We start from the raw sequence: 57,529 nt of genomic DNA, 5'->3' as shown, positions 1-57,529 counted from the left end.
TCGCCGCCGCGCGGTTGCCCCAATAGGCGCAGGCCCAGGGAGCGTTCTTGCCCAAGACGAAGGAGCGCGCGCCGGGACGTCCGGCGAAGGCCGGGCGCGGTCCGCGGCGACGCTGGACCAACCTGCGCCCGCTCCTGGTCCTGGTGCTCCTCGTGCTGCTCGCGGTGACCGGATGGGGGATCGTCTACCACTCGCCGCTCCTGGACACCCGAACGGTGGCCGTCGGCGGGTCGGGCACGCTGCCCCGGGATCAGGTCGCCCGGGTCGCGGCGGTGCCCGTCGGTGAGCCGTTGGCCGGGATCGACCTCGACGCGATCCGGGCCCGAGTGGCCGCGATCCCGCGCGTGGCCTCGGTCCGGGTCGAGCGGGATTGGCCGCACACCGTGCGGATCTCGGTGCGCGAACGGGTGACCGCGCTGGTCGTGCCGGACGCGGGCCGCTACGCGGAGATCGACAAGGACGGCGTACGGTTCGGTACGGTGGACGCCGCACCGGCGGGCGTGCCGGTCGTCAAGGCCGACGCCGACACGGTGAGTCGGGAAACGCTACGGGGGGTGGTTCAGGTGGTAGCGGCATTGCCACCGCCGGTCGCCCAACGTGTACGGGACATCACCGCACGAACGCGCGACGACATCGTGCTCGTGCTCGACAAGGGCGAGACCGTGTTGTGGGGTGGGGCGGAGGCGTCCGACCGCAAGGCACTCGTGCTCGCGGCGCTGTTGCCGCGACCGGCGAAGTTCTACGACGTCAGCGCGCCCGACGCGCCGGTGACCCGAACCCAGCCGTTCCCCTCGGTCGCGCCGCCGGCGCCCGCCCAGTCGTTACCACCGGTCGCACCCGCCGCGGCGGTTTCGACCCCGACCACGCCGTGACAGGGAGCGGAAGCACCCCGCCACTGCGATAAAACAATAGGGACAGGTTCGGCGTGTTCGTTGAACCGTGTCCGATGGGGACCTAGTGTCGGCCTAGCCCCAGGTTGACAAAGCAGTAATCCGCACCGTTCGCATCGGCGGCGTTCGATGCGAATCGGTGTAACTCTATACCTGAGGGTGAGGGTTTTGGTGGCTCGCGGAAATCGCGTCCCGACCTCCCCAAGTCGGCAAATGTCGGCATGCCGGAACCACGGCACGCCGACCGGAACTCGAGGCGAGAGGCCTTCGACGTGGCAGCACCCCAGAACTACCTCGCAGTCATCAAGGTGGTCGGTATCGGCGGTGGCGGTGTCAACGCCATCAACCGGATGATCGAGGTCGGTCTCAAGGGCGTCGAGTTCATCGCGATCAACACCGACGCCCAAGCCCTCCTCATGAGCGATGCCGACGTCAAGCTCGACGTCGGCCGGGAATTGACCCGCGGCCTCGGCGCCGGCGCGAACCCCGACGTCGGCCGCAAGGCCGCCGAAGACCACCGCGAGGAGATCGAGGAGGTCCTCAAGGGGGCCGACATGGTCTTCGTCACGGCGGGCGAGGGCGGCGGCACCGGTACCGGTGGCGCCCCCGTGGTGGCCAACATCGCCCGCTCGCTCGGCGCGCTCACCATCGGCGTGGTCACGCGCCCGTTCACCTTCGAGGGACGGCGCCGCGCGAACCAGGCCGAGGACGGCATCGCGCAGCTGCGCGACGAGGTCGACACCCTGATCGTCATCCCCAACGACCGACTGCTCTCCATCTCCGACCGGCAGGTCAGCGTCCTGGACGCGTTCCGCTCGGCCGACCAGGTGCTGCTGTCCGGTGTGCAGGGCATCACCGATCTGATCACCACCCCCGGCCTGATCAACCTGGACTTCGCCGACGTCAAGTCGGTGATGTCCGAGGCCGGTTCGGCGCTGATGGGCATCGGTTCGGCGCGCGGCGACGACCGGGCGGTGGCGGCGGCCGAGATGGCCATCTCCAGCCCGCTGCTGGAGGCGTCCATCGACGGCGCCCGCGGCGTGCTGCTCTCCATCTCCGGCGGCTCCGACCTCGGCCTGTTCGAGATCAACGAGGCCGCGCAGCTGGTCAGCGAGGCCGCGCACCCCGAGGCGAACATCATCTTCGGCGCGGTCATCGACGACGCGCTCGGCGACGAGGTGCGGGTCACCGTGATCGCGGCCGGCTTCGACGGCGGCCAGCCGCCGTCCAAGAGCGAGTTGGGCAAGCCCGCGACCACGACCGCGGCCTCGCGGCCGGAGCCGGTGGGGCGGCCGACCCAGAACCAGGGTCCCGGTGTGCTGCACGAGCCCACTCCGCAGCCGACCACGTACCCGGCGCCGACCACTCCGAGCCCGCGCGCGCCGTTGGTGCCGGAGCCGATCAAGGACGACCTGGATCTCGACATCCCGCCGTTCATGAAGTCGTAGCATTCGCGGCAATATCCGCGAACGGCACGACAACGCAGAAAATCGACACAAGGGGTGGGTCCGACGTGTTCACGCGAAGGGCCGCTTCCGGCGGCGCCCGTTTCGCCTTCACCGACCGGTGGGGCGGCACGGGCGCCGCGCCGTATGACGAGTTGAACCTCGGCGACCACGTGGGCGACGACCCGCGCGTGGTCGCCGCGAACCGCGCACGCACCGCCCGGGCGCTGGGCCTGTCACCCGAACGGGTGGTGTGGATGAACCAGGTGCACGGCAACACGGTCACCGTCGTCGACGCCGCGTCCGCCGAGCCGTTGCCCGCCACCGATGCCCTGGTCACCGCGACCGCGGGGCTGGCGCTCGCGGTTCTGGTCGCCGACTGCACTCCGGTCCTGCTCGCCGATCCGCAGGCCGGCGTGGTGGCCGCCGCGCACGCGGGCCGCCCGGGCCTGGCCGCGGGGGTCGTGCCGGCCGCCGTGCGGGCGATGTGCGAGCTCGGCGCCGATCCGGCCCGGATCGTGGCCCGGACCGGGCCGGCCGTCTGTGGCGCCTGCTACGAGGTTCCCGAGGCGATGTGCGAGGAAGTGTCCGCAGTTGTCCCGGCGGCCCGCGCACGCACCCGCGAGGGCACTCCAGGGCTCGATATCCCGGCCGGCGTGTGGGCGCAACTCGCCGCGCAGGGGGTTGCGTCGGGTGAGAAATCGCACATCTGCACGCGCGAGTCGAGCGACCATTTCTCCTATCGCCGGGACCGGAGCACGGGTCGGATCGCCGGCTACGTGTGGCTCGCCGAGGGCTGACCCCGCTCGGGCGTGTCCGGTCCCCGTCGGCGACGATGGACGGATGGAAACGCACGCTCAGCCGACCGCAGATGGTGCCCGTCGAGGTGCCGAACTCGCCGCCAACCTGGCCGCCGTCGAGGGCCGGATCGCCGCCGCGTGCGCGAGCGCCGGCCGCCCGCGCGCGGACGTCACCCTCGTGGTGGTGACCAAGACGCACCCGGCGAGCGACGTGCGACTGCTCGCCGGACTCGGTGTCCGCGACGTCGGCGAGAACCGCGACCAGGAGGCCGCGCCCAAGGCGAGGGCCACCGAGGACCTCGACCTCACCTGGCACTACGTCGGCCAACTGCAGACCAACAAGGCCAAATCGGTGGCGGGTTACGCCGATGTGGTGCATTCGCTCGACCGGGTCAGGCTCGCCCGTTCGTTGTCCGCCGCGGCCGAGCGGCAACAACGCACGATCACCGCGCTGTTGCAGGTCAGCCTGGACGAAGACCCGGCTCGCGGCGGGGTGTCCGCGGCCGACCTGGCCGAACTCGCCGACGTGGTGGCCGGTGCGCCGAACCTGATCCTCGGCGGTGTGATGGCGGTGGCCCCGCTCGGCGTCGAACCCGCTCGGGCGTTCGCCGGGTTGCGAGAAATCGCAACCCGCCTACGCGAAGCCCATCCGACTGCAAACATGGTTTCCGCGGGGATGAGCAACGACCTCGAAGCGGCCATCGAGGCCGGGGCGACACATGTACGCATCGGTACTGCGGTGCTCGGAGTCCGGCCTTCCCTCCGGTAGCGTCGCCGTGAAGTGGATCGCACGACCCACGGTGACCTCAGCCGATCCACCGTGAGACCGGAGGAAGCGGAACATGGCCGGCGCAATGCGCAAGATGGCGGTCTACCTCGGCCTCGTGGAGGACGATGTCTACGAGTATGACGATTACGATGAGGACGACATCGGCCAGGACGGCCGCGACCGGGTCGAGCGCACCGATCGTCGCGAGGAGCGGCGGGACGAGCGTCGTGAGGAGCCACGTGAAGTACGCGAGCCGCGTGGGGAATCGCGGGAACGTCGCGAGGATCTCGTTCGTGGAGCTACTGCCCTTCGCGAAGCGGGGGCCCTTCGCGACGAAGGCCGCCTTGAAGAACACCGCGCAACAGTGTCCGCCATGCCCGAACGCCGTCCCGAGAGCAGCACACCGGTGACCGTACACAAAGTCGTCAGCGAACGTGAGCCCTACCGCATCACGACGCTGCACCCGCGTACCTACAACGAAGCCCGCACGATCGGCGAGCACTTTCGCGAGAGCACGCCCGTGATCATGAACCTGACGGAAATGGAGGACACCGACGCCAAGCGCCTGGTGGACTTCGCCGCGGGTCTCGTGTTCGGCCTGCACGGCAGCATCGAGCGGGTCACCCAAAAAGTCTTCCTCCTGTCGCCTGCTAACGTCGATGTGACAGCCGAGGACAAGGCCCGCATCGCAGAGGGCGGGTTCTTCAATCAGAGCTGAGGTGTGCGAAAACTGAGGCTAGGTGCGGTCCTGACCAGAGGGACGGCACACGAGGGGGCAGGTAAATGAGCATCGCGCTGGAGATCATCCGCATCGTGCTCTACTGCTTTTTGATCGTGTTGTTCTTCCGCTTGGTGATGGACTACGTGTTCCAGTTCGCGCGGTCGTACGAGCCGCGCGGGGCCATGGTGGTATTGCTGGAGGCCACGTACTCCATCACCGATCCACCGTTGAAGTTGCTGCGCAGGTTCATTCCTCCGCTGCGCCTCGGGGGTGTAGCACTCGACCTGTCCTTCTTCGTACTGATGATCATCGTCTACATCCTGATCTCCGTCGTGGGCAGGCTGTAAGCGGTACCGTCTGTCCGATGCCGACGATCACGCTGAGGTGAAGAGATGCCGTTGACCCCCGAAGACGTGCGTAACAAGCAGTTCACGACCGTCCGTCTCCGTGAGGGCTATGACGAGGACGAGGTCGATGCGTTCCTCGATGAGGTCGAGGGCGAACTGACCCGACTTCTCCGGGAAAACGAGGACCTGCGAGCGAAACTCGCGGCGGCGACCCGTGCCGCCGCGCAGAGTCAGCAGCAGGCTCAGCAGCGCAAGGAGCGCGAACGCCCCGACGCACCCGTCCCGGCAGCCATATCCGGGCCGACCCCGGTTCCTCCGCCGCCCCAGATGGGTGGGCCGCAGGGGATGCAGGGCGGCCAGCACCAGATGCAGGGCGGCCCGCAGCAGCTCGGTCCCGGTGGACCGCAGCAGCACCCCATGGGGGGACCGCAGCAGCTTGGTCCGGGCATGAGCGGTCAGCACCAGCTCCAGGGCCCGCCGCAGCACCAGCTGCAGGGTGGCCCCGGCATGAGCGGTCAGCACCAGCTGCCCGGTCAGCAGCAGCACCAGCTGCAGGGCGGTCAGCACCAGATGCAGGGCGGCCCCGGGATGGGCAACCCCGGCATGAGCGGTCAGCACCAGCTCCAGGGCCCGCCGCAGCACCAACAACAGCTTCAGCAGCACCAGTTGCAGGGCGGCCCGCCGCAGCTCGGTCCGGGCGGACCGCAGCAGCAGATGGGCAACCCCGGTGGCGACAGCGCCGCTCGGGTGCTCGCGCTGGCGCAGCAGACGGCGGACCAGGCGATCGCCGAGGCCCGCTCCGAGGCGAACAAGATAGTGGGCGAGGCGCGCACCCGCGCCGAGGGCATGGAGCGCGACGCGCGCTCCAAGGCGGACGCCCTCGAGCGGGACGCGCAGGAGAAGCACCGCGTTGCGATGGGCTCGCTCGAAAGTGCCCGCGCCACGCTCGAGCGCAAGGTCGACGACCTGCGTGCGTTCGAGCGGGAGTACCGCACGCGCCTGAAGTCGTACCTGGAGAGCCAGCTGCGCCAGCTGGAGTCGCAGGCCGACGACTCGCTCGCACCGCCGCGTACGCCGGCCACGGCCTCGTTGCCGCCGGCCATGTCGTCCGCGCCGGTACCGATGTCGCAGTCGATGTCGCAGCCGTCGTCGATGTCGCCCGCGATGACGCCGTCGATCGGGCAGCAGATGAGCCCGGCGATGACGCAGCAGATGTCGCCGGTGCGTCCGCAGGCGCCGCAGCCGCAGCAGATGCAGCAGCCCTCGCCGATGCGCGGGTTCCTGATCGACGAGGACCCCGACAACTGACCGGCCACTGAGCGTCGGTCGGCACATCCGAGAAGCGCCCGCCCCCTTCGGGGGGACGGGCGCTTCTCGGGTTTCCGGGCAATTCGGGGTGATTCTTGGCGAATCGGGCAAGTCGGGGGACTCGGGCGGGACGGCCGAGACCGTCCCGCCCGCCGACTCACACCTTGCGCAGCCAGAACCGCAGGCCGAGCGCCGGGTCGCCGTGCTCGAACAACTCCTCGTCCTCCGGCGCGCCCTGGGTGAACTGCGTGGCCAACACCTCGTCGGCGACCTGCACGCCGTGCGCGAGCAGCGCCGACGTGGTCTCCTCCGACTCGTCCGCGGCCCACCACACCAGGATCCGGTCGGACACCTCCAGGCCGCTGTTCTTGCGCGCCTCCTGGATCAGCCGGACCACGTCGCGGGCCAGGCCCGCGAGCCGCAGTTCGGGTGTGATGGTCAGGTCGAGCGCGACGGTGGCGCCGTCCTGGCCGGCCACCGTCCAGCCCTCGCGCGGGGTCTCGGTGACGATGACCTCCTCGGCCGCCACCTCGACCTCCTCGCCCTCGACCACGACCACCGCGGTGCCCGACTCGCGCAGCGCGGCGGACAGCGCCGACGCGTCGGCGGCGGCGATCGCCGCGGCCACGATCGGGGTGCGCTTGGCGAACCGCTTGCCCAGCGCCCGGAAGTTGCCCTTCGCGCTGTACTCGACCAGGTCGCCGCCCGCCTCGGACAGCGCCGCGACGGAGACCACGTTGAGCTCCTCGGCGATCTGCTCGCGCAGTTCCCCGGACAGCTCGTCCCAGCCCGCCGCGCCGATCAGCGCACGGCCCAGCGGCTGCCGGGTCTTGACCCCGGAGTCGGCGCGGGTGGCCCGGCCCAACTCCACCAGGCGCCGCACCAGCGTCATCTGCCGGCCCAACTCCGGGTGCACCAGCGCCGGATCCGCCGTCGGCCACGCGGCCATGTGCACCGACTCGGGCGCGTCGGCGGTGACCGGGCGGACCACGTCCTGCCAGACCCGCTCGGTGATGAACGGCACCAGCGGCGCCATCAACCGGGTGACCGTCTCCAGCGCCTCGTGCAGCGTGGCCAGGGCGGCCGGCTCCGCGTTCCAGAACCGCCGCCGGGACCGGCGCACGTACCAGTTCGACAGGTCGTCCACGAACGCGGTGAGCGCCTTGCCCGCGCGTTGCGTGTCGTAGGCCTCCAGGGCCGCGTCCACGTCGCCCACGAGGGTGTTCAGCTCGGACAACAACCACCGGTCGAGCAGCGGGCGCTCGGCCGGGGCCGGGTCGCTCGCGCTCGGCGTCCAGCCGCCGGTGCGCGCATACAGGGCCTGGAAGCTGACCGTGTTCCAGTAGGTCAGCAGGGTCTTGCGGACCACCTCCTGGATGGTGCCGTGCCCGACCCGGCGGGCCGACCAGGGCGAGCCGCCCGCGGCCATGAACCAGCGCACCGCGTCCGCGCCGTGCCGGTCCATCAGCGGGATGGGCTCCAGGGTGTTGCCCAGATGCTTGGACATCTTCCGGCCGTCCTCGGCCAGGATGTGCCCCAGGCACACCACGTTCTCGTAGGACGACTTGTCGAAGACCAGCGTGCCGACCGCCATCAGCGTGTAGAACCAGCCGCGGGTCTGGTCGATCGCCTCGGAGATGAACTGCGCCGGATAGGACTGCTCGAACAGCTCGCGGTTGCGGTACGGGTAGCCGAACTGGGCGAACGGCATCGAACCCGAGTCGTACCAGGCGTCGATCACCTCGGGCACCCGGGTGGCCCGTCCGCCGCACGCCGTGCCGTCGCCGGCCTTGGCCGGGCAGTCGAAGACCACCTCGTCGATGAACGGCCGGTGCGGGTCCAGCCCGGACAGGTCGCGTCCGGTCAGTTCGGACAATTCGCCCAGCGAGCCGACGCAGGTGAGGTGATTCTCGTCGCAGCGCCAGATCGGCAGCGGCGTGCCCCAGTAGCGGTTCCGGGACAGCGCCCAGTCGATGTTGTTGTTCAGCCAGTCGCCGTAGCGGCCCCACTTGACCGTCTCCGGGTGCCAGTTGGTCCGCTCGTTCTCGCGCAGCAGCGCGTCCTTGACCGCGGTGGTGCGGATGTACCAGGACGGCTGCGCGTAGTAGAGCAGCGCGGTGTGGCAGCGCCAGCAGTGCGGATAGCTGTGCTCGTACTCCAGATGCCGGAACAGCAGCCCGCGCTCGCGCAGGTCCGCGACCAGCGCCTCGTCGGCCTTCTTGAAGAACTGCCCGCCCACCAGCGGCAGCTCCGGCTCGAAGGTGCCGTCCGGGCGGACCGGATTGACCACCGGCAGGCCGTACGCCCGACAGGTCTTGAGGTCGTCCTCACCGAAGGCGGGCGCCTGGTGCACGACACCCGAGCCGTCCTCGGTGGTGACGTAGTCCGCGAGCACGACGAAGTTCGCGTCCTCCAGCGGCAGCAGGTCGAACGGGCGCCGGTAGGCCCAGCGTTCCATCTCCCGGCCGGTGAACCGCTCGCCGGTGGCCACCCAGCCCTCGCCGAGTGCCTTGCCCACCAGCGGCTCGGCGACCACCAGGCGCTCCTCGCCGTCGGTGGCCACCACGTAGGTCACGTCCGGGTGCACCGCGGCGGCGGTGTTGGAGACCAGCGTCCACGGCGTGGTGGTCCACACCAGCAACGCGGCCTGCCCGGCCAGCGGCCCGGAGGTGAGTGGGAAGCGCACGTAGACCGAGGGGTCGACGACCGTCTCGTAGCCCTGGGCGAGTTCGTGGTCGGACAGCCCGGTGCCGCAGCGCGGACACCACGGCGCGACCCGGTAATCCTGGGTCAGCAGCCCCTTGTCGAAGATCTGCTTGAGCGACCACCACACCGACTCGACGTACTCGGGATCCATCGTCCGGTACGCCTTGGACAGGTCGACCCAGTAGCCCATCCGGGTGGTCAGGTCCTCGAAGGCGCCCACGTGGGTCATCACCGACTCGCGGCACTTCGCGTTGAACTCGGCGATCCCGTACCGCTCGATGTCCGACTTGCCGGCGAAGCCGAGCTGCTTCTCGACGGCCAGTTCGACCGGCAGGCCGTGGCAGTCCCACCCGGCCTTGCGCGGCACGTTGTACCCGCGCATGGTGCGGTAGCGCGGGAACACGTCCTTGAACACGCGGGCTTCGATGTGGTGCGCGCCCGGCATGCCGTTGGCGGTCGGTGGGCCCTCGTAGAAGACCCAGCGCGGGCCGTCGGCATTGCGTTCGAGGGAGCGCTCGAAGATGTCGTTGTCCCGCCAGAACGCGAGGACCTCGTGCTCCATGGCGGGCAGGTCGACCTGCGCCGGTACCGGGCGGTACATGTGGCTTCCTTCCGCGGGCTGTGATGCGTGCCTACCGAAGGGACGAGACCGCCGTGTGCCGGCCCCGCGGTACCACCCTTCTTGGCCGCGCCGCCCGGTACGGCAACCGTGCCGGGGCGGGCACAACCCACTCGTATGTGCGAGGGCCGGTTCTACGGGTCGATCCGGGATCGCATCGACCTTTCCTCCGGCAGCTCCGGGGTGATCTTCACGGCGCGCACACCTCCGGGCTCACACCGTCCCCGGATCGCTGATGGCTGCGTGCGTCGCTACTCGTCCCCATCGACACCGTCTCGCTCTGCGGATTGTACGACCCGAACGGGTCCGTGCGCCGCCGAGTCGATCCGCCACCAAGTGCATAACGATCCGCTCGGGAACCGGTAACGAACGGGACACGTAGAAGAGGGATAAGCGTGGTTGCGTCTGGGCACAACCGATTTACGTCGCCGCCCCGGCGCAATCAGTGACGGGACGGCGCGTCCGGTTGTCCGGGGCGACCCATCCCTAAGCGAAACAAGGGGGCCGTGACCATGACGGATACAGAGAAGGCCAGTGGCGGGCGGACGCGACGTGCGACCGCGACGACGACGCCGCGAGCCTCGGTACGGGGAGGAACGGGACGCACCGTGAAGGCACCTGCACACGTGACTGCCGCGACCGCCACGACGCTGGCCACACCGCCCGACGGCTTCCATGCGCCGGCGGTCTACATCGTCCGGCCCGGTGAGGATCCGTGGGACGACGCGGAATTGCGCGAGGTGCGGGAGGGGCTGATCGAGACCGCGCACGAATTGCGGGCCGAGATCGCCGTCTCCGAGAACGGCATCGCCGATCTGCTGCGCGATTCGGGGGAGGGCGCGGGCGACGATCAGGCGGACACGGGGACCAAGAACTTCGAGCGCGAGCACGAGATGTCCCTGACCAACAACGCGCGTGGCATGCTGCTCCAGTCGGAGAAGGCGCTGCGTCGTCTCGCCGACGGCACGTACGGGGCCTGCGAGTCGTGTGGTTCGGCCATCGGCAAGGCGCGCCTGCAGGCGTTCCCGCGTGCGACCCTGTGTGTGACCTGCAAACAGCGCGAGGAACGCCGGTAACCGTCGAGGCGGCCGGCGGCGCGTCGAAGGACTGGAGCGAGCCATCGGCACCGGAGCGGAACGACGGGACGAGGCGGAGTCGCAGGCCCCCGCTGGGGAGCCGGACACCGAGGCGACCGAGAGCGGGGCGGGCGGCGAGGAGCCGACCGCGCCCGCCGGTTCGCGCACCCGTCGATACATCGCCGTCCTGCTCGGCGTTGCGGCCTTCGCCTACGCCCTGGACCTGATCAGCAAGCTGATCGTGGTGGCCAGACTCGAGTACCACGCGCCGATCGACATCCTCGGCGACTGGCTCCAGTTCCGGGCCACCCGCAACGCGGGCGCCGCGTTCGGCATGGGTCAGGGACTGACCATCGTGCTGACCGTGATCGCCGGCGCCGTGGTCGTGGTGATCCTGCGGCTCGCGCGCAAGCTGAACAGCCTGCCCTGGGCGATCGCGCTCGGCCTGCTGCTCGGCGGCGCGTTCGGCAACCTCACCGACCGGATCTTCCGGGCGCCCAGCGTGTTCGAGGGCCACGTAGTGGACTTCATCGCGCCCAAGCACTTCGCGATCTTCAACCTGGCCGACTCGGCCATCGTGATCGGTGGGTGTCTGATCGTGCTGCTGTCCTTCCTGGGCCTGCAGCCGGACGGCACCCGCGAGGGCGACGACGGGGACGAGACGACCGAGGACGAGACGGTGGCCGAGGCGGACCCGGCCGGCGAGACCTCGGCCGACGACGCCAAGGTGGACAACCGGGCCTCCTCGCCCGCGCCGGCCGGTGCCACCAAGGCCGTGGTCGAGCCGGTCCGGACCGAGCCCGCGCCGGCCGCGGAGCGGGCCGCCGAAGACCACGCCGTCGAGTCCGGCCCGGATGCCGGGCATACTCGTATCTCGTGACTGTCAATCCCGGCTCGCCCGAAATCCGTACTCTTCCCGTTCCCGATGGCCTCGAAGGCGAGCGGGTCGATGCCGCGCTCTCGCGGATGTTCGGCTTCTCGCGCACCAAGGCGGCCGAGCTGGCCGCCGCCGGGAAGGTGCAGCTCGACGGTCGCGCGGCCGGGAAGTCCGACCGCGTGAACGGCGGGGCCTGGATCGAGGTCGAGATGCCGGGGGCGCCCAGGCCCGTGCAACTCGTCGCCGAACCCGTGCCCGGCATGCGGATCGTGCACGACGACGACCACATCGTGGTGATCGACAAGCCGGTCGGCGTCGCCGCGCACCCCAGCCCGGGCTGGACCGGCACCACCGTGGTCGGCGGCCTCGCGGCGGCCGGCTACCGCATCTCCACCTCCGGCGCGGCCGAGCGCCAGGGCGTCGTGCACCGCCTGGACGTGGGCACCTCCGGGCTGATGGTGGTGGCCAAGTCCGAGCGCGCCTACACGCTGCTCAAGCAGCAGTTCCGGGACCGCACCGTGGACAAGCGCTACCACGCGCTGGTCCAGGGCCACCCGGACCCGCACACCGGCACCATCGACGCACCGATCGACCGGCACCCCACCCACGACTACAAGTGGGCCGTGGTGATGGGCGGCAAGCCCAGCGTCACGCACTACGACACGATCGAGGCGTTCCGCGCCGCGAGCCTGCTGTCGATCAAGCTGGAGACCGGGCGCACCCACCAGATCCGAGTGCACATGGCGGCCCTGCGGCACCCGTGCGTGGGCGACCTGACCTACGGCGCGGACCCGACGCTGTCCAAGCGGCTGGGCCTGGAGCGGCAGTGGCTGCACGCGGTGAGCCTGGCCTTCGAGCACCCCGGCGACGGCACGTGGGTGCAGTACGAGAGCGGCTACCCGGCCGACCTGACGGCCACCCTGGAGCGGGTCACCGACAGGTGACACCGATGTCCGCCGATCGGTGATTCGGCGGCGATTCGGGGAACGCTCCAAGATCGAATCGCGGTCGATCGGTCTGGGGGCGGAGTGGGTCAGCTCACGCTGCTGTTCCTGTTGATGTTCGGCACGGTCCTGGTCGTGCCGCTGGCGAGCCGGTTGCGGCTGCCGTTTCCGGTGCTGCTGACGCTGTACGGCGTACTGCTCGGGTGGCTGCCGTTCGTGCCGACCCTGCGGATCGACCCCGACCTGCTGCTGCCGTTGCTGCTGCCCCCGCTGCTGTACGCGGCGGCGCAACGTTCGAGCTGGCGCGAGTTCGCCGCCAACGCCCGGCCGATCCTGCTGCTCGCGGTCGCGCTCGTGCTGGTCACCACGGCCGCGGTGGCGGCGGTGGCGAACGCGATGGTGCCCGGACTGCCGCTCGCGGTCGCGGTCGCGCTGGGCGCGCTGGTCGCGCCGCCGGACCCGGTCGCGGCCACGGCGGTGGCCGGGACGCTGCGGCTGCCCCGGCGACTGGTGTCGATCCTGGAGGGCGAGGGACTCTTCAACGACGTCACCTCGCTCGTGCTCTACCAGGTCGCGGTCGCGGCCGCGGTCAGCGGGACGTTCTCGCCGGCCCGGGCGGTGGGCATGTTCGCGCTGTCCGCCGTGGTCGGGGTCGGGATCGGCTTCGCGGTCGGCCTGGCCGGTCGGCTGCTGCTCGGCCGGTTGGACGAGCCCACCCTGCAGACCCTGCTCACCCTGCTGGTGCCCTTCCTGGCCTACGTGGTCGCCGACGAACTGCACGGCTCCGGCGTGCTCGCGGTGCTGACCACCGCCTTCTACCTGGGCTCGGTCGCCGAGGACGCGGACAACGTGGTCGGCCGGCTCACCGGGCGCTCGTTCTGGGAGGTCGTGGACCTGGTGGTCACCGGCGTCGCGTTCGGGGTGATCGGCCTGGAGATGTGGGAGATCTTCCACGACCTGCACGGCGACCGGGTCCGGCTGTTCTGGGAGGCCGGCGCCGTGGTCCTGGTACTGATCGTGGTCCGCGGCCTGTGGTTGTTCCCGGTCGCGGCGCTGGCCCGCCGATTGCACAACCGGCTGCCGACCGCCGGCGAGACGCAGACCCCGGACCCGCGCGAGACCGTCGTGGTGTGGTGGGCCGGGATGCGCGGCGTGGTGACCATCGCCCTCGCCCTGGCGCTGCCGCTGACCACCGACGCCGACGAGGCGTTTCCCGAGCGGCAGCGGCTGATCGCGATCGCGTTCTGCGTGATCGTGGTGACCCTGCTGCTCCAGGGGGTCAGCCTCCCCTGGCTGGTGCGCCGGCTCGGGGTCTCCGAGGCGGACGACGTGGAGAGCCGCGAGGAGCGCCGGATCGCGGCCACCGCGACCAAGGCGGCGCTGCGCCGGCTGCGCGAGCTGGAAGAGGAGCGCGACCTCCCGGACGAGATGGTGCAGCGGCTGCGGGCCCGACAGAAGGCGCTGCTCGCCGAGCTGAAGCCGGAGGGCACGCCCGAGGAGTTGGCCGACACGGTCGTCGAGCGCTCCCGGCGGATCAAGCTGCTGCACGAGATCGAGGCGGAGATGACCGCCGCCGCGCGCCGCGAGGTGATCGCGGCCCGGGGGCGGCGCGGCGTGGACCCGGCCGCCGCCGACCGGGTCCTGCGCCGTCTGGACCTGCGCAGCATGCGCTGAACCGGGCCGCGGCGGACGGTACCGTTGACCCTTTGTCCGATCCTTCGGCCGTCCGAACCCCTGTTGCACCCCGTCCTCGGAAGGACTCCCACGTGGCCCGCATCGTGCTCTTCCACTCGGCCTACGGGCTGCGCCCCGCCGTTCACGCCGCGGCAAAGCGGCTGCGCGCGGACGGGCACGAGGTGACCGTGCCCGACCTGTACGACGGGCGCGGCACCGAGTCGATCGAGGAGGGCATGGAGATCAAGGACGAGATCGGCGCGGACGAGCTGATCCGGCGCGCCGTGAAGGTCGCCGCCGGGCTCGGCCCGGGCCTGGTCTACGCGGGCTTCTCGCTCGGCGCCTCGATCGCCCAGAACGCCGCGTTCGCGGACCCCGCCGCGGCCGGGCTGCTGATGTTCCACGGCACCTCCGACCTGCGCGAGGACGCCGCGATCGAGGTGCCGGTGCAGTTGCACGTGGCCGAGCCGGACCCGTTCGAGACCGAGGACTGGCTCGGCACGTGGTACCTGGGGATGCGCCGGGCCGGGGCGGACGTGGAGATCCACCGCTACCACGGCGCCGGTCACCTGTTCACCGACCCGGACCTGCCGGACTACGACCGCGAGGCCGCCTCGCGGGCCTGGGCGATCGCCTCGGACTTCCTCAGCGAGATCGACTCGGCCGCGGCCGCCGCGGAGGCCAACGACTGAGGCTTCTTGGCCAGGTCCACGTACCTGCGCGGACCGGTCTGCGCGGGCACCTGTGGAGCCGGGCGCGCCTTGGCGAAGCGCCCGTTGCCGCTGTACGGACCCACCGCCTCGTTGCCCAGCGGCGCGGGCGCGGTGGCGATCCGGGGCAGGGCGTACGGGTGTTCGCAGCGCAGGTAGTCGAGCAGCTTCTCGCGCACCTCGCAGCGCAGCGTCCACAGGTCGTCGGAGTCGCGCGCGGTCACCACCGCCCGGACCAGGATCGTGGTCGGGGTGGTGTCGGTGACGTACAGGCTCCAGCCCTGGCCGTCCCACAGGCCGGTGTCCTTGAGGATGCGGTGCAGTTCGTCGCGCAGCTCGCCGACCGGCGCCGAGTGGTCCAGGTGCAGGAAGACGGTCCCGGTCATCCGGGTGTCGGTGCGCGACCAGTTCTCGAACGGCCTGGAGGTGAAGTAGGAGACCGGCATCACGATCCGGCGCTGGTCCCACGTGTTGACCACCAGGTAGGTCAGGGTGATCTCCTCGATCGTGCCCATCTCCTCGTTGACCACGACCGAGTCGCCGATCCGGACCATGTCGCTGAACGCGATCTGCAGGCCCGCGAACAGGTTGGCCAGCGCGCTCTGCGCGGCCAGACCGGCCACCACGCCGAGCAGACCGGCGGAGGCCAACAGGCTGGTGCCGATGGTCTTCATGCCCGGGAAGGTCATGATCATCGCGGCGAAGGTGATGATTCCGACGATGGCCACCGCGGTCCGGCGGATCAGCGCGATCTGGGTCTGGATCCGGCGCACCCGGCCGGTGTCCGTCGCGTTCGCCGCGTAACGCTCGAAGGAGGTGTTCACCAGCAGGGTGACCGCGTGCACTATCAGCCACGCGCAGGCGGCGATCACCGCGAGCACCAGGATGTGCCGGATCATCCCGCGGCTGCGTTCGGGCAGGCCGGCGGCCGGTTCGGCGAGCAACAGAACCGATGCGCCGAGAGTGGCCACGATCGAGGCGCGTCCGCGCCGCATCATCGACCAGAGGGGTCCTGTCAGCGGCTTGCGGGTCTGTACTTCGCGGGCCAGGCGAGCCATTCCCCAGGTCACCAGACCCGTGAAGACGATCACCGAGACGAGCACGATCAACGGGCGAAGTATGTGCCACACGTCCACGTCGAGAGCCTCCTAGGGGGCTTGTGGTCAAACCCGTACCGTACCCGAGCAGGACGAGCCCACCCACGCGTCCGGTCCGCGCCGGCCGCGCACCGCAGCCCGCACGGGGCGCTAACGTGCGGGTCAGGCAGCGGACGGTACGGAGGACGCGCGATGTCCAAGTGGACCAGGATCGGCAAGGCCGGATTCGGCGCGCTGCGCCGCGGACAGCGGTTCCGCAGCGCGTCCCGGGCGGCGGCGGAACGTTCCGCCAACCAGGGCGCGACCGCCTTCGACCCGGACCTGGACACCCGGTTGACCCCACGCCAGGCCGCCCTGCTGATCCGCTATCTGGTGGGCAAGGTGGTGCTGGGCCGGTTGGAGTTCGTCTTCCTGCTCAAGTACCTGCTGCTCGTGACGGGCGTGCCGCTGCTCCTGCTGTTCCCACCGGCGGGCGTCGTGCTGCTCGTGCTCTTCGGCCTCGCCGCACTGGTGCAGTGGGTGATCGCGCGCGCGATCGGCCGGCTCGCCGCGTTCCACCGACTGGGCGCGGCGGAGAACGAGTTGACCGACGCGGCGACCGTGTGGTGGCCCAACCTCAAGCGGGAGAGTGCCCGGGTGGGCCTGCCGACCCGGCCGCTCGCCCTGCTCAAGGTGGCCGCCGCCCGGGCCACCCGGCGGTTGGACCCGGAGCGCGAGGCCGCGTTCGCGGCGATCGACTGGCGTGCGGTGATCCCGCGCGAGCAATGGCAGCGGGCCCGGGTCCTGCTCGCCGAGGAGGCGGGCGGCCGGCCGGGCGACGCGACCGCGTAGAGTCGTCCCGTCGTGTGTCACCCCACTCGGCCACTTGGCGCGAGGCGCGGGTCGAACGCCATCTCCACCACCTTCAGGACGACGCGCGGGGTCGGATGTACAAGCTGCCCGGAACGGACGAGCGGAGCGTGACCATCCCCGGCGAGCCCACGGCGGCCGATCCGTGCTTCACGGTGCGCGGACTGACCAGGACGTATCGCACCGGGCGTCGGCGGGATCGGCACGTGGTGACCGCGAACGACGCGATCGACCTGGACGTGCGCCGAGGCGAGATCTTCGGCCTGCTCGGCCCCAACGGCGCGGGCAAGTCCACCCTGGTTCGCCAACTCACCGGCCTGCTCCGGCCGGACACCGGCACGATCGACCTGCTCGGCCACGACCTGGTGCGCCGGCCCGAGATCGCCGCCCGCCTGGTCGCCTACCTCGGTCAGGAATCCGGCGCACTGGACGAGTTGACCGTCGCGCTGGCGATCGAGACCACCGCCCGGCTGCGCGCGCTGGACGCGGCCCGGGCCCGGGCCGAGCGGGACGCGGTGCTCGACGAACTCGAACTGGGCGCGATCGCGGACCGACCGCTCAAGAAGCTCTCCGGCGGCCAGCGCCGGCTCGCCTGCGTGGCCACCGCACTGGTCGGCGCCCGCCCGGTGCTGGTCCTGGACGAGCCGACCACCGGCATGGACCCGGTCGCGCGCCGCGCGGTGTGGGCCGCGGTGGATCGCCGGCGGGCCGAGCAGGGCGCCACCGTGCTCCTGGTGACGCACAACGTGATCGAGGCGGAGACCGTGCTGGACCGGGTCGCCGTGCTCGACGAGGGCCGGGTGATCGCATGCGACACGCCCGGCGGACTCAAGGCCATGGTCGGTGACGAGGTCCGGCTGGACCTGGTCTGGCGGGCCGACCCGCCGATGGACGACCCGGCGGTGAGCATGCTCGCGCAGACCGCGGTGCGCACCGGCCGGCGCTGGAGCACCCGGATGGAACCGGGAGTGGCCCGCGAACTGCTCGCCGGCGTCACCTCCGGGCCCGCGTTCGAGGCGCTCGACGACTTCACGCTGTCCACGCCGAGCCTGGAGGACGTCTACCTCGCGCTCGGCGGGCGCCACCAGGGACTGGTCAAGGGATGAGGGTGTCGACCCAGTGAGTGCAGTGAGCATCGAGTCCGCGCCGGCGCGCCCGGTCGAGGCGGTGGTACCCGCGCCGGCCACATCGCTGGGCGCCGGGCTGCTGACCGTGTACCGCGCGCAACTCTCCCGGGTGCGGGTCTCCCGGGTCCCGCTGCTGTTCGTCGCGGTGTTCCAGTCGGTCGGGATCATGATCCTGATGCGCGGCGTGGTGGACACCGGCAGCGACAGCGCGCGCGAGGCGGTGGTGGCCGGGTCCAGCGTGCTCGTGGTCGCCTTCGTCGCGCTCAACCTGCTCGCCCAGCACTTCGGCAACCTGCGGGCGGCGAACGCGCTCGACTACTACCTGACGTTGCCGGTCCGCCCGGCCGCGGTGGTGCTGGGCATGGCCGCCGCGTACGCGTCCTTCACCCTGCCCGGCACGGTCGCCACGGCCGTGATCGGCGCGCTGATGTTCCAGCTGCCGCTGGCCAACCTGTGGGTGCTGCTCCTGGTCGTGCCGCTGTCCGGCGCGGCCCTGGCGGGCATCGGCGCGGTCTTCGGCCTGCTCGCGCCGCGCCCCGAACTGGCCACCCTGCTGGGGCAACTGGGCATGTCGGCCGCCCTGTTGCTCGGCGTGCTGCCCGAGGACCGGATGCCCGAGGTGATCGTGCTCGCCCGCGACCTGCTGCCGTCCTCGTACGGGGTGGACGCGTTCATCGCAAGCTACGGCGACCCCGACTGGGCGGCGGTGGGGGGCAACCTCGCGGTCTGCGCGGGGGTCGGCGTGGTGATGCTCTCGCTGGCCACGTGGTCCTTCCGGCGCAGCACCCGGGCGTAGTCGCACGGCTTGTGTCGCGCCTTTGCCTCGGACCGCTGCCTTGCTTCGGACCCCTGCCTTGCCTCGACTACCGGATGTCTTGCGTGGACGACCGGAAGTCTTGCCTCGACCACCGGACACACCGCCGCGCGGGGTCACGCCGCCGGCTCGATTCGCACATGGGACGCTGACCAGATGACGTCTGCCGGGGATTTCGACCCCTACCCGTCGCCCGAGGGCGCGCATGTGGGCTTCGCGCCCGGGCCCGACGCGCCTCCCACGCTGTGGCAGCGCTACCGCACCGACGTGGTGGCCTTCGCCATCGTGGTTGCGGCGTGCCTGGTCGTGGGCGCGATCGTGGGCGTGGTCTGGGAGCAGGTGACGCCGCGCGTACCGCTGCTCGCGACGAAGGAGGGGGTCTTCCAGACCTCGCCCGAGACCGAGACCTCGATCGCGCTGGACGGCTGGTTCGCGGTATGTGGTGTGGTTGCGGGCATCGTGCTCGCGCCTCCGGCGTTCTGGCGCTTTCGCCGCCAGGGCGTGGCGACGGCGCTCGCGCTGACGGTCGGCGGGCTGGCCGGGTCGTACCTGGCGTTCAAGATCGGCGTGCGGTTGGGCCCGGACGGGATCATGGAGCAGGTGAAGCGGATCGGGCTGGGCAAGCGGTTCGACCAGCCGCTCGAGCTCAAGGCCAAGGGCGTGCTGTTGTTGTGGCCGATCGCGTCGATGGTGATCTTCCTCGGTCTGTCCGCGGGGTTCGCTCCGGCGGACAAGGAGTCGACGGCGGGGCCGTATGGGTGGCAGCCGGGGCAAGAGTTGCCGTGGGCGCAGCAGCAACCGGCTTCGCCGCCGGTCGATTTGACGAAGCGGGGGCGGGAGGAGGGGTGACGCACTCGGTTGGGCGGGGCTGGGTTGGCCTCAAGCGCCGGCCGGGTTGAAGGGTTTCGGCTGACCTCGGGTGTCGGTCGGGCTGGGTTCGCCTCAAGCGCCGGCGGGGCTGGGTGTGCTCGGGCGCCGCACGGGCCGAGTGGCCTCAAGCGCCGCACGGGCCGAGGGTTTCGGCTGGGTGGGGGTCAGGTTCGGCTGAGGGGTGCTGTGGTGGCTTGGGTTTGGTGGATCAGGTCGGTGGGGGCGAGTTCGATTTCGAGGCCGCGGCGGCCGGCGGAGATGTAGATCGTCGGGTGGGTGCGGGCGGATTCGTCGACGACCGTGGGGTGCCGGCGCTTTTGGCCCAGGGGGCTGATTCCGCCCAGTACGTAGCCGGTGGCCCGTTCGGCCGCCGCGGGGTCGGCCATTGCCGCGCGCTTGCCGCCGACCGACGCCGCGAGGGCCTTCAGGTCGAGTCGACCCGCCACCGGGACCACCGCGACCGTCAGCGTGCCGTCCACGTCCGCCAGCAGCGTCTTGAACACCCGCTCGGCCGGGACACCGAGCACCGCGACGGCCTCCTCGCCGTAGGACGCCGCGTCCGGGTCGTGGGTGTACGCGTGCACCGTGTACGTGATCCCCGCGCGGGTCAGTGCGACCGTCGCCGGCGTGCCCTGCCCACCCTTGGCCCTGCTCTTCGCCATCTCGGCGGCCCCTCGATCGCTCGTCAGTTGGGTTCGATGCTCTGCCGCAGCAGTTCGACGGCGGGCAGCGACGGCAGATGGTCCAGCAGCGCCGCCTCCCGACGCAGCAGCTCGACCTCCGCGGTCAGCCGCACGGTGGCGTCCTCGGCCTCCAGGAGCCGCTGCTTGTCGTGCGGGTCCAGCACCACCGCGGCGGCCACCAGATAGGACAGCACCACCGGGTCGTCGGGCAGCTCGGGCAGGCTCATCGGAGTGCGCTGCTGAGCCGAGAGCAACCGGCGCTGATACTCGGCGAACGCCCGGGTCGTGGCCAGGCCGAGCACGTCGGCCCGCTCGCCGGGCGGGTCCTCCAGGTATTCCACCTCGGCGTACAGGTAGGGGCCCGAGTCGTCCACGGACACCAGCCGGAACCGGGTCGCCCCGGTGGCCACCAGGTCGTAGCGGCCGTCCTCGTGCGTCTTGATCGTGGCGATCTCGGCGGTACAGCCCACCGGATGCAGGATCTCCAGCGGATCGCCCTGGATGTCGCCGACCTCGCGGCCGGTGCGCAGCGCGACCACGCCGAACCGCTGCTCCGCCTGGGGCAGCACCTCCAGGTCCCGGACCAGCGTGCGGTACCGCTCCTCGAAGATGTGCAGGGGCAGCACCAGACCCGGGTAGAGCACCGAGTTGAGCGGGAAGAGCGGAAGCCGGTCGGTCACGGTGACCAAGAGTAGGGCCTGACCGCCGGACCGCGTCGACCATTGATCTCAAGCGCGGTTGAGCACCCGACCGGCGCCCGCGGCGGCGGCACCGGCGAGCACCCAGCCGAGCAGGATCAGCGTGTAGGCGAGCCACTGGCCCACCCCGGTCGGCTTCCACGCGCTGTCCTGACCGAGCGTCACCACCGGCAGCAACAGGTCAAGGGTGTACCAGAACGGATTCCAGTGCGGCGCCTCGCCGGCCTTCAGCGGTGCGGGCGGGTCGGCCGCGAACACCGCCGTGCCGACCGCGACCAGCGCGACCAACCAGCCCAGGGCCCGCGCCGGGCGGTAGCCGTAGCCGATCGCCGCGTCCTGCACGTGGCCCCACAGCCGACCCGCCGGGCCCAGCCCGGCGCGCCGGCGCCGCTGCTTGGCGAGCAGCACGGAGCGGGCGTGCTCGTCCTCCCCGGCCGCGCGATAGGCGCCGGCGAGTTGGTCGTAGGGCTGCGGGGTGTACTCCGGGGTGCCGCGCTCGACCCAGTCGATCCGCCGGCGCACGCTCACCGCCACCTCGGAGCGCAGCACCGTGTACCGGGTCCCGGCCAGCACCAGGTCACCGGGCGCGGGCCAGGTGTCCGGAGCGTCGGTCAGGGTGCCGATGGTCGCGTTGGCCAGCACGATCCGCCCGCGCGGGGGCCGGGACAGCGCCATGTGCAGGCCGTCCGCGACCACCCGCCACATGGTCAGCTGCTCGCCCGGGTTCGCACACACCAGCGCCCGGCTGAGCACGATGCCGCCGCCCACGCGGGCGTCGTTCATCCGGATCGAGCCGGTCGCGGTGAATCCCACACTCAGGTGCAGCGAGTGCTCGATCGTGATCCGGCCGAGATCCATGGCCAACTGCCCCGGGCGCTCCACCGTCGAGCCGTACAGGGTCACCCGCCCGCCGAATCGGCCGCCGTACAGGCTCACCTGCCCGGCGAAGACGGTGTTGTCCAGCGACGCGTCCGCGCCCACCTGGAGACCGTTGGCGTGCAACGCCCCGCCGCGCGGGTCCGGCCCGATCACGCAGTCGTCCATCCGCAGGTCGTTGTCCACCCGCGAGTCCAGGATCCGCACGCCGCCCGCCACCTCGCAGTGCCGCAACACCAGGTCGCCGTCCACCCGCATGTTGCGTCCGTGCAGCGCGGCGAGCACGCAGTCGCGCAGGTTGATCGTCCGGGTGGAGGCCACGTTCAGCACGATCGGGTCCTCGAAGCGGCAGCCGATCATCGAGAGGTAGACGTCCAGGCGTGCGCCGCCCAACTCCAGCGCGCCCACGATCCGGGCTCCGGTGATCCGCAGCGCGGTGCTGTGCCCGGGTTCGGCCTCCGGCGGCTGGAGCAGCACCTGCGCGAGCACCTGGGCCCGGACCGTGCGGTCCGGCCCCCAGGCCGCGCCCAGACGCGGATCGTCGTCCGCCGGCACGCCCGTGCCCAGATCCAGTCGTTCGCCCCGCCGATACGCCTCCCACACGCGTATCTCGGTCGCGCTCAGATGCCCCGGCGGTGTGCTCATCCGTGGTCCCCCGACACTGGAAGGCTGCTGCGTCCCGCCCATGATCGCGTGTCTCACTGTCCGACACACCGGGACGGCTTCGTCCGGGCCGTCTCTACACTGGGGCAGGTGATCTCCCGTATCGACCTGCGCGGTCCCGCCTCGCGGGCTGTCCTGGACAGCCCCGCCGCACTGCGCGACGTGTTGCCCCGAGCCGAACTCGACGTCGAGGCGGCCCTGGAGAAGGTGCGCCCGATCTGCGAGGACGTGCGTCATCGCGGCGTCGAGGCGCTGATCGAGATCACCGAGCGCTTCGACGGTGTGCGGCTGACCGACATCCGGGTGCCCACCGAGGCGATCGCCGCGGCGCTGGACACTCTCGCGCCCAAGGTGCGCGCGGCCCTGGAGGAGTCCATCCACCGGGCCCGGCTCGTGCACCGCGAGCAGCGCAGGCGCGACGTCACCGTGCAGGTCGTGCCGGGCGGCACGGTCACCGAGCGGTGGGTCCCGGTCGAGCGGGTCGGGCTGTACGTACCGGGCGGCAAGGCCGTCTACCCGTCCTCGGTGATCATGAACGTGGTCCCCGCGCAGGAGGCCGGCGTCGCCTCGATGGCGATCGCCTCGCCGCCGCAGGCCGACTTCGGCGGGCTGCCGCACCCGACCATCCTGGCCGCGTGCGCGCTGCTCGGGGTGGACGAGGTGTACGCGGTCGGCGGCGCCCAGGCGGTCGCGATGTTCGCGTACGGCGCGGGCTTGTGTGCGCCGGTGCGCCTGGTCACCGGTCCCGGCAACATCTACGTCGCCGCCGCCAAGCGGCTGCTCAAGGGCCGGATCGGGATCGACGCCGAGGCCGGCCCGACCGAGATCGCCGTGCTCGCCGACGCCGGCGCGGACGCCGGGCACGTCGCGGCCGACCTGATCAGCCAGGCCGAGCACGACACGCTGGCCGCGTCGATCCTGGTCACCGACTCCGAGGCGCTGGCCGACGCGGTGGTCGAGGAGCTCAAGCGTCGGGTGGACGCCACCCGGCACCGCGAGCGGGTCACCGAGGCGCTGGCCGGCCGGCAGTCCGGCATCGTGCTGGTCGACTCGGTGGACGACGGCCTGCGAGTGGTGGACGCGTACGGCGCCGAGCACCTGGAGATCCAGACCGCGGATGCGGCCGGCGTGGCCGCGCGCGTGCACAACGCGGGCGCGATCTTCGTCGGCGCGTTCGCGCCGGTCTCGCTCGGCGACTACTGCGCCGGGTCCAACCACGTGCTGCCCACCGGCGGTTGCGCATGCCACTCCTCGGGCCTGTCCGTGCAGTCCTTCCTGCGCGGCATCCACGTCGTGGACTACTCGCGCGCGGCGCTGGCCGACGTCGCCGAGCACGTGAGCGTGCTCGCCGACGCGGAGGATCTGCCCGCGCACGGCGAGGCGGTGCGGGCCCGGTTCGGGACGGGCGAGCTGGCCGGTCTCGCCGCCTGGGAGGAGGGCCGATGACCGACCTGGACAGCCTGCCGATCCGGGACGAACTGCGCGGTCAGTCGCCGTACGGCGCACCGCAGTTGCACGTCCCGGTCCGGCTGAACACGAACGAGAACCCGTATCCGCTCCCGGACGCCCTGGTGGCCCGGATCGCCGAGCGGGTCGCCGTCGCCGCGCGCGACCTGAACCGCTATCCGGACCGGGACGCGGTCGAGCTGCGCGCCGCGCTCGCCGGATACCTGTCCCGGACCGGCGGCCACCCGCTGACCGCGGACCGGGTGTGGGCGGCCAACGGCTCCAACGAGGTGCTCCAGCAGCTGCTCCAGGCGTTCGGCGGCCCGGGGCGCACCGCGCTGGGCTTCGACCCGTCCTATTCGATGCACGCGCTGATCGCGCGCGGCACCGGCACCGGGTGGATCTCCGGCATGCGGGACGGGGACTACCGGATCGACCTCGACGAGGCGCTGGCGCGGATCGCCGAGCACCGGCCCAACGTGGTCTTCCTGTGCTCGCCGAACAATCCGACCGGCACCGCGCTGGCCCGCGAGGTGGTCGAGCGGGTCTACGACGCCGCGCAGGCCGCCCGGCCGTCGCTGGTGGTCGTGGACGAGGCGTACGTCGAGTTCGCGCACACCGACTCGCTGCTGCCGCTGCTCGTCGGCCGGCCGCATCTGGTGATCACCCGCACGATGTCCAAGGCGTTCGGGGCGGCCGGGCTGCGGCTGGGCTACCTGGCGGCGGACGCGGCCGTGGTGGACGCGGTCCAGCTGGTGCGCCTGCCCTACCACCTGTCGGCGGTCAACCAGGCCACCGCGCTGGCCTGTCTGGAGTTCGAGGACACCCTGCTCGGCTACGTCCGCGAGCTCAAGGGGCAGCGCGACCGGCTGGTCGTCGAACTGCGCGCGCTGGGCTGCGAGGTGACCGACTCGGACGCCAACTTCGTCCAGTTCGGCCGGTTCGAGGACCCGCACGCGGTCTGGGCGAGGATTCTCGAACACGGGGTCCTGGTCCGCGACAACGGGGTCCCCGGCATGCTGCGCGTGACCGCCGGCACGGACGCCGAGAACACGGCCTTCCTGGATGCGATGCGTCACGTCCTGAAGGACTGAGAGAAAGTCGGAATCACCGTCATGGCAAGAACCGGTCGCGTCGAACGCGCGACGAAGGAAACCTCCGTCGAGGTCGCGATCGACCTCGACGGCTCGGGGAAGGTCGACGTCGCGACCGGCGTCGGATTCTTCGACCACATGCTCGACCAGCTCGGCAAGCACGGCCTGTTCGACCTGACCGTCAAGACCCGCGGCGACCTGCACATCGACGCGCACCACACGATCGAGGACACCGCGCTCGCGCTCGGCGCCGCGTTTCGCCAGGCGCTCGGCGACAAGAAGGGCATCCGCCGGTTCGCGGACGCGTCCGTGCCGCTGGACGAGGCGCTCGCGCAGGTCACCGTCGACCTGTCCGGTCGGCCGTACCTGGTGCACTCGGAGCCGGCCGGTATCGCGCCGATGATCGGTCCGGACTACGACACCACGATGACCCGGCACATCCTGGAGTCGTTCGTCGCCCAGGCGCAGATCTGCCTGCACGTGCACGTGCCCTACGGGCGCAACGCGCACCACATCGTGGAGGCCCAGTTCAAGGCGCTGGCCAGGGCGCTGTCCGACGCGTGCGTGCTCGACCCGCGCCGAGCAGGCGTGATCCCCTCCACCAAGGGCGCGCTGTGAGCACCGGGGCGATGGTCCTGATCGTGTTCGGGCTCTTCCTGGTCGGCGGGTGCATCTCGTTCGTCAAGCAGGGACTGCCCAAGAGTGTGATCGCCCTGCTCGCCGTCGGCGCGTTCTTCTCGATCGCGGCCGGCGTCCTGAAGATCGGATAGGCACGTGCCCAAGAAGGTCATCGTCCTCGACTACGGCTTCGGGAACGTGCGCTCGGCCGAGCGGGCGCTCGCGCACGCCGGCGCCGACGTCGAGATCAGCGCCGACCACAAGGCCGCGCTGAACGCCGACGGACTCCTGGTGCCCGGCGTCGGCGCGTTCGCCGCGTGCATGGAGGGCCTCAAGGCGGTCCGCGGCGACACCATCGTGGACAAGCGGCTTGCCGGCGGCCGGCCGGTGCTGGGCATCTGCGTCGGGATGCAGATCCTGTTCGCGCGCGGCGTCGAGCACGGCGTGGCCACCGAGGGCTGCGCGCAGTGGCCCGGCACGGTCGAGCGGCTGGCCGCGCCGGTGGTGCCGCACATGGGCTGGAACACCGTCGAGGCACCGGCGACCAGCGTGCTGTTCGAGGGTGCCGACGCCGACACGCGGTACTACTTCGTGCACTCCTACGCGGTGCGCACGTGGGAGATGCCGGTGGTCCAGGACGGCCCGCACATCCCGCCGGACGTCACCTGGAGCACGCACGGCACGCCGTTCGTGGCCGCCGTCGAGAACGGCGCACTCAGTGCCACCCAGTTCCACCCGGAGAAGTCCGGCGAGGCCGGCGCGCAACTGCTGCGCAACTGGCTCGCGACCCTGTAGCCGCGCCCGGGCGGTCCCGCCTCCCGGCCCCACCCGCCACGTTCCGTCGCGCCCGTGAACGCACCGTCCGTTACGAACAGTTGAGGATCGCAACCGCCATGACGCAGACCCACCGCCTCGAACTGCTGCCCGCCGTCGACGTCGCCGACGGCCAGGCCGTCCGCCTGGTCAAGGGCGAGGCCGGGTCGGAGACCTCCTACGGCGACCCGCTGGCCGCCGCGCTGGCCTGGCAGAGCGCCGGCGCCGAGTGGATCCACCTGGTCGACCTGGACGCCGCGTTCGGCAAGGGCAGCAACCGCGAACTGCTCGCCGACGTGGTCGGCCGGCTCGACGTCCGGGTCGAGCTGTCCGGCGGCATCCGCGACGACGCTTCGCTGGAGGCGGCGCTGTCCACCGGCTGCCGGCGGGTCAACCTGGGCACCGCGGCGCTGGAGTCGCCGGACTGGGTGCGCTCGGCGATCGCCCGGTACGGGGACCGGATCGCGGTCGGCCTGGACGTGCGCGGCACCACGCTGGCCGGGCGCGGCTGGACCCGCGAGGGCGGCGAGCTGTTCGAGACGCTGGCCCGCCTGGACGCGGACGGCTGCGCGCGCTACGTGGTCACCGACGTGAACAAGGACGGCACGCTGACCGGCCCGAACCTGCAACTGCTGCGGGACGTGTGCGCGGCCACGGACCGCCCGGTGGTGGCCTCGGGCGGGGTCTCCTCGCTGGCGGATCTGCGTGCCATCGCCGAACTGGTGCCGCTGGGTGTGGAAGGCTCGATCGTCGGCAAGGCGCTGTACGCCCAGGCGTTCACCCTCGAAGAGGCGTTGGAGGCGGTGTCCCGGTGACGGGAAGCGACAACTCGGGCAACATCGAGCGATATTCGTCGGGCGGGCGGTGGGAGGAGTCCTTCGGCTACTCGCGCGCCGTCGCGGTCGGCGAATACGTACACGTGTCGGGCTGTACCGCGATCGTCGAGGGCAACCTCGCGCACGAGGGCGACCCGCACCACCAGACACTCGCGGCGTTCCGGATCGCGTTGGACGCGCTGGAGCACTTCGGCCTGGGCCCGGCGGACGTGGTGCGCACCCGGATGTTCATCACGCACGCCCGCGACGCGGACGACGTGGGCCGCGCGCACGGCGAGCTGTTCGCCGAATCCCCGCCCGCCGCGACGATGGTCGTGGTGGCCGGGCTGATCGACTCGCGGATGCTGGTCGAGGTCGAGGTCGACGCGTACCGGGGGAGGACCTCGTGACCCTGGCCGTACGGGTGATCCCCTGTCTGGACGTGGACGCCGGCCGGGTGGTCAAGGGCGTCAACTTCCAGAACCTGCGGGACGCGGGCGACCCGGTCGAGATGGCCCGGGTGTACGACGCCGAGGGCGCGGACGAACTGGTCTTCCTCGACATCACCGCGTCCTCGGGCAACCGCGAGACCACCTACGACGTGGTGCGGCGCACCGCCGAGCAGGTGTTCATCCCGCTCACCGTCGGCGGCGGGGTGCGCGCGGTCGAGGACGTGGACAAGCTGCTGCGCGCGGGCGCGGACAAGGTGGGCGTGAACACCGCGGCCATCCAGCGCCCCGAGCTGATCGCCGAGATCGCGGACCGGTTCGGATCGCAGGTGCTGGTGCTCTCGGTGGACGCGCGGCGCCGCCGGGACGGCACCCCGGGCTTCGAGGTGACCACGCACGGCGGGCGCACCGGCACCGGCATCGACGCGGTCGAGTGGGCCGCGCGGGCGGCCGAGTTGGGTGCGGGCGAGATCCTGCTCAACTCGATGGACGCGGACGGCACCAAGGACGGCTACGACCTGGAGCTGATCCGACTGGTCCGGGCCGAGGTGGGCATCCCGGTGATCGCCTCCGGCGGCGCGGGTGCGCCGGAGCACTTCGCGCCGGCCGTGGAGGCGGGTGCGGACGCGGTGCTCGCGGCCAGCGTGTTCCACTTCGGCATGTTGCGGATCCCGCAGGTCAAGGACGTGTTGCGGGCGGCGGGGCAGCCGATCCGCTGAGTGCCCGCGCCCGAGCGCTTGCCCGAGGAAGCCGACCGCACCCGCGGTCGGCTTTTTCGTCGGCACATGCGAAGGGATTCTTGCGAAAGACTTATTGCGAAAGCATATTTTCGAATCTAGGATGAGGTCATGAGCGAGCAGCCGCCGGCGCGCCGGATGATCAGGGACGTACAGACGCTCAAGGTGTTCACCCACCCGCTGCGGATCACGGTGTTGCGGATGCTGCACGCCGGCGGTCCGGCCACCGCGTCGATGCTGGCCAAGCGGGTCGACGCGACCCCGGCGCTGGTCAGCTACCACGTGCGCACGCTGGCCGGACACGGCTTCGTGGTCGAGGACCCCGAGCACGCCGAGGACGGGCGCGAGCGCTGGTGGAAGGTGGTCGAGGACCTCACCTTCTCGTTGGGCGACTTCGCCGAGGACCGGGTCGGCCGGGACCTCTCCGCGAGCATCGCTCGGGTGCTGGGTTCGCAGTCCGAGGACCGCTACCGGCGCTTCCTGGACGAGATGGAGTCGTGGGGCGCGGAGTGGTCGGGCGCGGCCTTCAGCGGCGCACCCACGCTCCGGCTGACCGCCGCCGAACTGCGCGAACTGGCGGGCGCCATCGGGGAACTCGTGGACGGCTACCGGAACCGGGAGAGCCCCGGCGCCGAGCACGTGGAGATCTACTACCGCGGCTTCCCGTTCCGCATGTGAGCCACCCGGAGCCACCCGCACCTCCCGCGCACCACGACCGCACGGTTCGCGTGCACCAGGCGCAGCACACGCAGATCACGTCATCGGAACGGGGACGACCATGGCCGTCACGAGCACCACCGCCGCGCCCCCGCGGCTCGCCCATCGCGACCCGCGCATACTGGCCTGGCTCGGCGCCTACACCGCGTCCCTGATCGGTGATCAGGTCTGGTTCCTCGCGCTGTCGTGGACCGCGGTGCGCAGCGGCGACGCCACGCAGGCCGGTCTGGTGCTGGCCGCCGGGTCGCTGCCCCGGGCCCTGCTGATGTTGCCGGGCGGTGCGATCGTGGACCGGTACGGACCGCGCCGGGTGGTGATCGGCAGCGACCTGGTGCGCTGCGTGGTGATGCTGGTCGCCGCGCTCGCGGTCGCGGCGAGCAGTCCGGCGATCTGGCTGCTGGTGGCGATCGCGCTGGTGTTCGGCGCGGTGGACGCGTTGTTCATGCCCGCCGTCGGCGCGTTGCCGGTGCGGCTGACCACGCGTACCCAACTGGTCCGGGTGCAGGGGATGCGCTCGGTGTCCCAGCGGGTGGCCACCGTGGTGTCCGCGCCGATCGGCGGTGCGGTGCTGGCGTGGGGCGACGCCGAGTCGGCCTTCCTGCTCGACGCGGCCCTGTTCGCGTTCTCTCTGGTGCTGCTGTGGCGACTTCGCCCGGGGCCCCTTCCGGAGGCCGAAACGGGCGTCGAGGAGCCCGAGTCGGGCCTGTGGGAGGGCCTGCGCTACGTGGCTCGGCATCGAGTGTTGCGCCCGCTTTTGGTGGTCACCGCGCTGATGGAGGCGGGCTTCGCCATCCCGATGAACATCGGCATCGTGCTGCTCGCCGACGACGCGGGCTGGGGGCCGGGCGGGATGGGCCTGGTGCTGGGCGCGTGGGGGATCGGCGCGGCGATCGGCGCCCTCGGACTGACCGTTGCCGGCCGGGTGCCGCATCCCGGACTCCTGCTGCCGGTGGGCATGTTGGTGATGGCCACGAGCCTGGTCGGCCTGGGCTACGCGTCCCGGATCGGGGTCGGGGTGGCCTGCGCGGCGGTGCTGGGCATCGCCACCGGCGTGGTCGGCGGCTCCGGGAACGCCCTCGTGCAGACCGCCTGCGCACCCGGCGCGCTGGGCCGGGTCACCGCGATCCAGATGCTGGTCGGGGTCGGCCTGATCCCGCTGTTGTACCCCGTCGGCGGCCTCGTCGCCTCGGCCCACGGACCCTCGACGGTGTTCGCCGCGGGCGCCGGCGCGATGCTCGTGGGGGTGCTCGTGGCCGTGGTGAGCGGACCGTTTCGGCGGCTGTCCCCGGCCGGCGGGGGTGAAATCGGGTCACGGAAGGATTCCGGTCCCACAACGATCATCTGACTCGGAGTCAAGTAGTTGGGCCCGGTCGAGCGGTGGCTTCACCCGATCGGGCAGGCTAGGCACATGACGACGCCGCCATCACCCGGACAGGGTGGCTACCCCGGCTATGGACAGCAGCCAGGCCAGGGTTATCCGAGCAATCAGCCGTACCCGGGGCAGCAGTACCCGCAGGGCGGCCAGCAGTATCCGCAGGGCGGTGGGCAGTATCCGCCGCCGCAGAGCCCGTACGGCGGCTCCCCGCAATACCCGGGGGCCGGCGGCGGACCGCAGTATCCCGGCAACTACGGCGGCGGAGGTTACGGCGGCGGCATGCCGCCGGGGCCCAACCAGGGCGGCTCCGGCAAGGGCCCGCTGATCGCCGTGGTGATCGCCGCGATCGTCGTGGTCGGCGGCATCATCGCCACGCTGGTGGTGGTGCTGGGTGGCGACGACAAGAAGGACAAGACCGCCTCTCCCACGAACAGCGCGACCGGCTCGGCGAGTTCCTCGCCGTCGAGCAGTGCGAGCGCGAGTGCGCCGCCCACCACGCGCCCGACCACCTCGCGTCCGACCACGCCCCGGACCACCGCGTCCGGCACGGCGGACCCGGACCTGCCCTCCGAGGTGCAGTACGTGGACCTGTCCAAGGGCGACTGCGTCACCCTGGACACCACCTCGGGCACCATCGACAAGAAGTCCTGCACCAGCACGCACAACGGCGAGGTCATCATGACCTTCGAGCTGAGCGGCAGCACCTACCCGGGTGAGGCCTCGATCACGGATCAGACCGAGTCGAAGTGCACCCCGGCGATGAACACGGCGGTCGGCGGACGGTCCGACGCCTCGCAGTTCACCTTCACCTACACCTACCCCAAGCAGCCGGGGTGGGACATCGGCCGCCGCAAGGTGACCTGCATCGCGAAGTACAAGTCGGGGCAGACACTCACCAAGCCACTGCGCTGACCCGGGCGCTCGGCCCTTGGGGGAGGGATCGATCCGATGAGCACTCCCGGCGGATATCCCGGCGGTAATCAAGGCGGCGGCTACGGCGGGGGAGGGTACGGCGGAGGAGCCGGGGGCTATCCCGGCGGACCCGCGGGCCCGCCTGCCGCAGGGCCACCCCCGGCGAACCCGCCCTACGACGGTCCGACGATCGGCGGCCCGCCGTACGGAGGCGGCGGCCCGCCGTACGGCGCTGGTCCGCCCTACGGCGGCCCTCCTCCCTACGGCCCGGGCGGCCCCGGCGGCCCGTCCGGCGGCCGGGGCAGCGGACGTGTGGTCGTGATCGTGGTGGTCGTCGCCCTGGTCATCGCCGGCGGCGTGATCGCCCTGGTGCTGAGCCTGGGCGGGGACGGCAAGAAGGACGACAAGGCGGGCCCGGCGGACACCACGGCCGAGTCCACCACCAGCGCACCGCCGACCGGCCCGGAGCCGACCACCGACTCGCCGGAGCCGCCCTCCACCGAGCCGCCGAGCACGGAGCCTCCCGGAACTCCGGTGGCCACCAACTCCAACGGCAGCGTCGCGGTCAAGAAGGTCCCGCTCAGCCCGGGCGACTGCATTGCGTTCGTCACGGGCAGCACGGACGTGAACAAGGTCGCCTGCACGAGCCCGCACGACGGCCAGCACGTCAAGAACGTCGCGCTGCCGGACGGCACCTGGCCCGGCGACGCGGAGATGGACACGAAGGCGTCCGCGGTGTGCAAGCCGATCGCCGAGCCGGTGATCGCCCGGCAACCGCAGGCCGACGAGCTGACCTGGTTGTACATCTATCCGAAGGAATCCGGCTGGAGCGGCGGCGACCGCGAGGTCCAGTGCCTGGTCTCCTACACGGACGAGACCAAGAAGCTGACGGCACCGCTGAAATAGCGACCGGTGCGGGAAACGTCCTCGAACGCCGGACGAGCCGAAATCGGCCCGTCCGGCGTTCGAGGACGACCGGCCGCGGGTCGGTTCAGCGAGGGGCCGTCTTCTGCTGCGCCATCCACGAGGCATGCAGCCGCGCATAGATCCCGCCGGCCGCGACCAGGCGGGCGTGCGGGCCACGCTCGACCAGCTTTCCGGCGTCGAACACGAGCACCTCGTCGGCCGATTCGGCGGTGGACATCCGGTGCGCGATGAACACCGCGGTGCGGCCCCGGGTCAGGCCGTCCAGGGCCCGCCCGATCCGCACCTCGGTGGCCGGGTCGACGGCCGACGTCGCCTCGTCCAGGACCAGCAGGTCCGGGTCGGCAATGTAGGCCCGCACCAGCGCGACCAACTGCCGCTCGCCCGCCGACAACGACTCGCCGCGCTGCCCCACCGGAGTGTCCAGGCCCGCGGCCAGCCCGGCCAGCCAGTCGGCCAGGCCCAGATCGGTGAACGCGGTGCGAATGGCCGCGTCGTCCGCGTCCGGCCGGCCGTACCGCACGTTCTCGCGCAGCGTGGCGTCGAACAGGAAGCCCTCCTGCGGCACCATCACCACCCGGGCGCGCAGCGACGAGAAGCGCACCCGGGGCAGTTCGACGCCGTCCAGGAGCACCCGGCCCTCGTCCGGATCGACCAGCCGGGTCAGCAGCTTGGCGAACGTGGTCTTGCCCGAACCGGTCTCGCCGACCACCGCGACCCGGGTCCTGGGCGCGAGCGTCACGTCCACGTCGTGCAGGATCCGCGGCCCGCCCGGATAGCCGTACGAGACGTGGTCGAACGCGACCTCGACCGGGCCGCGCGGGAGCACCTCGCCCCCCTCGCCCGGGTCGGCGATGTCCGGCTCCGCGTCCAGCACCTCCAGCACCCGACGCCAACCCGCGAGCGCGTTCTGCGCCTCGTTGAGGATCTCCACGCCCATCTGTACCGGGCCCACGAACAGCGTGACCAGGAACAGGAAGGCGACCAGTTCGCCGACGCTGAGCTGCCCGTCGATGCCCAGCCACACGCCCACCACGACCACGAGCCCGTTGGCCAGGCCGACCACGAACTCGCCCATCGGGAAGGTCAGCGCGACGAACAGCTGGGCGCGAGTCTGCGCGTCCCGGTGCGCGTTCACCGACTCGTCGATGCGATGCGCGGTGCGCTCCTCGATGCCGTGCGCACGCACGATCGCGGCGCCCACGACCGGCTCGGCGATGGCGCCGAGCATCCGGCCCATGGCCACCCGTACGTGCGAGTAGGCCGCGGCGATGCGCTTTTGCACCGCGCGCATGAAGAAGTACAGCGGCGCGAAGCACACCCACACCAACAGCGTGAGCTGCCACGAGTAGACGAACATCAGCACCGTCACCAGCGCGATCTGCCCGACGCTGACGATCAGCAGCAGACCGCCGAACTGGATGAACCGGCTGATCGTGTCCACGTCGCCGGTCACCCGCGAGACCAGCGAGCCGCGCTTCTCGGACTGCTGGTGCAGCGTGGACAGGTCGTGGATGTGCCGGAACGCGGCCACCCGCAGGGTGGACAGGCCGCGCTCGCTGGTGCGGTACAGGCGCACGTTCATCGCGTACGCGGACACCGCGGTGACCACCACGGCGAGCGCCGCGACCGCGGCCATCGTGCGCACCACGGTCAGGTCGGGACCGGCGTCGGCGCGCAGCCCGCGGTCGATGGTCTGCTGCACGGCCAGCGGCACCACGATCCGCCCGGCCGTGCCGACCACGGCGAGCAGCAGCGTGACGATCAGGCCCTCGGTGAACTCCGGGGTCATGCGCAGGCCGCGGCGCAGCACGGCGAGGCCGGACTCGGCGGGCCCGGTGGAGTCGGGGTCGGCGCCGATGCGCGACCCGGGTTTTTGGTTCGGCTCGGGCGCCTTGCGCACGACGGTGGCGATACTCATGAAGCCGTGGCCTCCTCGGCCTCGCTGACGTCGATGTCGATGTCCTCGTCCACGCCCTCGCGCGCGGCCCGCTCGTAGGCGTTGACCAGCCGGCGGTAGCCCACCGAGCGGTCCAGCAGCTCGTGGTGCGGGCCGCGATCGAGCACCCGGCCGCCCTCGACGTAGACCACCTCGTCGGCGAGCGCGATGGTGGCCTTGCGGTAGGCGACCACGACCACGGTCGCCGGTCCCGCGTCGCGCAGCCCGTGCAGGATGGCCGCCTCCACCCGCGGGTCCACGGCCGAGGTCGCGTCGTCCAGGACCAGCAGGCGCGGCCGGCGCACCAGCGCCCGGGCCAGCGCGATCCGCTGGCGCTGCCCACCGGAGAGCGTGGTCCCGCGCTCGCCCACCTGGGTGTCCAGGCCCTCGGGCAGCGCGGTCACGAAGTCGGCCTGGGCGATCCGCAGCGCCTCGTGCACCGCCGCGTCGTCCAGGTCCAGACCCAGGGTGATGTTGTCGCGCACGCTGTCGTCGAACAGGAACGCCTGCTGCGGGACCAGCGCGGCGGTGGCCGCGACCCCGCCGCGCCGATAGTCGCGCAGGTCGGTGCCGTCCAGCAGGACCCCGCCGTCGAGCGGATCGACCAGGCGCACCAGCAGCGACACCAGCGTGGACTTGCCGGAGCCGGTCGGCCCGACGATCGCGATGGTGCGCCCGGGCTCGACGTCGAAGGCCACGTCGTGCAGCACGTCGGTGTCGTCGGTGTAGCCGAAGCGCACCGCGCGGGCCTCCAGACGGGCCGGCCCGGCCGCCGAGTCGCCGCCCTCGATCGCGCCGTAGGCGTGCTCGCCCTCCGCGTCCAGCACCCCCTTGACCCGGTCGAAGCCGACCACCGAGCGCGGCATGTCGCCCAGCAGCCAGCCGATCGCCCGGACCGGGAAGGCCAACAGGGTGAACAGGTAGGCCACCTGCACCAGGTCACCGGGAGCCAGGTTCCCGTGCGAGACCCGCACCGTGCCGACCACCAGCACGAGCAGCACACCGAAGCTCGGCAGCGCCTCCAACATCGGGTCGAACAGGGCCCGGACCCGGCCCACCGCGATGTTCGCGTCGGCCAACTCGCGCGAGGCGGCGGCGAAGCGGGTGGTCTCCTCGGTCTCCCGACCCAGCGTCTTGACCACCAGCGCACCGTCGAAGCTCTCGTGCGCGATCTCGGCGACGTCGGCGCGCAACTCCTGCGCGCGCATCGCCAGCGGACCCTGCTTGCGCTGGTAGATCACGTTGAGCACGGCGATCGCCGGGAAGATCACGAAGCCGACCAGCGCGAGCGCCCAGTCGGTGAGCACCATCGAGATCGCCGCGACGAACAACATCACCACCACGCCGGTGGCCATCGGCAGCGGCGCGACCGGGTTCCAGGCCGCCTCGACGTCGGCGTTCGCGTTGGACAGCAGCGTCCCGGTGGGGTGGCGGTGGTGCCACGCGAGCGGCAGACGCAGGTATTGCCGGGTGACCCGGCGCCGGTAGGTGGCCTGAAGGCGGTACTGCATCACGCCCGCCCACAACCGGCGGCCGATCACCCCGAACGCCTTGAGCAGCGCGATCCCGAACACCGCCGCGAACGCGCCGACCAGCGCGCCGGCCGTGGTCCGACCGTCCCGGAAGGCCGGGATGATCACGTCGTCGGTGACCCGGCCGAGCACCAGCGCCGAGCCGACGGTCATCACGCCGTACACCGCGCTCGCGCCCACCGCGGCGGCGAAGATCCTGGGTTCCTCGCGGATCGCCACGCCGAGTACGCGCAGTCCTTGTCGCAGCACGACCTTGTCCGCCACGGGGCTCACTTTCACGGGAATCCGGCCGCCGCGAACGGGGCAGTCCGACAGGGGTGTCCAAAGATGGTTGTCCAATGAAAGTACAAGGCGCCCACGACGGTCCCGATTCCCGTCCGGACCCTCGATTCGACCCGGATCGACCGGCGCGCCTCGGCTTGGAGCGGATCTTTCCCGCATGTCACCCTGTTTCGGGCGCTCGCGCCGGACCGGCCGGAGTGTGCCCCGCCCACGCAACCGAACCCCGGGCCGGCCGCGTCTTTAGGGCGTGCCCTGACCATGATCGACAGACCGAGGACGCCGCTGTGGGCCTCACCAGCCTCAAACTGATAATCCTGCTCGGCGTCGTCGCGTTCGCGGCAGCCGCCGCCGCCGTGTTCTTCTGGCCCAAGTTGTCCCGCCAGGGGGTGCTGCCGATCCTGGGACGGATCGGCATCCTGCTGAGCACGCAGGTGCTGCTGATGGCCACCGTGGCGGTGATCGGCAACCGCTACTTCGTCTTCTACACGACCTGGGACGACCTGCTCGGGCACACCGGCAAGCCCGTCGTGAACTTCGGCGCCGCCGGCCCCGGTGACGTGCCCAAACTGGTCAAGGAGAACGGGACCGAGACGATCGACGTCCCGCAGGGCAAGAACCCCCAGGCCGCGGGCCAGATCATGCAGGTCGACGTGGCCGGCCGGCGCAGCGGCATGGGCTCCCCGGCGCTGGTGTACCTGCCGCCGCAGTACTTCCAGGCCCAGTACAAGGACCGGCGCTTCCCGGTCGTGGTCGTGCTCACCGGCTACCCCGGCAACGAGCGCAACCTGGTCACCCGTCTGGAACTGCCCAAGTTCGCCGCGAACGAGATAGCCGCAGGTCGGGTCCAGCCCACCATCTACGTGATGATGAGACCGAGCGCCGGCGCCAACCGCGACACCGAGTGCACCGACGTGCCCGGCGGACCGCAGGTGGGCATGTTCTTCAGCCAGGACCTGCCCGAGGCGATCAGCCAGGCCTACCGGGTCGCGCCCGGAGCGCGCGGCTGGGCCATGCTCGGCGACTCCACCGGCGGCTACTGCGCCGCCAAGCTGGCCATGCTCAACTCGGACCGGATCGGCGCGGGCGTCGCACTGTCCGCCGACTACGGCGCGCCGATGGACGGCGACACCGGCGACCTGTACGGCGGCAGCAAGGCGTACCGCAACCAGAACGACCTGATGTGGCGGCTGAGGAACATGCCGATGCCGCCGGTCAGCCTGCTGCTCACCAGCAGCGAGAGCGGCGAGCCCAACCTGCCCGAGACCAGGGAGTTCCAGCGACTGGCCAAGCCGCCGCTCAAGGTGGACACGCTGGTGCTGCCCACCGGCGGACACAACTTCAAGACCTGGCAGGCGGTGCTGCCGGACGCGCTGCGCTGGCTGAGCGCGCAGCAGAAGAGCGATCAGCCCAAGGATTCCGCCCCGGTGGCCGCCTCGCCCTGACACCCGCGCCGCCACGATCCTCCGGATCGGGCCCCGGTTGCCTTGACCGCGCCCGGTGCGGGCCGAAGGATCGGCACATGCCGACATCCCACGCTCGCACCGAACGCGCCGCACTCGCCGAACTGCTGCGCGTCCTGGGCCCGGACGCACCGACCCTGTGCGCGGGCTGGACCACCCGCGACCTCGCGGCCCACCTGGTGGTCCGCGAGCACCGCCCCGACTCGGCGCCGGGCATCATGCTCGCGCCGCTCGCGGGCTACACCGAGAAGGTCCGGCTGCGGCAGGCGGCCAAGCCGTACGAGCAGAGCGTGCGGCAGGTCGCGGACGGCCCGCCGAAGTTGTCCGTGTTCGGCATCCCCGGCGTGGACGCGGCGGCCAACACGATGGAGTACTTCATCCACCTGGAGGACGTACGCCGGGCCCAACCCGGCGGCGCCGAACCGCGCGAACTGGACCCCGAACTCACCGAGATCCTGTGGAAGCGGGCCAGGGGCGCCGCACGGATGGCGCTGCGCGGCGTCCCGGTGGGCGTGGCGCTGCGCCGCACCGACACCGCGACCGGGCAACCCGCGCAGACCGTGCACAAGGGCACGCCCGTGGTGACGCTGAGCGGACACCCGGGCGAGTTGCTCCTGTACCTGTTCGGTCGCAAGGACCAGGCCCGGGTCGAGATCGAGGGTGAAGCGGCCGCGATCGAGACCCTGCGTACGGCCCGTACCGGCCTGTGAACACCCGGCCGGGCGGCCCGCGTCGGTCTGCGACAATGCGCGCATGACCGGTGCCCCCCACCCGCCCGCGCGGCCGTCCGACCTCGACCCGACCATCGCCGCGCGCCTCAAGCGCGACCCCGACGGCCTGATCGCCGCCGTGGCGCAGGCCGCCGACTCCGGCGAGGTGCTGATGGTCGGCTGGATGGACGACGAGGCGCTGCACCGCACGCTGACCACCGGCCGATGCACCTACTGGAGTCGCAGCCGGCAGGAGTACTGGGTCAAGGGCGACACCTCCGGCCACGTGCAGAAGGTCCGCTCGGTCGCGCTCGACTGCGACGGCGACGCCGTGCTCGTGCGGGTCGAGCAGACCGGCGCCGCGTGTCACACCGGCGACCGCACCTGCTTCGACGCGGACGTCCTGCTCGTCTCCGACTGACCGCCGCCGGAGCCGGGCCCGCGTGGCCCAGGCTCCGCCCGACCTCGCCGCCCGGGAGATTGCGCACGCCATGACCACCGGAACCGTCACCCCCGACCTCGACACCTTCCGGACGCTCGCGCGCGACCGGCGGGTCATCCCCGTCACCCGGCGCTTCCTGGCCGACGGCGACACCCCCGTGGGCCTGTACCGCAAGCTCGCCGCCGAGCGGCCCGGCACCTTCCTGCTCGAATCCGCCGAGAACGGCCGTTCGTGGTCGCGCTATTCGTTCGTGGGCGTGCGCAGCGCGGCGGTGCTCACCGAGGCGGCCGGGCGGGCCCGCTGGCTGGGCACCCCGCCGGTGGGCGTGCCGGTGGACGGCGATCCGCTGGAGGTGCTCCGGGCCACCGTGGCCGCGTTGCACACCCCGCACGGCGTCCCGGGCCTGGAACTGCCGCCGCTGACCGGCGGGATGGTCGGCTACCTCGGCTACGACGTGGTGCGCCGGCTGGAACGGCTGCCGGAGTCGGCCGTGGACGACCTGCACGTGCCCGAGTTGATGATGTTCCTGGCCACCGACCTGGCGGTGCTCGACCACGTGGACGGCAGCGTGCTGCTGATCGCCAACGCGATCAACCACGACAACCGCGAGTCCGGCGTCGACGACGCCTATCACGCGGCGGTGGCCCGGCTGGACGCGATGACCGCCGACCTGGCCCGGCCGACCGGTTTGGCCGCGGCGGCGTTCGAGCGCGGCGCGGTCGCCGAGGCGGTCGGCCCGTGGGGCTCGACCGCCTATCGCAAGGCGGTGGAGGCGGCCAAGGAGGAGATCCGGGCCGGCGAGGCGTTCCAGATCGTGTTGTCCCAGCGCTTCGAGATGCCCACCGAGGCCGGTGCCCTGGACGTGTACCGGATCCTGCGCGCGACCAACCCCAGCCCGTACATGTACCTGTTCCGGCTGCCGGGTCCGGACGGCGGCGCCGAGGGCGGCTTCGACGTGGTGGGCTCCAGCCCCGAGGCGCTGGTCAAGGTCGAGGACGGGCGCGCGATGCTGCACCCGATCGCGGGCACCCGTCCGCGCGGCGCCACCCCGGCCGAGGACGCCGACCTGGCCGAGGAGTTGCTCGCCGACCCCAAGGAACGCGCCGAGCACCTGATGCTCGTCGACCTGGGCCGCAACGACCTGGGCCGGGTCTGCGCGCCCGGCACGGTCGAGGTGATCGACTTCATGTCGGTCGAGCGGTACAGCCACGTGATGCACATCGTGTCCACCGTGGTGGGCGAGCTGGCCCCGGGCCGCACCGCGTTGGACGTGTTCGCCGCGTGTTTCCCGGCGGGCACCCTGTCCGGCGCGCCCAAGCCGCGCGCGATGGAGATCATCGAGAACTTCGAGCCCACCCGGCGCGGCCTGTACGGCGGTTGTGTGGGCTACGTCGACTTCGCCGGCGACCTGGACACCGCGATCGCGATCCGTACCGCGCTGATCCGCGACGGCGTGGCCTACGTCCAGGCCGGAGCGGGTGTGGTCGCCGACTCCTCGCCCGAGGCCGAGGACGTCGAATGCCGCAACAAGGCGGCCGCGGTGCTGCGCGCGGTGGCCATCGCGGCGACGCTCGAACCGGCGCACGACGTCCGGACCGGGTAGGCCCGCGAACCCCGGGTCGGGCCGCCGCGAGGCGTGGGTCATGCTGGTGACATGAGCGACGCGAGGACCGAGGCCGGCGCAGCGCGTGCCGGCACCGAGACGGACGGCCGAGCGGCCGGCGAACCGGCCGGCGCTGCCGCGGGGCGGGCGGCGGAGCCGGGCGAGGCGGGGTCGGTCGAGGACCGGGCGCTGCGCGAGCGCAGGGCGGCCCGGCGCGAGTTGACCGTCACGGTCCTGCTCGCCCTGGTCGGCGCGGCCCTGGTGCTCTCGGTGGCCGGCCGCACCTGGGCCGAGGGCACCGCACCGGTGCACGGCTCGCGGATCGCGGTACACGCGAGCGGCAACGCGATCAACAAGGCGACCTCCGCATTGGCCCTGCTCGGGCTCGCGGGCGGCCTCGCGGTGCTCGCCACCCGGACGATCGGCCGGACCGCGATCGGTGCCCTGGTGACCCTGGCCGGGATCGGCGTCACGGTGCTGGCCGTGCGGGGCGCGGGCGACACGTCGGCGGTGAACTCCGAGGCGGCGGGCAAGGCGGCCGTCGAGGGGGTCCGCGCGGTGGACGTGAGCCACACGATCTGGCCGTGGTTCGCGGCCGTGGGCGGCGTGCTGATCCTGCTCGCGGGCCTGCTCGTGGTGCTTCGGGGCCGGCGCTGGCCCGGTATGTCCAACCGCTACGAGGCCCCGGCGGGCAAGGCGGTCGCCGCCAAGCGCGGCCCGGCCACCAACGCCGACCTGTGGAACGCGTTGGACCGGGGCGAGGACCCCACGCGCTGAGCACTGCTCCCGACGGGTGACAATAAGAATCGCGCGGTTGTGATCGCGGCGCCCCGACGGCGTCACGGCAACCGCGCCCACGCGTGTGAAATGTGAAGCCGAAGGAGTTGAGCGATGTCGTCGCAAGCCGGAAACCACGGCAGCACCCCCGCCGCCTGGACCGTGACCATACTGGCGCTGATCGGCTGCACGATCTCCGGCGTCGCGATGATCGCGGCCAACGTGATGTTGTTCTGGGCCGGTGCGGCCGTGGTCCTGGTGGGCTGCGTCGCCGGTGCGGGCATGCGGATGGGTGGTCTGGGCGCGGCACCCGCACGTCGCTGACGTCCGGCTTCGGCCTCGCGTGTGGCCGGGCCGGACCATCCGGCCTCGAGCGTCGGCCCGGCTGATTCGGCTTCGAGCGTCGGCCGGGCCGGTGGGTTCGCCCGGTCGGCGTTTGCGGCGGTGGGCTCGGTGCTGTTCTAGGGTGGGCGTGCCGTTGCGGCGCTACGCCGAGGGGGGAATGTGGCCTACGGCTACCCGGGGGCTCCCGGTGGCGGTGAGGAGCGTTCGGATCGGACGCGGGAGTGGAACGCGCCGGCCCGGCCGTTCGGGCACGCCATGCCGTACGGGCCGCCGACCACGCCGCCGCCCGCCGGTCCGCCGCCCGGCCCACCGGAGAACTACCTCGCGTGGGCGGTCGTGGCGACCGTCTTCTGCTGCTTCCTCGCGGGTGTGCCCGCGCTGCTCGCGGCGACCAGTGTCAACGAGCGTTGGCACCGCGGCGACGTGGCCGGTGCCCGGCTCGCCTCGTTGCGGGCCCGCAACTGGACCATCGGCACGGTCCTGCTCGGCGTGATCTTCTGGACCACCTGGATGGTCGGCGTCTTCCTTCTCGGCTGGAAAGACACGCTGGGTGACCTCTGACGGCGCACCCCGACGGCACAATGGGCCGATGACCACCCCGGCCCGCCCCGCGCCCGGCACCGGCTTCCGGCTGCGCAACCTCGGTCTGCCCGCCGCGAGCCTGGCCCTGCTCGCCGCCGCGACCGCCTGGGTGGGGGTGGTCGATCCGCGCGAGAGCGGCCACTATCCCCCCTGTCCGTACCTGGTGGTCACCGGCCTGGCCTGCCCAGGCTGCGGCGGGTTGCGGTGCGTGCACGCGCTCACCCATCTCGACCTGTCCGCCGCGCTGGGCTACAACGCGCTGGCGGTCGCGCTGTTCCCGCTGATCGGCCTGTTGTGGCTGCGCTGGGCGGTGCGTACCGCGCGCGGCGAGCCGCGCCGGGGGTTGGCCGATCCCCGCGCGCTGTGGGGCCTGCTCGCGGTCGTGCTGCTCTTCTGGGTCGTCCGGGACCTGCCGTTCGGCGCGCCGCTCGCGCCCTGACGCACAGTGACGACCGGTGATTCGCCGGCCGGACCGTGCGCACGAACCCACCGTGCGACGCCGTATGCTGCCCCCACCTCTTCGGCGGTGCGGCGTGGACGGGTCTGTTCGAATCGGCCTATACCATCGGAGAGCCGGGGGAGCAGGTTCTCCGGACAAACGAGGGGATGTAGGGCGTGACGGTTCTCGACGAGATCATCGACGGTGTCAACGCCGACCTCGCCGAACGACAGGCCCGCGTTTCCCTTGACGAGATCAAGGAACTCGCGGCCCAGGCGCCGGCGCCCCGCGACGCGGAGAGCATCCTGCGCGGCGACGGCATCGCCGTCATCGCCGAGGTCAAGCGCTCCAGCCCCTCCAAGGGCGCGCTCGCCGCGATCGCCGACCCGGCCGGCCTGGCCGCCGACTACGAGTCCGGCGGCGCCTCGGTGATCAGCGTGCTCACCGAGCAGCGCCGATTCGGCGGCTCGCTCGACGACCTCGACGCCGTTCGCGCCGCGGTCGACGTCCCGGTCCTGCGCAAGGACTTCATGGTGACGAGCTACCAGCTGTGGGAGGCCCGCGCACACGGCGCGGACGTGGCCCTGCTGATCGTCGCCGCCCTGGAGCAGAACGCGCTGATCTCGCTGATCGAGCGGTCCCGCTCGATCGGTCTCACCACGATCGTGGAGGTCCACGACGAGGAGGAGACCGCCCGCGCGCTCGACGCCGGCGCCACCGTGATCGGCGTCAACGCGCGCAACCTCAAGACCCTGGAAGTGGACCGCAACAACTTCGCCCGGATCGCCCCGCTGATCCCGGACTCGTGCGTGCGCATCGCCGAGTCCGGCGTGCGCGGTCCGCACGACCTGATCGCCTACGCCAACAACGGCGCCGACGCCGTTCTGGTGGGCGAGTCCCTGGTCACCGGTCGCGACCCGCGCAGCTCGGTCGCCGACCTGGTCGCCGCGGGCGCCCACCCGGCGATCCGGCACGGACGCAGCTGAGGACGCGAGCGGCATGAGCATGGACCCGCGACTGGCCAGGGGCTGCAAGCCCCGGGGCTGCCGCGCGCCCGCCCGTCGGGCCCGCGGACGCCGGGTGCGTTACGTGATCGGCTGCGAGCCCGGCCAGGTGCCGGGCAGCCGATGGCGCGGACACGTTTCCTGACCCACCCGTCAGCAACGTGCCGTCCGCACGGCATGCCACACCGACAAGGACCTCGCATGTCCAGCAAAGCCCAACTGCCGGACCCCTCCGGCCACTTCGGCGTATTCGGCGGGCGTTTCCTGCCCGAGGCGCTGATCGCCGCACTCGACGAACTGACCTCCGCCTACGAGAAGGCCAAGGACGACCCGGAGTTCCAGGCCGAGTTCACCGGCCTGCTGCGCGACTACGCCGGGCGCCCGAGCATCATCACCGAGGCGCCCCGCTTCGCCGAGCACGCCGGCGGCGCGCGGATCATCCTCAAGCGCGAGGATCTCAACCACACCGGCTCGCACAAGATCAACAACGTGCTCGGCCAGGCCATCCTGACCAAGCGCATGGGCAAGACCCGGGTGATCGCCGAGACCGGCGCCGGCCAGCACGGCGTGGCCACCGCGACCGCGTGCGCCCTGCTCGGCCTCGACTGCGTCGTCTACATGGGCGAACTCGACACCCAGCGCCAGGCGCTGAACGTGGCCCGAATGCGGGTGCTCGGCGCCGAGGTGATCCCGGTGGCGATCGGCTCGCGCACCCTCAAGGACGCGATCAACGAGGCGCTGCGCGACTGGGTCGCCAACGTCGACAACACCCACTACCTGCTCGGCACCGCGGCCGGCGCACACCCCTTCCCGGCGATGGTCCGCGACTTCGTCAAGGTCATCTCGGTGGAGGCCCGGCAGCAGGTGCTCGACCTGACCGGCAAGCTGCCGGACGCGGTCTGCGCGTGCGTGGGCGGCGGCTCCAACGCGATCGGCGCCTTCCACGCGTTCATCCCGGACGAGGGCGTGCGGCTGTACGGCTTCGAGGCGGGCGGCGACGGCGTGGAGACCGGACGGCACGCCGCCTCGATCACCGGCGGCTCGATCGGCGTCCTGCACGGCGCACGCACCTACCTGCTCCAGGACGAGTACGGGCAGACCCGGGAGTCGCACTCGATCTCGGCCGGCCTGGACTACCCGGCGGTCGGCCCCGAGCACGCGTGGCTGCACCAGACCGGCCGGGCGATCTACCGGCCGATCGACGACGCCCCCGCGATGGAGGCGTTCCGGCTGCTGTGCCGCACCGAGGGCATCATCCCGGCGATCGAATCGGCGCACGCCCTGGCCGGCGCGATCGAGGTCGGACGCGAACTCGGACCGGACGCGACCATCCTGGTGAACCTCTCCGGGCGCGGCGACAAGGACATGCACACCGCCGCCAAGTACTTCGATCTCCTCGACGCGGAAGCGGAGCAGTCGTGACCGGCACCGGCACCACCACCAGGCTGACCGAGGTGCTGGCCGCGGCCCGCGCCGAGAACCGCGCCGCGCTGGTCGGCTACCTCCCGGCGGGCTACCCCTCCGCCGAGGGCTCCGCCGCCGCGATGCGGGCGATGGTCGAGGGCGGCTGCGACATCATCGAGGTCGGCCTGCCCTACAGCGACCCGCAAATGGACGGCCCCGTCATCCAGCGCGCCGTCGAACACGCACTCGCCCACGGCACCAACACCCACCACGTGATCGACAACGTGCGCGCCGTCGCCGAGACCGGCGCCGCGACGCTGGTCATGTCGTACTGGAACCCGATCGAGCGCTACGGCGTCGAGCGGTTCGCGAGCGAACTGGCCGCGGCCGGCGGCAGCGGGGTGATCACCCCCGACCTGATCCCGGACGAGGCACACGACTGGATCGCCGCCACCGACCGGCACCACCTGGACCGGATTTTCCTGGTCGCCCTGTCCTCCTCCGACGAGCGCGTCGCCTACACCACCCGCCACTGCGGCGGTTTCGTCTACGCCGCGTCCGTCATGGGCGTCACCGGGGCCCGGGCCTCGGTGAGTTCGCTCGCCGGCGACCTGGTCGCGCGTGCCCGCAAGACCACCGACCTGCCGATCTGCGTCGGCCTGGGCGTCTCCACGGCCGCCCAGGCGGCCGAGGTCGCGGCCTACGCCGACGGCGTCATCGTCGGCTCCGCGTTCGTGCGCGCCCTGCTGGACGCGCCGAACGAACAGGCCGGCCTGGACGCCGTCCGTGCCCTGGCCGCGGAGCTCGCCGAGGGTGTCCGCAAGCGCTGACGCCCACGGAAAGCCACCGGTCCGTGTAAAAACGCGCCGAAAGGTACATCGGCTCCTCAGCGGCCGCCGCAGCACTTCCGCGGCGGCCGTTGCCATGTCCGCGTCATCCCGCCCCCATCCGCATCCACATCCACATCCACATCCGCATGCACATCGGAGGAACCAGCGTTGAGCACCAAACCCGGGACCAACCGAACACCCGTCATCCTGGCCGTCGTCGGCGTGCTCGTGGTCGCGGTGCTGGCCGCCGTCCTGGGCGTGGTGTTCACCGTCGGCCACGACGACAAGGACGACGACTCCGACAACGCCAAGGGGTCGAACGCGGCCAAGACCGCCATCCGCGACATCGACCCCGCCACGCTGCCCGCCGCCGTGCAGGCCGACGGCACCATTCGGGTCGGCAACCCCTCGGCACCGGTCACCGTCACCGTGTTCGAGGACTTCCGCTGCCCGTTCTGCAAGCGCTTCGAGACCGGCTTCGGCCCGCTCCTGGCCGACTACGCGGAGGCCGGAAAGATCAGGGTCGACTACCACATCGCCTCCTTCCTGGACGGCAAGCTCGGCGGCACCGGCTCGGTCAAGGCGGCGAACGCCGCACGCTGCTCGGTGGACGCGGGCAAGTTCGCCGCCTACCACGCGGTGCTGTTCGAGAACCAGCCCGAGGAGTCCGAGGACGGCTACACCGCCGCCCGGCTGCTCGACCTGGCCGGCCAGGTTCCCGGCCTGCGCGGCGAGGCGTTCGACGCGTGCGTGAACACCGACGCCAACGCCGCGTGGGTGACCGCCGCCGAGAGCGCGTTCGAAAGCTCCGGCGTCTCCGCCACGCCCGCCGTCGCGGTGGACGGAAAAATTCTGGACGGCGGGAACTCGGCCATGCGTTCGCCCGACAACCTTCGTGAACTGCTCGACCAGCGCCTGGAGAACCCCGGGAGTGGTAAGGCGGCACTCGGACAGGAACCTAAGGTGCCTTCGGCCGGTTAGACAGGACATGTGCCGGTCCGGGGTGCGGGGGACCACCGGACCGGGGTCCCCGCGCCTCACCCGTCGTGACGGAGGTCAGACCTTGGAAGGCAAGACGATCGAGCCGGTGGCCGAGCGGTGACCGCGACGGCCACCCCCAACGGCACCGCACCCGCCGGCCCGCTCGCGAGCCTGCGCAGGGTCGCCCCCTGGATCGGCCTCGCCGCCCGACTGGGCCTGGCCTTCGTCTGGGCGTACGCGGGCTGGGAGAAGGCGCTCGACCCCGACCAGGCCGCATACGCGGTCCGGGGCTACGACGTACTGCCCGACGATCTCGTCGAGCCGGTCGGCTACGCCCTGCCCTACCTGGAACTGGGCCTGGCCCTGCTCCTGGTGGTCGGGATCGGCACCCGCCTGGTCGCGTCCTTGTCCGCGCTGCTCCTGCTCGTGTTCATCGCGGGCATCGCCCAGGCCTGGGCGCGCGGTCTGGCGATCGACTGCGGCTGCTTCGGCGGCGGCGGGCCGGTCGAACCGGACAAGACCGCCTACCTCGAGGAGATCCTGCGGGACTGCGGCTTCATGCTGCTCGCGATCTGGCTGATCGTCTTCCCGCGCACCCGTCTGTCCGCGGACGCCTGGCTGTTCCCCGAGGAACCGCCGTACGACCGCTACCGGGACGACGACGCGGACGACGAGGACGAGCGGGACACGGACGCGGACGAGTACCGCGGGGACGCGAACCGGAACCCCGGAAACCGGGAACTGAAAGGCCCTGAGATCACGTGAGCTCGAAGAATTCCGAAGGCAAGCGCACCGCGCGCGAGCGGATGGCCCAGGAGCGCGCCCGGCAGCAGGCGCTGGACAAGCGCCGGCGCGTGCTGGTCATCGCAGGTGCGGTGGTGGCCGTCCTCGCGGTGGTCGCCATCATCGGCGTGGTCGTCGGCATGTCCAAGACCAACAAGAAGAAGGGCCCCTGGAAGGACGCGCTCGCCAAGCCGTTCAGCGCCCCCGCGAACCTGTCCGCGGACGGTCTGGGCGTCCCCGTCGGCAGCAATCCGAACGCCCCCTCGTTGATCATGTACGAGGACTTCCGCTGCCCGATCTGCCACGAGGTGGAAAAGGCACTCGGCCCCACCCTGCGGCAGATGGCCGACGCCGGCACCATCAAGATCGACTACCACATCGCCTCGTTCCTGGACGGCAAGCTCGGCGGCAACGGCTCCAAGTACGCGGCCAACGCCGCCGGCTGCGCGCAGAACGCGGGCAAGTTCGCCCCGTACCACGACACGCTCTTCGCCAACCAGCCGAACGAGCTGGACGACAAGTTCGCCAGTCGGTCCTACCTGCTCGACCTCGCGGGCAAGGTGGACGGCCTGCGCACGCCCACCTTCGACGCCTGCGTCAACGACCTGAGCGTGGCCGGCTGGGTCGACAAGGTCGAGGACGCGTTCCAGAACGCCAAGATCGGCGACACCCCGGTCACCGGCACCCCGACCGCGGGTATCAACGGCAAGACCATCGACCTGATCGTCAAGGGTCGCGGCCTGGCCACCCCCGACGAGGTGCGCGCGCAGATCCTGGCTGCGATCAAGTAGTCACCCTCCGTTCCGCCGACGCGCGGGCGCGGCACCGTTTCCCCGGTGCCGCGCCCGTTCGCATGTGCCCGCCGGCACACGTTCGCCCCCACACCCGGTAGCGTCGTATCCGCCATGGACCTCGCATTCATTCCCAGCCCCTCCCGCGGCCGGATCGACCTCGGTCCGATCCCGCTGCGCGGCTACGCGCTGTGCATCATTCTCGGTGTCGTCCTCGCGATCTGGCTCGGCGAGCGACGCTGGGTCGCCCGAGGCGGCCGCGCCGGCACCGTCGGCGACATCGCCGTGTGGATGGTGCCCTTCGGCCTCGTCGGAGGCCGCCTCTACCACGTCATCACCACGCCGGGACCGTACTTCGGCGACGGCGGCGACCCCATGCAGGCCTTCGCCGTCTGGAAGGGCGGCCTCGGCATCTGGGGCGCGATCGCGCTCGGCGGGGTGGGCGCCTGGATCGGCTGCCGGCGCCGGGGCATCCCGCTACCCGCGTTGGCCGACGCGCTCGCCCCGGGCATCGTGCTCGCCCAGGCCGTGGGCCGCTGGGGCAACTGGTTCAACCAGGAGCTCTACGGCCGCGAGAGCGACGTGCCCTGGGCGGTGAAGATCGACGGCGACCACAACGTGATCGACCCCGGTCAGGCCGGCACCTTCCACCCGACGTTTCTGTACGAGTCGCTGTGGTGCGTGGGCGTCGCGGCGCTGGTGATCTGGGCCGACCGCCGATTCAAGCTGGGCCACGGCCGGGCCTTCGCGCTCTACGTCGCGGGCTACACGGTGGGCAGATTCTGGATCGAGTACATGCGCGTCGACGACGCCGAACACGTGCTGGGCATGCGGCTGAACAACTGGACCGCGATCCTCGTGTTCGCCGGCGCGATCGCCTACATCTGGATCTCGGCACGCAAGCACCCCGGCCGCGAGGATCCGGCCACGCTGCGCGGCCACGACGCGGAGTCGGAGACGGACGCGAAGGACGCGACGGACGCGAAGGCGGCGTGGGATCCGGAGGACGCGAAGAGCGCGACGGACGCCGACGCCGACGCCGACGCGACCGCGGATGCGCGCCGCGACGCGGACGGGCCCGACGCCGACGCCGATGCGGTCGCCGACGCCGACGCCGACGCCGAGCCCACCCCCGTGGCCCTGCGCAAGCCCGCCGACAAGGGCTGACCCCGCCGCACCGGAGGCTGCCCCGAACCCGCCACACCGCGGGTTCGGGGCAGCCTCCTCGGGTTCGGACAGGCTTTCCTGGCCGGCGGCGGTTCGGGCCGAAACGGTAGCGTCCAGGTCCCAGCGTGACGAGAGGGCCGAACGACCTTGAAGACCACCGACACAGCCGCCGAGGTCCCCGACGCAGGCCCGACGCTCGGGCACCGGGACGGCATCGACCACACCCACCGCGACATCGGCGGCGGTTGGCTGCGCCCGGCCGTGTTCGGCGCGATGGACGGACTGGTCTCCAACTTCGCGCTGATCGCCGGCATCGTCGGCAGCGACGCCACACCCAGGACCGTCGTGGTCACCGGGCTGGCCGGACTGGCCGGCGGCGCCTTCTCGATGGCGGCGGGGGAGTACACCTCGGTCGCCTCGCAGGCCGAGCTGGCCCGCGCCGAGGTCGAGGTGGAGCGCCGCGAACTGTGCCGCAGCCCCGAGGCCGAACAGCGCGAACTCGCCGAGCTCTACATCGCCCGCGGCCTGGACGAGGACCTCGCCGTCGAGGTGGCCCGCCAACTCTCCCGCGACCCCGAACTGGCCCTGGAGATCCACGCCCGCGAGGAACTCGGCGTCGACCCGCACGACCTGCCCTCGCCGTGGCTCGCCGCCGGCTCCTCGTTCGCCTTCTTCGCCATCGGCGCGCTGCTCCCGCTGCTGCCCTACCTGCTCGGCGCCGGCACGTTGGCGCCCGCCCTGGTGCTGACCGCGCTCGGCCTGTTCGGCGCCGGCGCCGTGGTCTCGCGGGTGACCGCGCGACCGTGGTGGTTCGGCGGCACCCGCCAGTTGGTCCTCGGCGCCGCCGCGGGCGGGCTGACCTACCTGCTCGGCCTGCTGATCGGCCGCCAGGTGTGACGGGTGAGGCATACGTAACACGGGTGTAGCACCGCGACCCCACCCGGAAACCACCGATTCCCACGGGTCGGACACCCAGTTTCGGTACCGGGATGGTCGGGAATGAGGCAGCTGACATGCCGAGGCGACCGGCGCGGCGCAGCGTCCGTGAACCACCGGTACACCCTGGTGACCGCATGGTGAGACGGGTTTGTCCCGGGTTCCGGATACACGTACCGATCGTGTAACCTGCACGAAATCGCAGAGGGCCAACGTCGTCCCTGTTGCGCACCACACGCCACGACGACGACGGGAGCGCCCATGCCTCCTGCCATGCCCGCAACTCCGGGCCCCCTCTTCTCCGCGCTTCCCGCGGCACAGGGGTTGTACGACCCCCGTAACGAGCACGACGCCTGCGGTGTCGGATTCGTGGCCACGCTCACCGGCGAGCCCAGCCACGACATCGTCGACCAGGCCCTGACCGTCCTGCGGAACATGGAGCACCGGGGCGCCACCGGCGCCGAGGCCGACACCGGCGACGGCGCGGGCATCCTGATCCAGGTCCCGGACACCTTCCTGCGCGAGAGCGTCCGCTTCGAGCTGCCCGCCGCGGGCGGCTACGCCGTCGGCATCGCCTTCCTGCCCGACGACGACGTGCACGCCGGCCGCGCCAAGTCCTCCATCGAGCGGATCGCCGCCGAGGAGAACCTGCGCGTGCTCGGCTGGCGCGAGGTGCCCACCACGCCCGGCCTGGTCGGCTCGATGGCCGCCGAGACGATGCCGCGCTTCGCGCAACTGTTCGTCGCCGGCGTCGACGACACCGTCACCGGGATCGCCCTCGACCGGCTCGCCTTCGCGCTGCGCAAGCGCGCCGAACGCGAGGTCGAGGTCTACTTCGCCTCGCTGTCCGCGCGCACCCTCGTCTACAAGGGCATGCTCACCACCGGGCAACTGGAGCCGTTCTTCCCGGACCTGTCCGACCGGCGCCTGGCGTCCGCGATCGGCCTCGTGCACTCGCGGTTCTCCACCAACACCTTCCCGGCCTGGCCCCTCGCCCACCCGTACCGCTTCATCGCGCACAACGGCGAGATCAACACCGTCAAGGGCAACCGCAACTGGATGGCCGCGCGCGAGTCGATGCTCGCCACCGACCTGATCCCCGGCGACCTGAGCCGGCTGTACCCGATCTGCACGCCCGACGCGTCCGACTCGGCGTCCTTCGACGAGGTCCTGGAACTGCTCCACCTGGGCGGCCGGCCGCTCCCGCACGCCGTGCTGATGATGATCCCCGAGGCGTGGGAGAACCACGCCACGATGGACGCCGCCCGGCGCGCCTTCTACAAGTTCCACGCCACCGTGATGGAGCCGTGGGACGGACCGGCCTGCGTCACCTTCACCGACGGCACCCTGATCGGCGCCGTCCTGGACCGCAACGGCCTGCGACCCTCGCGCTACTGGGTCACCGACGACGGCCTGGTCGTGCTCTCCTCCGAGGTCGGCGTCCTGGACATCGACCCCGCCAGGATCGTGCGCAAGGGCCGACTCCAGCCCGGCCGGATGTTCCTCGTGGACACCCACGACCGGCGGATCGTCGAGGACGACGAGATCAAGACCGCGCTCGCCGCCGAGCACCCCTACCAGGAATGGCTGCACGGCGGCCTGATCAACCTGGAGGACCTGCCCGAGCGCGAGCACGTCGTGCACACGCACGCCTCCGTCTCCCGCCGCCAGCAGACCTTCGGCTACACCGAGGAAGAGCTGCGCGTCATCCTGGCGCCGATGGCCCGGGCCGGCGGCGAACCGCTCGGCTCGATGGGCACCGACAGCCCGATCGCCGCACTCTCCGCCAAGCCCCGGCTGCTCTTCGACTACTTCGTCCAGCTCTTCGCGCAGGTCACCAACCCGCCGCTGGACGCGATCCGGGAAGAACTCGTCACCTCGCTCGGCAGCTTCGTCGGCCCCGAGGGCAACCTGCTCGACGCCCAGCCCGCCGACTGCCGCAACGTCGTCCTGCCCTTCCCGGTGCTCGACAACGACGAGCTCGCCAAGCTGATCCACATCAACCTCGACGGCGACCAGCCGGGCCTGAAGGCCGTCACCATCTCCGGGCTCTACCCGGTCGACGGCGGCGGCGCCGCGCTGGCCAAGCGACTCGAGGAAATCCGCACCGAGACCACCGGCGCGATCGCCGACGGCGCCCGCATCGTGGTCCTGTCCGACCGCCATTCGGACGCCGAGCACGCGCCGATCCCCTCGCTGCTGCTCACCTCCGCCGTGCACCACCACCTGATCCGGACCAAGACCCGCACCCAGGTCGGCCTGATCGTCGAGGCCGGCGACGTGCGCGAGGTCCACCACATCGCGCTCCTGATCGGCTACGGCGCCGCCGCGGTCAACCCCTACCTCGCGATGGAATCCGTCGAGGACCTGGTCCGCGAGGGCGTCTTCCTCGCCGACATCGCCCCCGAACAGGCCATCCGCAACCTGATCAAGGCACTGGGCAAGGGCGTGCTGAAGGTGATGTCCAAGATGGGCATCTCCACCGTCGCCTCCTACCGCGGCGCCCAGGTCTTCGAAGCCGTCGGCCTCGCCGAGGACTTCGTCGCCGAATACTTCACCGGCACCACCAGCAAGCTCGGCGGCATCGGCCTGGACATCGTCGCCGAGGAGGTCGCCCGCCGGCACGCCAAGGCCTACCCGCCCACCGGCATCGCCCCCTCGCACCGCCGACTGGAGATCGGCGGCGAGTACCAGTGGCGCCGCGAAGGCGAACCGCACCTGTTCGACCCCGAGACGGTCTTCCGGCTCCAGCACTCCACCCGGACCCGCCGCTACGACATCTTCAAGAAGTACACCTCGCGCGTGGACGAGCAGTCCAAGCGGCTGATGACCCTGCGCGGCCTGTTCGCGTTCAAGACCGGCGCCCGCACGGCGATCCCGATCGACGAGGTCGAACCCGTCTCCGAGATCGTCAAGCGCTTCTCCACCGGCGCGATGTCCTACGGCTCCATCTCGATGGAGGCGCACCAGACGCTGGCCATCGCGATGAACCGGCTCGGCGGCAAGTCCAACACCGGCGAAGGCGGCGAGGACCCCGAGCGGCTGTACGACCCCGAGCGGCGCTCGGCGATCAAGCAGGTCGCCTCCGGCCGATTCGGCGTCACCAGCGAATACCTGGTCAACGCGGACGACATCCAGATCAAGATGGCCCAGGGCGCCAAGCCCGGCGAGGGCGGCCAACTGCCCGGCCACAAGGTCTACCCCTGGGTCGCCCGCACCCGGCACTCCACCCCCGGCGTCGGCCTCATCTCGCCGCCGCCGCACCACGACATCTACTCGATCGAGGACCTCGCCCAGCTCATCCACGACCTCAAGAACGCCAACCCGGCGGCTCGGGTGCACGTGAAGCTGGTCGCCGAGGTCGGTGTCGGCACGGTCGCCGCCGGCGTATCCAAGGCACACGCCGACGTGGTGCTCATCTCCGGCCACGACGGCGGCACCGGCGCCTCGCCGCTCACCTCGCTCAAGCACGCGGGCGGCCCCTGGGAACTCGGCCTCGCCGAGACCCAGCAGACCCTGCTGCTCAACGGCCTGCGCGACCGCATCGTGGTGCAGACCGACGGCCAGCTCAAGACCGGCCGCGACGTACTGGTCGCGGCCCTGCTCGGCGCCGAGGAATACGGCTTCGCCACCGCGCCGCTCGTGGTCTCCGGCTGCGTGATGATGCGGGTCTGCCACCTCGACACCTGCCCCGTGGGCGTCGCCACGCAAAACCCCGTGCTGCGCGAGCGCTACAACGGTCAGGCCGACCACGTGGTCAACTTCTTCGAATTCATCGCCGAAGAAGTCCGCGAACTGCTTGCCGAACTCGGCTTCCGCACGCTGGAGGAGGCCGTCGGCCACGCCGAACTCCTGGACACCAGCGCGGCGATCGAGCACTGGAAGGCCGAAGGTCTCGACCTCGCGCCGCTGTTCCACGTGCCCGCCCTCGCCGAAGGCGCGGCCCTGCACCACACCAGCCCGCAGGACCACGGGTTGGCCAAGGCGCTGGACAACCAGCTCATCCAACTCAGCGCCGACGCGCTGGAAAACGGTGAGAAGGTCGTCATCAACCTCCCCGTGCAAAACACCAACCGCACCGTCGGCACGATGCTCGGCCACGAGGTCACCAAGCGCTACCGCGGCGCGGGCCTGCCCGACGACACCATCGACATCACCCTGACCGGCTCCGCCGGCCAATCGTTCGGCGCGTTCGTGCCCAAGGGCATCACCCTGCGGCTCGAAGGCGACGGCAACGACTACGTCGGCAAGGGCCTGTCCGGCGGTCGGATCACCGTGCGCCCGCACCGCACCGCGCCCTTCGCCGCCGAGGACAACATCATCGCCGGCAACGTGATCGGCTACGGCGCCACCAGCGGCGAGATCTACCTGCGCGGCGTCGTCGGCGAACGCTTCTGCGTGCGCAACTCCGGCGCCACCGCCGTCGTCGAGGGTGTCGGCGACCACGGCTGCGAGTACATGACCGGCGGCCGGGCCGTGGTGCTCGGTCGTACCGGCCGCAACTTCGCCGCCGGCATGTCCGGGGGCGTCGCCTACCTGCTCGACGCCGACCCGGACAACATCAACACCGAACTCGTCGGCGTCGAGGAACTCGACGCCGCGGACAGCGCCGAACTGCACGACGTTGTGCGCCGGCACCACGAGGAGACCGGCTCGGCCGTCGCCGAAGCCCTGCTCTCCGACTGGGACGCCGCCTCCCGGCGCTTCACCAAGATCCTGCCCAGGGACTACAAGGCAGTGCTCGCCGCCAAGGACGCCGCCGAGCGAGCCGGTCTCACCGAGACCGAGATCGTCCAGAAGATGATGGAGGCGGTTCATGGCTGACCCGAAGGGCTTTTTGACCACGCCCCAAGAGCTCGGCAAGCGTCGCCCCGTCGACGTGCGCATCCGGGACTGGAAGGAGGTGTACGAGGAGCGCACCCTGCTCCCGATCATCACCGAACAGGCCGGCCGCTGCATGGACTGCGGCATCCCGTTCTGCCACAACGGCTGCCCGCTGGGGAACATCATCCCCGAGTGGAACGACCTGGTCTGGCGCGACGACTGGCAGACCGCGAGCGAACGACTGCACGCGACCAACAACTTCCCGGAGTTCACCGGCCGACTGTGCCCCGCGCCCTGCGAGGCCGCCTGCGTGCTCGGCATCAACCAGCCGCCGGTCACCATCAAGAACGTCGAAGTCTCGATCATCGACCGGGCCTGGGACGACAACAACGTCGCCCCGCAACCGCCCGACCGGCTCTCCGGCAAGACCGTCGCGGTGATCGGCTCCGGCCCGGCCGGCCTCGCCGTCGCCCAGCAACTCACCCGGGCCGGCCACACCGTCGCCGTGTACGAGCGGGCGGACCGGATCGGCGGACTGCTGCGCTACGGCATCCCCGAATTCAAGATGGAGAAGCGGCACATCAACCGGCGCATCGAACAGATGCGCGCGGAAGGCACCAAGTTCTACACCGGCATGCAGATCGGCACGGACCTGGACGCGGCCAAGCTGCGCCGGCGCTACGACTCGGTGGTGATCGCCGCCGGCGCCACCGCCGCGCGCGACCTGCCGATCCCCGGGCGCGAGTTCGGCGGCATCCACCAGGCGATGGAATACCTGCCGTTCGCCAACAAGGTGCAGGAGGGCGACCTGGTCGCCTCGCCGATCGACGTGGCCGGGAAGCACGTGGTGATCATCGGCGGCGGTGACACCGGCGCGGACTGCCTGGGTACCGCACACCGCCAGGGCGCCGCCTCGGTCACCCAACTGGAGATCATGCCCCGGCCCACCGAGGAGCGGCCCGCCGCACAGCCGTGGCCTACCTACCCGATGACCTACCGGGTGGCCAGCGCGCACGAAGAGGGCGGCGAGCGCGTGTACGCGGTCAACACCCAGGAATTCGTGGGCGGCGAGGACGGCCGGGTCAAGGCGCTCAAGCTGGTCGAGGTGGTCTTCGAGAACGGCCGCTTCGTGCCGGTGCCCGGCACCGAGCGGGAGATCCCGGCGGACTTCGTGTTCCTGGCGATGGGCTTCACCGGGACCGACCGCTCCAACGGCCTGGTCGAACAGCTCGGACTGGCCCTGGACGAGCGCGGCAACGTGGCCCGGGACGAGGCGTTCGCGACCAACGTGGACGGCGTGTTCGTGGCCGGCGACGCCGGACGCGGACAGTCCCTGATCGTCTGGGCGATCGCCGAGGGCCGCTCGTGCGCGGCCGCGGTGGACGCCTGGTTGACCGGCGGCACCAACCTGCCGTCGCCGATCCGACCCACCGATCGACCGCTCACCGTGTGACCCGCAGTGCTCGCGCGGGACCGGATTGAATATGTGACGAAAGTCGCGTGAACGGGAAAGGGCGCCGCCGTTGCGGCGCCCTTTCCGCATGCTGGAAAAGCGCCATATACCGGACGCGGGTACGGCTTACCCGGCGGTAGGAACTAGGCTCTGTGACCATGCGTCGAGCCAAAATTGTCTGCACCCTGGGCCCTGCCACCAATTCGTATGAACAGATCCGCACGCTGGTCGACGCAGGCATGGATGTAGCCCGCTTCAACCTCAGCCACGGCGCCTACGCCGAGCACGAGGAGCGTTATCACCGCGTCCGTCGGGCATCCGACGAATCCGGTCGCAGCGTCGGCATCCTCGTCGACCTCCAAGGCCCCAAGATCCGCCTGGAGACCTTCGCCGAAGGCCCCGTGCTCCTGGAGCGCGGCGACGAGTTCACGATCACGACCGAGGACGTCCCCGGCGACAAGCACGAGGTCGGCACCACCTACAAGGGGCTGACCGCCGACGTCACCAAGGGCGAGCGGATCCTCATCGACGACGGCCGGGTCACCCTGGAGGTCGTCGACGTCGAGGGCCCGCGCGTGCACACGATCGTCATCGAGGGCGGGATGGTCTCCGACCACAAGGGGCTCAACCTCCCCGGCGTGGCCGTGAGCGTCCCCGCACTGTCCGAGAAGGACATCGAGGACCTCAAGTGGGGCCTCGCTCTCGGTGCCGACATGATCGCGCTGTCCTTCGTGCGCGCCGCGAAGGACATCGAGGACGTCCACAAGATCATGGACGAGGTC

55 protein-coding genes and 1 pseudogene (2 of these 56 running past the window's edge) are annotated in these 57,529 nt (G+C 71.5%); 49 read left to right on the top strand and 7 right to left on the bottom strand.

Going from position 1 to position 57,529, the window contains the following annotated elements; all coding sequences use genetic code 11:
- The 8 genes from murG to ACFZBU_RS07955 form a co-directional block, all read left to right on the top strand.
- On the top strand, positions 1-26 hold the final stretch of the coding sequence (murG, locus tag ACFZBU_RS07990; RefSeq protein ID WP_391583068.1) for an undecaprenyldiphospho-muramoylpentapeptide beta-N-acetylglucosaminyltransferase. It extends 1,069 nt beyond the left edge of the window; 26 of the gene's 1,095 nt are visible here — the last part of the coding sequence; its start codon lies off the left edge, out of view; its stop codon occupies positions 24-26.
- 21 nt (positions 27-47) lie between these two features.
- Positions 48-872: a cell division protein FtsQ/DivIB gene (locus ACFZBU_RS07985; protein WP_391582632.1), complete on the top strand. Its 825-nt coding sequence runs from the start codon at positions 48-50 to the stop codon at positions 870-872.
- A gap of 290 nt (positions 873-1,162) precedes the next feature.
- Positions 1,163-2,338 (top strand): cell division protein FtsZ, encoded by a 1,176-nt coding sequence (ftsZ, locus tag ACFZBU_RS07980; RefSeq protein ID WP_391582631.1) that lies wholly within the window; start codon positions 1,163-1,165, stop codon positions 2,336-2,338.
- A 65-nt stretch (positions 2,339-2,403) separates the two neighbouring features.
- The gene (gene pgeF / locus ACFZBU_RS07975; protein WP_391582630.1) at positions 2,404-3,135 is read left to right on the top strand and encodes a peptidoglycan editing factor PgeF; all 732 of its coding nucleotides are present in this window, start codon (positions 2,404-2,406) and stop codon (positions 3,133-3,135) included.
- A 43-nt stretch (positions 3,136-3,178) separates the two neighbouring features.
- The gene (locus ACFZBU_RS07970) at positions 3,179-3,904 is read left to right on the top strand and encodes a YggS family pyridoxal phosphate-dependent enzyme (protein ID WP_391582629.1); all 726 of its coding nucleotides are present in this window, start codon (positions 3,179-3,181) and stop codon (positions 3,902-3,904) included.
- Positions 3,905-3,977: 73 nt separating this feature from the next.
- The gene (locus ACFZBU_RS07965) at positions 3,978-4,622 is read left to right on the top strand and encodes a cell division protein SepF (RefSeq protein ID WP_026218733.1); all 645 of its coding nucleotides are present in this window, start codon (positions 3,978-3,980) and stop codon (positions 4,620-4,622) included.
- 65 nt (positions 4,623-4,687) lie between these two features.
- The gene (locus ACFZBU_RS07960; RefSeq protein ID WP_020552920.1) at positions 4,688-4,972 is read left to right on the top strand and encodes a YggT family protein; all 285 of its coding nucleotides are present in this window, start codon (positions 4,688-4,690) and stop codon (positions 4,970-4,972) included.
- A 45-nt stretch (positions 4,973-5,017) separates the two neighbouring features.
- Entirely contained in the window at positions 5,018-6,280 is a 1,263-nt protein-coding gene (locus ACFZBU_RS07955) for a DivIVA domain-containing protein (RefSeq protein WP_391582628.1), read from the top strand.
- 157 nt (positions 6,281-6,437) lie between these two features.
- Here the strand turns inward: ACFZBU_RS07955 and ileS are convergent, their stop codons facing one another.
- Positions 6,438-9,587, bottom strand: a complete 3,150-nt coding sequence (gene ileS, locus ACFZBU_RS07950; protein ID WP_391582627.1) for an isoleucine--tRNA ligase — start codon at positions 9,585-9,587, stop codon at positions 6,438-6,440.
- 644 nt (positions 9,588-10,231) lie between these two features.
- Between ileS and ACFZBU_RS07945 the strand changes: the two genes are divergently transcribed.
- From ACFZBU_RS07945 to ACFZBU_RS07925, 5 genes and pseudogenes are all read left to right on the top strand, one after another.
- The gene (locus ACFZBU_RS07945; RefSeq protein WP_391582626.1) at positions 10,232-10,681 is read left to right on the top strand and encodes a TraR/DksA family transcriptional regulator; all 450 of its coding nucleotides are present in this window, start codon (positions 10,232-10,234) and stop codon (positions 10,679-10,681) included.
- A 43-nt stretch (positions 10,682-10,724) separates the two neighbouring features.
- A pseudogene (lspA, locus tag ACFZBU_RS07940) lies at positions 10,725-11,330 on the top strand (signal peptidase II); the annotation flags it as partial.
- 227 nt (positions 11,331-11,557) lie between these two features.
- Positions 11,558-12,502: an RluA family pseudouridine synthase gene (locus ACFZBU_RS07935; RefSeq protein WP_391582625.1), complete on the top strand. Its 945-nt coding sequence runs from the start codon at positions 11,558-11,560 to the stop codon at positions 12,500-12,502.
- An 84-nt stretch (positions 12,503-12,586) separates the two neighbouring features.
- Positions 12,587-14,176, top strand: a complete 1,590-nt coding sequence (locus tag ACFZBU_RS07930) for a Na+/H+ antiporter (protein ID WP_391582624.1) — start codon at positions 12,587-12,589, stop codon at positions 14,174-14,176.
- Positions 14,177-14,268: 92 nt separating this feature from the next.
- Positions 14,269-14,868 carry a dienelactone hydrolase family protein gene (locus ACFZBU_RS07925; protein ID WP_391582623.1) on the top strand — a complete coding sequence of 200 codons (600 nt, stop codon included), beginning with the start codon at positions 14,269-14,271 and terminating at the stop codon, positions 14,866-14,868.
- On the opposite strand, the gene ACFZBU_RS07920 is transcribed toward ACFZBU_RS07925, so the two are convergent.
- Positions 14,772-16,016: a mechanosensitive ion channel family protein gene (locus tag ACFZBU_RS07920; protein ID WP_391583067.1), complete on the bottom strand. Its 1,245-nt coding sequence runs from the start codon at positions 16,014-16,016 to the stop codon at positions 14,772-14,774. The two genes, ACFZBU_RS07925 and ACFZBU_RS07920, sit on opposite strands and share 97 nt — an antisense overlap.
- Before the next feature lie 159 nt (positions 16,017-16,175).
- On the opposite strand from ACFZBU_RS07920, the gene ACFZBU_RS07915 reads away from it, so the two are divergent.
- The 4 genes from ACFZBU_RS07915 to ACFZBU_RS07900 all read left to right on the top strand — a co-directional run bounded on the left by ACFZBU_RS07915 (position 16,176) and on the right by ACFZBU_RS07900 (position 19,622).
- Positions 16,176-16,814 (top strand): hypothetical protein, encoded by a 639-nt coding sequence (locus ACFZBU_RS07915; RefSeq protein WP_391582622.1) that lies wholly within the window; start codon positions 16,176-16,178, stop codon positions 16,812-16,814.
- 173 nt (positions 16,815-16,987) lie between these two features.
- Entirely contained in the window at positions 16,988-17,938 is a 951-nt protein-coding gene (locus ACFZBU_RS07910) for an ABC transporter ATP-binding protein (RefSeq protein WP_391583066.1), read from the top strand.
- Positions 17,939-17,951: 13 nt separating this feature from the next.
- On the top strand, positions 17,952-18,755 hold the full coding sequence (locus ACFZBU_RS07905; RefSeq protein ID WP_391582621.1) for an ABC transporter permease: 804 nt from the start codon (positions 17,952-17,954) through the stop codon (positions 18,753-18,755).
- 174 nt (positions 18,756-18,929) lie between these two features.
- Positions 18,930-19,622, top strand: a complete 693-nt coding sequence (locus tag ACFZBU_RS07900; protein ID WP_391582620.1) for a hypothetical protein — start codon at positions 18,930-18,932, stop codon at positions 19,620-19,622.
- A 185-nt stretch (positions 19,623-19,807) separates the two neighbouring features.
- On the opposite strand, the gene ybaK is transcribed toward ACFZBU_RS07900, so the two are convergent.
- Genes ybaK through ACFZBU_RS07885 form a run of 3 tightly spaced genes read right to left on the bottom strand, consistent with a single transcriptional unit; the run spans position 19,808 to position 22,545 of the window.
- Positions 19,808-20,305 (bottom strand): Cys-tRNA(Pro) deacylase, encoded by a 498-nt coding sequence (gene ybaK / locus ACFZBU_RS07895; RefSeq protein ID WP_391582619.1) that lies wholly within the window; start codon positions 20,303-20,305, stop codon positions 19,808-19,810.
- A gap of 23 nt (positions 20,306-20,328) precedes the next feature.
- Positions 20,329-21,015 (bottom strand): LON peptidase substrate-binding domain-containing protein, encoded by a 687-nt coding sequence (locus ACFZBU_RS07890; RefSeq protein ID WP_391582618.1) that lies wholly within the window; start codon positions 21,013-21,015, stop codon positions 20,329-20,331.
- A gap of 39 nt (positions 21,016-21,054) precedes the next feature.
- Positions 21,055-22,545 (bottom strand): oxidoreductase, encoded by a 1,491-nt coding sequence (locus ACFZBU_RS07885; RefSeq protein WP_391582617.1) that lies wholly within the window; start codon positions 22,543-22,545, stop codon positions 21,055-21,057.
- 108 nt (positions 22,546-22,653) lie between these two features.
- Between ACFZBU_RS07885 and hisD the strand changes: the two genes are divergently transcribed.
- The 12 genes from hisD to ACFZBU_RS07825 all read left to right on the top strand — a co-directional run bounded on the left by hisD (position 22,654) and on the right by ACFZBU_RS07825 (position 32,445).
- Positions 22,654-24,009 carry a histidinol dehydrogenase gene (gene hisD / locus ACFZBU_RS07880; protein WP_391582616.1) on the top strand — a complete coding sequence of 452 codons (1,356 nt, stop codon included), beginning with the start codon at positions 22,654-22,656 and terminating at the stop codon, positions 24,007-24,009.
- Positions 24,006-25,103, top strand: coding sequence for a histidinol-phosphate transaminase (locus ACFZBU_RS07875; protein ID WP_391582615.1), 1,098 nt, complete (start codon positions 24,006-24,008; stop codon positions 25,101-25,103). Before hisD ends, ACFZBU_RS07875 begins: the two co-directional genes overlap by 4 nt.
- A 21-nt stretch (positions 25,104-25,124) precedes the next feature.
- Positions 25,125-25,721 (top strand): imidazoleglycerol-phosphate dehydratase HisB, encoded by a 597-nt coding sequence (gene hisB, locus ACFZBU_RS07870; RefSeq protein ID WP_391582614.1) that lies wholly within the window; start codon positions 25,125-25,127, stop codon positions 25,719-25,721.
- Positions 25,718-25,873, top strand: a complete 156-nt coding sequence (locus tag ACFZBU_RS07865) for a hypothetical protein (RefSeq protein WP_170222315.1) — start codon at positions 25,718-25,720, stop codon at positions 25,871-25,873. Before hisB ends, ACFZBU_RS07865 begins: the two co-directional genes overlap by 4 nt.
- 4 nt (positions 25,874-25,877) lie before the next feature.
- Entirely contained in the window at positions 25,878-26,516 is a 639-nt protein-coding gene (gene hisH / locus ACFZBU_RS07860; protein WP_391582613.1) for an imidazole glycerol phosphate synthase subunit HisH, read from the top strand.
- Between the two features lie 98 nt (positions 26,517-26,614).
- Positions 26,615-27,349, top strand: a complete 735-nt coding sequence (priA, locus tag ACFZBU_RS07855; protein ID WP_391582612.1) for a bifunctional 1-(5-phosphoribosyl)-5-((5-phosphoribosylamino)methylideneamino)imidazole-4-carboxamide isomerase/phosphoribosylanthranilate isomerase PriA — start codon at positions 26,615-26,617, stop codon at positions 27,347-27,349.
- Positions 27,346-27,759: a RidA family protein gene (locus ACFZBU_RS07850; protein ID WP_391582611.1), complete on the top strand. Its 414-nt coding sequence runs from the start codon at positions 27,346-27,348 to the stop codon at positions 27,757-27,759. Before priA ends, ACFZBU_RS07850 begins: the two co-directional genes overlap by 4 nt.
- Positions 27,756-28,517 carry an imidazole glycerol phosphate synthase subunit HisF gene (gene hisF / locus ACFZBU_RS07845; protein ID WP_391582610.1) on the top strand — a complete coding sequence of 254 codons (762 nt, stop codon included), beginning with the start codon at positions 27,756-27,758 and terminating at the stop codon, positions 28,515-28,517. Before ACFZBU_RS07850 ends, hisF begins: the two co-directional genes overlap by 4 nt.
- A gap of 129 nt (positions 28,518-28,646) precedes the next feature.
- Positions 28,647-29,213 (top strand): helix-turn-helix domain-containing protein, encoded by a 567-nt coding sequence (locus ACFZBU_RS07840; protein WP_391582609.1) that lies wholly within the window; start codon positions 28,647-28,649, stop codon positions 29,211-29,213.
- A 100-nt stretch (positions 29,214-29,313) separates the two neighbouring features.
- Positions 29,314-30,597 carry an MFS transporter gene (locus ACFZBU_RS07835; RefSeq protein ID WP_391582608.1) on the top strand — a complete coding sequence of 428 codons (1,284 nt, stop codon included), beginning with the start codon at positions 29,314-29,316 and terminating at the stop codon, positions 30,595-30,597.
- Between the two features lie 63 nt (positions 30,598-30,660).
- On the top strand, positions 30,661-31,539 hold the full coding sequence (locus tag ACFZBU_RS07830; protein WP_391582607.1) for a septum formation family protein: 879 nt from the start codon (positions 30,661-30,663) through the stop codon (positions 31,537-31,539).
- A gap of 36 nt (positions 31,540-31,575) precedes the next feature.
- Entirely contained in the window at positions 31,576-32,445 is an 870-nt protein-coding gene (locus ACFZBU_RS07825) for a septum formation family protein (protein ID WP_391582606.1), read from the top strand.
- Positions 32,446-32,530: 85 nt separating this feature from the next.
- Here ACFZBU_RS07825 and ACFZBU_RS07820 read toward each other — a convergent pair whose 3' ends face one another.
- A complete protein-coding gene (locus ACFZBU_RS07820; RefSeq protein ID WP_391582605.1) occupies positions 32,531-34,384 on the bottom strand; it encodes an ABC transporter ATP-binding protein in 1,854 nt (617 codons plus the stop codon).
- The gene (locus ACFZBU_RS07815) at positions 34,381-36,198 is read right to left on the bottom strand and encodes an ABC transporter ATP-binding protein (protein ID WP_391582604.1); all 1,818 of its coding nucleotides are present in this window, start codon (positions 36,196-36,198) and stop codon (positions 34,381-34,383) included. The genes ACFZBU_RS07820 and ACFZBU_RS07815 overlap by 4 nt, the downstream gene beginning before the upstream one ends.
- Positions 36,199-36,500: 302 nt before the next feature.
- Here ACFZBU_RS07815 and ACFZBU_RS07810 point away from each other — a divergent pair, with 302 nt between their 5' ends.
- From ACFZBU_RS07810 to pyk, 20 genes are all read left to right on the top strand, one after another.
- Positions 36,501-37,658 carry an alpha/beta hydrolase gene (locus ACFZBU_RS07810; protein WP_391582603.1) on the top strand — a complete coding sequence of 386 codons (1,158 nt, stop codon included), beginning with the start codon at positions 36,501-36,503 and terminating at the stop codon, positions 37,656-37,658.
- Positions 37,659-37,735: 77 nt separating this feature from the next.
- Positions 37,736-38,386 (top strand): TIGR03085 family metal-binding protein, encoded by a 651-nt coding sequence (locus ACFZBU_RS07805; RefSeq protein ID WP_391582602.1) that lies wholly within the window; start codon positions 37,736-37,738, stop codon positions 38,384-38,386.
- A 43-nt stretch (positions 38,387-38,429) separates the two neighbouring features.
- The gene (gene hisI, locus ACFZBU_RS07800; RefSeq protein ID WP_391582601.1) at positions 38,430-38,807 is read left to right on the top strand and encodes a phosphoribosyl-AMP cyclohydrolase; all 378 of its coding nucleotides are present in this window, start codon (positions 38,430-38,432) and stop codon (positions 38,805-38,807) included.
- A 70-nt stretch (positions 38,808-38,877) separates the two neighbouring features.
- The gene (locus tag ACFZBU_RS07795; RefSeq protein WP_391582600.1) at positions 38,878-40,431 is read left to right on the top strand and encodes an anthranilate synthase component I; all 1,554 of its coding nucleotides are present in this window, start codon (positions 38,878-38,880) and stop codon (positions 40,429-40,431) included.
- Positions 40,432-40,482: 51 nt separating this feature from the next.
- Positions 40,483-41,208, top strand: a complete 726-nt coding sequence (locus ACFZBU_RS07790; protein ID WP_391582599.1) for a TIGR02234 family membrane protein — start codon at positions 40,483-40,485, stop codon at positions 41,206-41,208.
- A 114-nt stretch (positions 41,209-41,322) separates the two neighbouring features.
- Positions 41,323-41,532 (top strand): HGxxPAAW family protein, encoded by a 210-nt coding sequence (locus ACFZBU_RS07785; protein WP_391582598.1) that lies wholly within the window; start codon positions 41,323-41,325, stop codon positions 41,530-41,532.
- A gap of 180 nt (positions 41,533-41,712) precedes the next feature.
- Positions 41,713-42,114, top strand: a complete 402-nt coding sequence (locus tag ACFZBU_RS07780) for a CD225/dispanin family protein (RefSeq protein WP_391582597.1) — start codon at positions 41,713-41,715, stop codon at positions 42,112-42,114.
- Positions 42,115-42,142: 28 nt separating this feature from the next.
- Entirely contained in the window at positions 42,143-42,574 is a 432-nt protein-coding gene (locus ACFZBU_RS07775) for a DUF2752 domain-containing protein (protein ID WP_391582596.1), read from the top strand.
- Between the two features lie 176 nt (positions 42,575-42,750).
- Entirely contained in the window at positions 42,751-43,560 is an 810-nt protein-coding gene (trpC, locus tag ACFZBU_RS07770) for an indole-3-glycerol phosphate synthase TrpC (RefSeq protein ID WP_391582595.1), read from the top strand.
- Positions 43,561-43,573: 13 nt separating this feature from the next.
- Positions 43,574-43,723, top strand: a complete 150-nt coding sequence (trpM, locus tag ACFZBU_RS07765) for a tryptophan biosynthesis modulator TrpM (RefSeq protein WP_391582594.1) — start codon at positions 43,574-43,576, stop codon at positions 43,721-43,723.
- Positions 43,724-43,779: 56 nt separating this feature from the next.
- Positions 43,780-45,000 carry a tryptophan synthase subunit beta gene (gene trpB, locus ACFZBU_RS07760; RefSeq protein WP_391582593.1) on the top strand — a complete coding sequence of 407 codons (1,221 nt, stop codon included), beginning with the start codon at positions 43,780-43,782 and terminating at the stop codon, positions 44,998-45,000.
- Positions 44,997-45,812, top strand: coding sequence for a tryptophan synthase subunit alpha (trpA, locus tag ACFZBU_RS07755; protein WP_391582592.1), 816 nt, complete (start codon positions 44,997-44,999; stop codon positions 45,810-45,812). Before trpB ends, trpA begins: the two co-directional genes overlap by 4 nt.
- A gap of 168 nt (positions 45,813-45,980) precedes the next feature.
- Positions 45,981-46,793, top strand: coding sequence for a DsbA family protein (locus ACFZBU_RS07750; RefSeq protein WP_391582591.1), 813 nt, complete (start codon positions 45,981-45,983; stop codon positions 46,791-46,793).
- Between the two features lie 117 nt (positions 46,794-46,910).
- Positions 46,911-47,558, top strand: coding sequence for a MauE/DoxX family redox-associated membrane protein (locus ACFZBU_RS07745; protein WP_391582590.1), 648 nt, complete (start codon positions 46,911-46,913; stop codon positions 47,556-47,558).
- The gene (locus ACFZBU_RS07740; RefSeq protein WP_391582589.1) at positions 47,555-48,367 is read left to right on the top strand and encodes a DsbA family protein; all 813 of its coding nucleotides are present in this window, start codon (positions 47,555-47,557) and stop codon (positions 48,365-48,367) included. Before ACFZBU_RS07745 ends, ACFZBU_RS07740 begins: the two co-directional genes overlap by 4 nt.
- 114 nt (positions 48,368-48,481) lie before the next feature.
- Positions 48,482-49,534 carry a prolipoprotein diacylglyceryl transferase gene (lgt, locus tag ACFZBU_RS07735; protein WP_391582588.1) on the top strand — a complete coding sequence of 351 codons (1,053 nt, stop codon included), beginning with the start codon at positions 48,482-48,484 and terminating at the stop codon, positions 49,532-49,534.
- Positions 49,535-49,681: 147 nt separating this feature from the next.
- Complete coding sequence (locus tag ACFZBU_RS07730) at positions 49,682-50,431, top strand: VIT1/CCC1 transporter family protein (RefSeq protein ID WP_391582587.1); 750 nt, start codon at positions 49,682-49,684, stop codon at positions 50,429-50,431.
- Positions 50,432-50,743: 312 nt separating this feature from the next.
- Entirely contained in the window at positions 50,744-55,294 is a 4,551-nt protein-coding gene (gene gltB, locus ACFZBU_RS07725) for a glutamate synthase large subunit (protein WP_391583065.1), read from the top strand.
- On the top strand, positions 55,287-56,747 hold the full coding sequence (locus tag ACFZBU_RS07720; protein WP_391582586.1) for a glutamate synthase subunit beta: 1,461 nt from the start codon (positions 55,287-55,289) through the stop codon (positions 56,745-56,747). Before gltB ends, ACFZBU_RS07720 begins: the two co-directional genes overlap by 8 nt.
- Positions 56,748-56,905: 158 nt before the next feature.
- Positions 56,906-57,529 carry the start of a pyruvate kinase gene (pyk, locus tag ACFZBU_RS07715; protein ID WP_391583064.1) on the top strand. The gene runs 801 nt beyond the window's last position, so the window shows 624 of its 1,425 coding nt (coding positions 1-624); it begins with the start codon at positions 56,906-56,908; its stop codon lies beyond the right edge, outside the window.

Source organism: Embleya sp. NPDC008237 (assembly GCF_042956465.1).
Lineage (GTDB): Bacteria > Actinomycetota > Actinomycetes > Streptomycetales > Streptomycetaceae > Embleya.
This window is presented reverse-complemented; position numbering and strand designations above follow the sequence as displayed.

Bases quoted from the DNA above. Each gene is read 5' to 3' on its own strand.
- ACFZBU_RS07875 (WP_391582615.1), top strand. From the start codon at position 24,006: ATGACCGACCTGGACAGCCTGCCGATCCGGGACGAACTGCGCGGTCAG.
- ACFZBU_RS07775 (WP_391582596.1), top strand. From the start codon at position 42,143: ATGACCACCCCGGCCCGCCCCGCGCCCGGCACCGGCTTCCGGCTGCGC.
- trpM (WP_391582594.1), top strand. From the start codon at position 43,574: ATGAGCATGGACCCGCGACTGGCCAGGGGCTGCAAGCCCCGGGGCTGC.
- trpB (WP_391582593.1), top strand. From the start codon at position 43,780: ATGTCCAGCAAAGCCCAACTGCCGGACCCCTCCGGCCACTTCGGCGTA.
- ACFZBU_RS07720 (WP_391582586.1), top strand. From the start codon at position 55,287: ATGGCTGACCCGAAGGGCTTTTTGACCACGCCCCAAGAGCTCGGCAAG.
- ACFZBU_RS07790 (WP_391582599.1), top strand. From the start codon at position 40,483: ATGAGCGACGCGAGGACCGAGGCCGGCGCAGCGCGTGCCGGCACCGAG.
- ACFZBU_RS07835 (WP_391582608.1), top strand. From the start codon at position 29,314: ATGGCCGTCACGAGCACCACCGCCGCGCCCCCGCGGCTCGCCCATCGC.
- ACFZBU_RS07830 (WP_391582607.1), top strand. From the start codon at position 30,661: ATGACGACGCCGCCATCACCCGGACAGGGTGGCTACCCCGGCTATGGA.
- ACFZBU_RS07795 (WP_391582600.1), top strand. From the start codon at position 38,878: ATGACCACCGGAACCGTCACCCCCGACCTCGACACCTTCCGGACGCTC.
- ACFZBU_RS07785 (WP_391582598.1), top strand. From the start codon at position 41,323: ATGTCGTCGCAAGCCGGAAACCACGGCAGCACCCCCGCCGCCTGGACC.
- ACFZBU_RS07970 (WP_391582629.1), top strand. From the start codon at position 3,179: ATGGAAACGCACGCTCAGCCGACCGCAGATGGTGCCCGTCGAGGTGCC.
- ACFZBU_RS07960 (WP_020552920.1), top strand. From the start codon at position 4,688: ATGAGCATCGCGCTGGAGATCATCCGCATCGTGCTCTACTGCTTTTTG.
- ACFZBU_RS07900 (WP_391582620.1), top strand. From the start codon at position 18,930: ATGACGTCTGCCGGGGATTTCGACCCCTACCCGTCGCCCGAGGGCGCG.
- gltB (WP_391583065.1), top strand. From the start codon at position 50,744: ATGCCCGCAACTCCGGGCCCCCTCTTCTCCGCGCTTCCCGCGGCACAG.
- priA (WP_391582612.1), top strand. From the start codon at position 26,615: ATGACGCAGACCCACCGCCTCGAACTGCTGCCCGCCGTCGACGTCGCC.
- ileS (WP_391582627.1), bottom strand. From the start codon at position 9,587: ATGTACCGCCCGGTACCGGCGCAGGTCGACCTGCCCGCCATGGAGCAC.
- ACFZBU_RS07885 (WP_391582617.1), bottom strand. From the start codon at position 22,545: ATGAGCACACCGCCGGGGCATCTGAGCGCGACCGAGATACGCGTGTGG.
- ACFZBU_RS07965 (WP_026218733.1), top strand. From the start codon at position 3,978: ATGGCCGGCGCAATGCGCAAGATGGCGGTCTACCTCGGCCTCGTGGAG.
- ybaK (WP_391582619.1), bottom strand. From the start codon at position 20,305: ATGGCGAAGAGCAGGGCCAAGGGTGGGCAGGGCACGCCGGCGACGGTC.
- ACFZBU_RS07825 (WP_391582606.1), top strand. From the start codon at position 31,576: ATGAGCACTCCCGGCGGATATCCCGGCGGTAATCAAGGCGGCGGCTAC.
- ACFZBU_RS07840 (WP_391582609.1), top strand. From the start codon at position 28,647: ATGAGCGAGCAGCCGCCGGCGCGCCGGATGATCAGGGACGTACAGACG.
- ACFZBU_RS07820 (WP_391582605.1), bottom strand. From the start codon at position 34,384: ATGAGTATCGCCACCGTCGTGCGCAAGGCGCCCGAGCCGAACCAAAAA.
- hisB (WP_391582614.1), top strand. From the start codon at position 25,125: ATGGCAAGAACCGGTCGCGTCGAACGCGCGACGAAGGAAACCTCCGTC.
- ACFZBU_RS07915 (WP_391582622.1), top strand. From the start codon at position 16,176: ATGTCCAAGTGGACCAGGATCGGCAAGGCCGGATTCGGCGCGCTGCGC.
- hisI (WP_391582601.1), top strand. From the start codon at position 38,430: ATGACCGGTGCCCCCCACCCGCCCGCGCGGCCGTCCGACCTCGACCCG.
- ACFZBU_RS07805 (WP_391582602.1), top strand. From the start codon at position 37,736: ATGCCGACATCCCACGCTCGCACCGAACGCGCCGCACTCGCCGAACTG.
- lgt (WP_391582588.1), top strand. From the start codon at position 48,482: ATGGACCTCGCATTCATTCCCAGCCCCTCCCGCGGCCGGATCGACCTC.
- ACFZBU_RS07955 (WP_391582628.1), top strand. From the start codon at position 5,018: ATGCCGTTGACCCCCGAAGACGTGCGTAACAAGCAGTTCACGACCGTC.